A 57,671-nucleotide genomic window follows, 5' to 3' on the forward strand; every position below is an offset into this window, starting at 1 on the left:
TGCGGGACCTTCGGCGACATGGAAGCCCTGCTGGGCGATGTCGGCGTGACGCGGCTGGACGGCGTCGTGCTGGATCTTGGTGTTTCCTCACCCCAGATCGATACGCCTGAACGCGGCTTCTCCTTCCGTTTCGACGGCCCCCTGGACATGCGGATGAGCCAGAGCGGCCCCAGCGCCGCCGACGTCGTCAACGACTGGCCGGAAGCCGAACTGGCCCGGATCATCTGGGAATACGGCGAGGAGCGGTTCTCCCGCCGGATCGCGAAGACCATCGTTCAGGAACGCGCGTCGGAACGCATCGAAACGACCAGCCGCCTGGCCGATATCGTTCGGCGCTGCGTGCCGCGCGCGAAGGACAAGATCGACCCGGCAACCCGGACCTTCCAAGCGCTGCGCATTCAGGTGAATGACGAGTTGGGCGAGATCGATCGTGCTCTGGAAGCGGCGGAACGTCTGCTGATTCCGGGCGGACGCCTGGTCGTGGTCGCGTTCCACAGCCTGGAAGACAAGCGTGTGAAGGCCTTCATGAAGGCCCGTGCCGGTCGGACCGGGGGCGGATCCCGTCACCTGCCGCCGGGCCAGAGTGGGGAGCGCGCACCGTCTTTCCATATCGCATCGACCGGCGCCCGCAAGCCGGGCCGCGCCGAAGAATCCGTCAATCCCCGGGCCCGTTCCGCGCGGCTACGTGCCGCAACGCGGACTGAGGCCCCGGCCTGGCCGACCGAAGGAGGATCCCGATGAGAGCTTTGATAATCGCCGTCTGGGTCGTGATGGTTGGCGTCACCGGCTATGCCCTGTTCCACATCACCTTTCAGGTCGAAGCGCTGGAAGGGCAGCTCGCGGAATTGAACCGTCAGATCCGCGAGGAACAGGAACGCATCCACAATCTGAAGGCGGAATGGTCGTACAACAGCCGCCCGGACTGGATCGAAACCCTGGGCGAGGAATACATGCCGGACATGAACCGGATGCACCCGGCCCAGGTATTGCGCATTCAGGATATTCCGTTCCGCCGGCCGGAAAACGAGGGGCTTCCTGCCTCCGTGGAGACGCCGGCGACGACCCCCAAGGCACCGGCAGAAGCCGTGCCCGCAACCTTGATGAGGACATCGCAATGATCGGACCGTTCAGAAAGACACGGCGTCCGAAACCGCCGGAGTTTTCCCCGCGAGGACGCATGACGCATGATCGCAGATGCGCCGTCCTGCCCCATGTGCCGACGCGCACCGACGGCACCTTCCGTCGGGCGATCGAAACCGGACGCTCCCGCCTGCTGATCACCGGCGCGGTGATGGCCTTTGCCTTTGCCGCCGTCGGCGTGCGGCTGGTCGATCTGGGGGCCTTCGCCTCCCCCGCGACGCAGGCCGAAACGACCCATGCCGTTACCGAAACCGCGATGGCGACCGACCGCGCGACCATCGTCGACCGCAATGGCGTCATTGTCGCGACCAGTCTGACGACCACGGCATTGGCCGCTCGTCCGGATCGCCTGCTCGACCCCGTTCAGGCCGCCCGCCGCCTTGCGCGCGTCTTCCCGGAACTGGATGTCGCCGATCTGGAAGCCAAGCTGACGTCGGATTCGCCCTTCGTTTACATTCACCGGAAGCTGACGCCGAAAATGGAAATGGCGGTCATGCAGCTCGGCATTCCGGGGTTGGAATTCGAGCGTGCGGAATCCCGGGTCTATCCGCAGGGCCGCCTGATGGCGCATGTCCTGGGCTTCACGGATATCGACGGCCGGGGCCTCGCCGGGATCGAACAGGGGCTGGAAACCCGCCTTAAGGAAAGCGATGAGCCGCTGCGCCTCAGCCTGGATGTACGTTTCCAGCATGTCGCCCATCAGGAACTGGCGGCGGCGATCGAAACCTATGACGCCATCGGTGGCGCCGCCCTGGTCATGGATGCGCGCACCGGCGAGGTTTTGTCGCTGGTGTCGCTGCCCGATTTTGATCCGAACAAGCCGGCCGCCTCGCCGGATGTGAACCGCTTCAACCGGGCGACCTTCGGCACCTATGAGCTGGGTTCGACCTTCAAGATCTTTAACACGGCCATGGCGCTGGAAAGCGGCGCGGCGACGCTGTCCGACGGATATGACGCAACCAATCCGATCCAGGTCGGCCGCTTCCTGATCCGCGACTATCATGGCAAGGGCCGGTATCTGACCGTGCCGGAAATCTTCGTCTACAGCTCCAATATCGGGTCCGCCAAAATGGCGCTGGATGTCGGCCCGCCGGCCCAGAAAGCGTTCATGGGCGCCCTGGGCATGCTGCAACCGATCGCCCTGGAAATCCCGGAAACCGGCCGTCCGCAGTTCCCGGAAACCTGGCGTCCCGTCAATACGATGACGGTTTCATATGGACATGGTCTATCAGTGACCCCGCTGCATCTGGCGTCGGGCGTCGCGTCCATGGTCAATGGCGGCATCCTGTTCCCGCCGACCCTGTTGGCGCGGGACGAAATGCCGATCGGACGCCGGATCATCTCCGAGCCGGTCAGTTTCGATATGCGCCGCCTGTTGCGCTTGAACGCGGTGGCCGGTTCGGGTAAGCGCGCGCTGGTGCCGGGTTACATGGTCGGCGGCAAGACCGGAACGGCAGATAAGCCCAATGGCAGCGGCTATAACCGGCGCTCCCGGATCTCGTCCTTCGTGGCGTCCTTCCCGATGAACGACCCGCGTTATGTGGTCTATGTCGTGCTGGATGAACCGCAGGGCACCAAGGAAACCTTCGGCTTCGCCACCGGCGGCTGGGTCGCCGCACCGGCGGTCGCGGCCATCATCGAACGGATCGGCGCCATCGCGGGCATTCAGCCCGTCGAGGAGGACGCGCCCGAACTGCAACACGCCTTCGCCATCGAATTGCCGGAGGAAACAAAGAGGCTCGCCTCCCTGCAGCAATAGCAAGGAGGTATGAGGTGAAAGAGGAAACCGAAGCGGAGATGAACGCGGACAGAATTTTGCCCGACATCCCTCTCACCGGACTGACGGCCGATAGCCGTCAAGTCCGGCCGGGCTTTCTGTTTGCCGCGATCCCGGGCACCGTGGCCGACGGTGCCGCCTTCATTCCGGACGCCATCGCCAAGGGTGCTGTTGCCGTTCTGGCCCCGCCCGGCATCGGCGCGGGCACGGTCGGCGCCGGGGTCACCCTGGTCACCGATGCCAATCCCCGCCGCCGCCTAGCCCGGATGGCCGCCGCCTTCCACGCGCCGCAGCCGGACACGGTCGTTGGCGTCACCGGCACAAACGGCAAAAGTTCCGTCGCCGGATTTACCCGCCAGATCTGGGCCGCGACCGGATTGAAATCCGCCAGCATCGGCACTTTGGGCATCGAAGGCCCTGGCTATACGGGCGGCGAAGGTCTGACGACACCCGACCCGGTCGATCTGCACCGCGAGATGGCGGCCATGGCAGCATCCGGCATCGACCATGTCGCGATGGAGGCGTCCAGCCACGGCCTGGATCAACACCGGATGGACGGCGTGCGCTTCGCCGCAGCCGCCTTCACCAATCTGAGCCACGAACATCTGGATTATCATGCCACGATGGAGGCCTATCGGCAGGCGAAACTGCGCCTGTTCGAGGAACTGGTCCCGCGTGGCGGGGCCTGCGTGGTGAATACCGGCGCCGCCGAGCACGATTGCATCCATAACATTGCCGGCGAGCGCGGCCTGCGGGTCTTCTCCTATGGTCTGGTCAACGGCATGATCCGGGTCATCTCGGCCACGGAAAGCCGGGGCGGCTATGCCGCGACCCTGGATGTGATGGGAGAACGGGTCGACGTCGACTTCCCCCTGCCCGGCCGCTTCCAGTTGGAGAACGCCCTGGCAGCCCTGGGCCTGGTCATCGCCACCGGTACCGAAGCCCGCCGGGCAGCCCAATCGTTGAGCCGCCTGGAAGGCGTGCGCGGCCGCATGCAGCTTGCCGGTACACGACGCAACGGCGCGCGGGTCTTCGTCGACTATGCCCATAAGGCGGAGGCGTTGAAGACGGTTCTGAACACCCTGCGGCCCTTCGTGAAGGGTAAGCTTGTGGTCGTGTTCGGCTGCGGCGGCGACCGCGATACCGGCAAGCGCCCGATCATGGGCCGATACGCCGCCGAAGCCGCCGACCGCGTCATCGTCACCGACGACAATCCCCGCACCGAGGACGCCGCCGCGATCCGCAAAGCCGTCCTGGCGGGCTGTCCCGACGCTGTGGAGATCGGCGACCGCGCCGCCGCCATCGCCGAGGGCGTCGCGAATCTCAACGATGAAGACGTTCTGTTGATCGCGGGCAAGGGACACGAGACCGGCCAGAAAATCGGCAACACGATGCTGCCCTTCGACGATGTCGAGGAAGCGCGCAAGGCAATTGCCCTGGCGGATGGAGGCGCGGCATGACCAATCGCCCCGTTCTCTGGACCTCCGACAGTGCCGGCGCGGCGACCAAATCCCGCAATTCGGTCAAATGGGCAGCGACCGGCGTGACCATCGACAGCCGCGCCGTCGCGCCGGGCGACCTGTTCGTCGCCCTGAAAGGCCCGAACCATGACGGTCACAATTACGTGCCGCAGGCCCTGGGCGAAGGGGCGGCGGCCGCGCTGGTCAATGCCGACTGGGCCGACGACAAATCCCAGAACCTGCCACTGATGCCGGTCGCCGACACGATGAACGCCCTGGTCGACCTGGCCCGTGCCAAGCGTGCCGCGACCGGGGCGAAGGTCATCGGCGTGACCGGAAGCGTCGGGAAGACCGGCACCAAGGAAAGCCTGTCCGCCGCCTTGTCGAAACTGGGCGAGACCCACAAGACGATGGGCAATCTAAACAACCATATCGGCCTGCCCCTGACCCTGGCCCGCCTGCCGGATACGGCAAAATTCGCGGTTCTGGAGATGGGCATGAACCATACCGGCGAAATCGACGTTCTGTCCCGGCTGGGCCGACCCCATGTCGCGATCATCACCACGGTCGAGGCGGTGCATCTGGAATTCTTCAACAGCATCGAAGGCATCGCCGACGCGAAGGCGGAGATCTTCGACGGGATGGAGCCGAACGGCACCGCCATCCTGTTCCGGGACAGCCCCTTGTTCGGCCGGCTGTCCGCCAAGGCGGAGGCCGCCGATGTGCGCCGGATTTTGAGCTTCGGCACGGATGCCGACGCGGATGTCCGTTTGGTCGACAGCTCTCTGCACGCATCCTGCAGTGCGGCGACGGTCCGGATCGGCAATGACACCTTCGATTACTGCATCGGCGCGCCGGGCATTCATTGGGTCATGAACAGCCTCGCGGTTTTGGCCGCAATCAAGGCGCTGGGCGAAGATCCGGTCGCCGCGGCGGCGACATTTACAGACGTGCGTGCCCCGCGAGGGCGCGGCGCCTATCGCAATGTCGCCCTGCCCGATGGCGGCAGTTTCGGCCTGATCGACGAAAGCTACAATGCCAGCCCCGCCTCCGTCCGCGCGGCCATCGCGGTACTGGGCCGCACCCACCCGAAACAGGGCGGCCGCAAAATCGCGGTTCTGGGCGACATGTTGGAACTGGGAGAGGCCGGACCCGGCCTGCATGCCAGCCTGGCAAAGGACCTGATCACGGCGGAAATCGACGCTGTTTATTGCTGTGGCCCGCTGATGAAGTCCCTCTGGGACCAACTGCCGCAGACCATGCGCGGCGGCTATGCCGAAAACTCGGACGGCCTTGTCGCGCCGGTGCGGGATGTCGCGGCCAATGGCGACATCATCACGGTCAAGGGATCGCTGGGGTCGAAAATGGCCCCGATCGTAAAGGCGCTCGACGGGTTGGCGGCGGAAACCGCCAGCCGCGCGTCGGGCGCGTGAGAGGAAACGGAACCCAATGCTCTTCACCCTCCTCTCCCCGCTCGCGACAGACTTTCAGGGTTTCAACCTGTTCCGCTACCTGACCTTCCGGACGGGCGGCGCGATCATGACCGCGCTTGTGATCAGTTTCCTGATCGGACCGTCGGTCATCCGCTGGCTGCGCTCAAAGCAAGGCGGCGCCAGCAACATTCGCGAAGATGTGCCGGAAAACCATTTGTCGAAGGCAGGAACGCCGACCATGGGCGGCTTTCTGATCCTGGTCGCGCTGGTTCTTTCGACCCTGCTCTGGGCGGATATCCGGAACCCCTATGTCTGGATTGTGCTGCTGGTGACGGTCGGTTTCGGCGGTATCGGATTCGCCGACGACTTCCTGAAGCTGACGAAACGCAACTCCAAGGGCCTTCCCGGCAAGCTGAAACTGCTGGGGCAGATCTTGATCGGCTCGGCGGCGGCGATCTGGTTCGTCTCCGTGACCAACTCCCCTATCGCCGAAGGATTGGCCGTCCCCTTCCTGAAGGACACGCTGATTAACCTGGCCTGGTTCTTCATCCCCTTCGCGGTTTTCGTCATGGTCGGCGCGTCCAATGCGGTCAACCTGACCGACGGTCTGGATGGCCTGGCGATCGTTCCGGTGATGATCGCGGCGGGCTGTTTCGGCTTCATCGCCTATCTGGTCGGCAACACCGTCTATTCCGGCTATCTGGGTCTCCATTATGTCGAAGGAAGCGGCGAACTGGCCGTGTTCTGCGGCGCGGTCCTGGGCGCGGGTCTTGGTTTCCTGTGGTTCAACGCGCCGCCGGCCATGGTCTTCATGGGCGATACCGGATCCCTGTCATTGGGCGGTGCGCTCGGCGCGATTTCGGTGGTCACCAAGCACGAGATCGTGCTGGCCATCATCGGCGGACTTTTCGTGCTGGAAACCGTTTCCGTGATCGTTCAGGTCGCCAGCTTCAAGTTGACCGGCAAGCGCGTTTTCGCGATGGCCCCGCTGCACCACCACTTCGAAAAGAAGGGGTGGAAGGAGCCCACTATCGTCATCCGCTTCTGGATCATCGCCGCCATCCTGGCCCTCGTCGGCCTCGCCACGCTGAAACTGAGGTGACGGGATGACGATCCAGAACGACAGCACCACCATCACCCTCTATGCCGGCCGCCGCGTGATCGTGGTTGGCCTAGGCCGTTCCGGGATGGCCGCCGCCCACGCCCTTCGTGACTGCGGGGCGACCGTCCTGTGCTGGGACGACGGCGAGACCGCCCGGACCACCGCCGCATCCAACCGGTTCGAAATCGTCAATCCCACCGATTCCGGGGCGCTGGACGGCGTCGCCTGTATGATCCTGGCGCCCGGCATTCCCCTGACGCATCCCCGCCCGCATCCGGCCGTCAAGGCAGCCCGCGACGCAGGTGTGGAGATCATCGGCGACATCGAATTGCTGGTCCGCGCCCGCCCGGCGGCCCGCTATGTCGGCATTACCGGCACCAATGGCAAATCCACGACGACGGCGCTTATCGGCCATATCCTGACATCGGCCGGGATCAACGCGGCGATCGGAGGCAATATCGGCATTCCCGCGCTGAGCCTGCCGGATGCCGACGTCTATGTGCTGGAAATGTCGTCCTATCAGTTGGACCTGACACCCAGCCCGGCCTTCGACATCGCCGTGCTTCTGAACATCACCCCCGATCACCTGGATCGGCACGGCGGAATGCCGGGATATATCGACGCCAAGCGCCGGATCCTGCGTCCCCGGACCGCCGACAGCCTGGCCGTCATCGGTACCGACAGCGACATCACGGCGGAAATCGCCGCCGACCTGCGCGGGCGCAATCCCGCAGGGATCGCCGAGATCGGCCGGACATCGCAGCCGGTCGCGGATCTGATCGCCGCCGGCCGCTGCCCGGCAATCGCAGGCGATCACGGCATTCAGAACGCCGCCGCCGCCTTCGCCGTTGCAAAACGCCTGGGCCTGGCCGAGGCAGATATCGTGCGCGGCCTGGAAACCTTCCCAGGATTGGCGCATCGGCAAGAACGCGTTGCCACCCTGGACGGGATCACCTTCATCAACGATTCCAAGGCGACGAATGCCGAGGCCGCGGCGCGCGCCCTGTCGGCGTTCGACGGCATCTATTGGATCGCCGGCGGACGCGACAAGAATGACGGCTATGCCCCGCTGGATCCTTATCTGCCCCGCATCCGGCAGGCATTTCTAATCGGCGAAGCGGCAGACGCCATCGATCTGTGGATCGCCGGGCGCGTCCCGACCACCCGATCCGGCGACCTGTCGGCCGCGATCCACGCCGCGCGCGACGCAGCCCGGAATGACGACAACCCGGGTCCGGTGCTGCTGTCTCCGGCCTGCGCGTCTTTCGACCAGTTCCCGAATTTCGAAATTCGCGGCGAGACCTTCAAGAATATCGTTCTCGCCCTTCCGGCCAGGACCCGGATCGTACACGGCGCGAAGGAGGCGGCGTGATGGCTATCGCACGGAATGACACATCCGTTCTGGGACGCTGGTGGTGGACCGTCGACCGGTGGACCCTGGCCGCCCTGATGACGCTGGCCGTTCTGGGCCTGTTGATGACCCTGTCCGCCAGCCCCTCAGTGGCCGAGCGGATCGGCGCGGATTCGATGCATTTCGTGCGCAAGCAGGCGATCCTGCTGGCACCGGCTGTCCTGGCCATGATCGGCGTGTCGCTGATGGAGCCGCGGGCGGTACGCCGCCTTGCCCTTTTGATGCTGGGCGGGTCGATGCTGCTGTTGGTCGGAACATTGTTCCTTGGCGCGGAAATCAAAGGCGCGACGCGTTGGATTTCGATCGCCGGTTTCACCATTCAGCCGTCCGAATTCGTCAAACCGGCCTTCGCCGTCATCGCGGGCTGGATGTTTGCCGCGCGGCGTCTGGGGGAACCGATCCCCGGCTATACCATTGCCTGTACGCTCTATCTGACCGTTGTCGGATTGCTGTTGCTGCAGCCCGATGTCGGGCAAGCCGCCGTCGTGACCGCGATCTTCGGGGTCCAGTTCTTCCTGGCCGGATTGCCGATGATCCTGGTGATCTTCATGGTCATTGGCGGGATCGGGCTTCTGGTCGGCGCCTATTTCGTCTTCCCCCATGTCCAGAGCCGCATCGACCGGTTCCTGGACCCGGCGGCCGGCGATACCTATCAAATCGACCGCGCCCGCGACGCCTTCATGAATGGCGGACTGTTCGGGCGAGGCCCGGGCGAAGGCACGGTGAAAGCCTATCTGCCGGACAGCCATGCCGATTTCGTCTTCGCCGTCGCGGGTGAGGAATTCGGCACCATCGCCTGCCTGATCATCGTCGCGATCTTCGCCTTCGTCGTGCTGCGCGGTTTCGCGCGCGTGCTGCAGGATAACGATCTGTTCGTCGTCGTGGCGGCGACCGGCCTTCTGGTCCAGTTCGGCCTGCAGGCGCTGATCAACATGGCCTCGACCCTCAGCCTGATCCCGACCAAGGGCATGACCCTGCCCTTCCTGTCCTATGGCGGGTCGTCGTTGCTGGCGCTCGGCCTCGGCATGGGCATGCTGCTCGCCCTGACGCGCAAACGGCCGGGGGTGCTGTCATGACCGGCGATAAGCTGATTGTTCTGGCGACCGGCGGCACCGGCGGTCACGTCTTCCCGGCCCAGGCCCTGGCCGGGGAACTGAAGAAACGCGGATACCGCCTGGCGCTGATCACCGACCGGCGCGGCGACGCCTATTCCGGACCGTTGGGTGAGTTGGACGCCCATACGATCAGCGCGGCCGGCGTTTCCGGCAAGGGGATCAGCGCCCGTATCTCGGCGGTCCTGAAACTCATGGTCGGGTACTTCCAGGCCCGGTCGCTGCTGCGGGCGATGCGCCCGTCCGTCGTCGTCGGGTTCGGCGGGTATCCCAGCGTGCCGACGATGCTGGCGGCCAGCCACCTGAAAATCCGCACTGCGATCCACGAACAGAACGCCGTCCTGGGACGCGCGAACCGTCTGATGGCAGGCCGCGTCGACCGCATCGCGCTCAGCTTCAACGAAACCGACGGACTGGCGGCCAAGGATCGCGAACGCAGCGTCCTGACCGGCAATCCGGTCCGACCGGAAATCGCCGCCCTGTCCGGACGCGCCTTCCGCCTGCCTGCCGGGGATGGTCCTTTACATGTCCTGATCGTCGGCGGCAGCCAGGGCGCGCAAATCCTGGGCGAAGCGGTACCGGCCGCCGTGGCAAAACTGTCGGCGGGACTGAAGGCGCGCCTGAAAATCGAACAACAGGCCCGGCCGGAGCAAACGAAGGCGGTTATCGATGCCTACCGGAAGGCGGGTATCGACGCCGACGTCCGGACCTTCTTCGACGATATGCCGGCACGGCTGGAACGGGCGCATCTGATGATCGGCCGCGCAGGGGCTTCCACCTTGGCGGAACTGACTGCCGTGGGCCTGCCCGCCATCCTTATCCCCTATGCCTATGCCATCGACGACCATCAGGCCGCCAATGCAGCGCGCCTCAGCGACGCCGGCGGCGCCTGGGCCATCCCGCAACGCGATGTGACGGCCGACGACCTGGCCCGGCGGCTAGAGCAACTTTTGGGCAACCCGTCGGTTCTGCGTGCGGCCGCGCAAGCCGCCGCCCGAACCGGTATCCCCGACGCCACCAAACGCCTGGCGGACGCGGTGCAGGGCTTGTCCGACGGAAATGGCGGTAACTCGATGAAGGAGGCCGCGTGATGCGTATGCCATTGACCCTGGGCCGTCTTCACTTCGTCGGAATCGGCGGCATCGGCATGTCCGGCATCGCCGAGGTCATGCACAATCTGGGCTATACCGTCTCCGGCTCGGACATGGCCGACAACGCCAATGTGAAACGCCTGCGCGGCCTGGGCATCGATGTGAAGATCGGGCATGAGGCCGCCCATGTCGAAGGCGCGGCGGTCGTGGTCGTGTCCACAGCCGTAAAACGTGACAATCCCGAAGTGTCGGCCGCCCGCGCCGCCCTGGTTCCCGTCGTCCGGCGCGCCGAGATGCTGGCCGAACTGATGCGCCTGAAATGGTCTGTCGCCGTCGGCGGTACCCATGGCAAGACGACCACCACATCCCTGGTCGCCCAAATGCTGGACACGGCCAAGAAGGATCCGACCGTCATCAACGGCGGCATCATCAATGCCTATGGCACCAATGCGCGCCTGGGACAGGGCGACTGGCTGGTCGCGGAAGCGGATGAAAGCGACGGCACTTTCGTGAAACTGCCCGCGACCATCGCGGTCGTGACCAATATCGATCCGGAGCATATGGATCATTACGGCAGTTTCGATGCCCTGCGCGACGCGTTCCGGACCTTTGTGCAGAACATCCCCTTTTATGGCTTCGCAGCGCTGTGCCTGGATCACCCCGAAGTGCAGGCGCTCATCGGCCGGATCGAAGATCGCCGGATCGTCACCTACGGGTTCAGTCCCCAGGCGGAAATCCGCGCCGTGTCCTATAAGCCGGGGCCCGACGGTTACGACATGTCGGTCGAAATCGCCCGGCGCGGAGAACAGAAACGCCGGATCGACAATATCCGTCTGCCGATGCATGGCGACCACAATGTCCAGAACTCCCTGGCGGCCATCGCCGTGGCGGTCGAAATGGACATTTCCGACGACGTCATCCGCGCCGCCCTGGCCGGTTTCTCGGGCGTGAAGCGCCGTTTCACCAAGACCGGCACCTGGAACGACGTCACGGTCATCGACGATTACGGTCACCACCCGGTCGAAATCGCGGCCGTCCTGCGCGCCGCGCGTCAGGCGACCCGCAACCGCGTCATCGCTGTCGTCCAACCGCATCGCTATACCCGGCTGCACGATCTGTTCGAAGATTTCTGCACCTGTTTCAACGATGCCGACACCGTTCTGGTCGCGCCGGTCTACACGGCGGGTGAACAGCCCATCGAAGGCGCGGACCGCGATCATCTGGTCGAAGGTCTGCGCGCGCGCGGTCACCGGTCGGTGCGTGCCATCGACGGCGAAACCGACCTGCCGGACGCCGTTCGCGATGTGGCACAGCCAGGCGACATGGTGATCTGCCTGGGTGCCGGCTCGATCACCGCCTGGGCCAACGCCCTGCCCGAACGTCTGGCGGCGGGAGGTGCGGCATGATGGCGATGCGCGCGACCGGCGGAACCGACCTTCTGTCCCGGTTGCCGCAAGTGCGGGGCCGGATTTCGGAAGGCAGCCCGCTGTCCAAGGTCACCTGGTTCCGTGTCGGCGGCCCGGCGGAGGCAATGTTCAAGCCGGCCGACCTGGCAGACCTGCAGTCGTTCCTGGCGGCAACGCCCAAGGATATCCCCGTCACCGCGATTGGTGTCGGGTCGAACCTCTTGGTCCGCGACGGCGGGGTCGACGGAGTGGTCCTGCGCCTGGGCGGCGCCTTCGCCGATATCAAGACCGACGGGAATGAGATCGAGGCCGGGGCCGCGGCACTGGACGCCAATGTTGCGAAAACCGCCGCCAATCACGGCCTGGCCGGGTTGGAATTCTTCTCCGGTATCCCGGGCACGATCGGCGGCGCCCTGCGCATGAATGCGGGTGCCTACGGCACAGAAACCAAAGACGTCCTGATCTGGGCGGAAGCCTTGGACCGCGATGGCGTGTTGCATCGGATCGCCGCAGCGGACATGGATTTCGACTATCGGCATTGCGGCATTCCGATGGATTGGACCTTCGTTCGCGGCCGCTTCCGCGCCGAACCGGGCGTCGAGGACACGATCCGCGCGCGAATGGCGGAAATCCAGGAAAGCCGCAGCGCCAGCCAACCGATCCGCAGCCGGACCGGCGGGTCGACCTTCCGCAATCCGCCTGGCGGCAAGGCCTGGCAGACTATCGACGCGGCCGGATGCCGGGGCCTGAAGGTCGGCGGCGCGCAGGTGTCCGAACAGCATTGCAATTTCCTGATCAACACCGGGGACGCCACCGGGGCGGATCTGGAGGAACTGGGCGAGGAAGTCCGCCGCCGGGTGCGGGACAGCCAGGGCGTGGAACTGACCTGGGAAATCAAAAGAATTGGGAGGACCGCGGAATGACGAAATCTGTCGCGGTGCTGATGGGCGGCTGGTCCGCCGAGCGCGAGGTCTCCCTGGTTTCCGGCAAGGCCTGTGCCGACGCACTGGAAAATGCCGGCTATGCCGTGACGCGGATCGATCTGACCCGCGATGTGCGCGGCCTGTTGGATGCGCTGGAGCCACGGCCCGACGTCGTCTTCAACGCCCTGCATGGCCGTTGGGGCGAAGACGGCGCGATCCAGGGACTGCTGGATATGATGGCGATCCCCTACACTCATTCGGGACGCATGGCCTCAACCCTGGCCATGGACAAACCGCTGTCGATCCAATTGTTCCGTCAGGCCGGACTGCCGACGGCAAATCATGTCGTCACCGACATCGACGCCTTGAAATCAGGCCCAGAGCCCATGCCCCGCCCCTTCGTCGTCAAGCCGGCGCATGAGGGGTCGTCCGTCGGGGTCTATATTGTGCTGGACGGCACGAACGGCCCGGATTATTCGGCCTGGTCCTATGGCACGGCGATGGTGGAAGAGTATGTCGCCGGTCAGGAGCTGACCGTATCCGTCATGGGCGGCAAGGCCCTGGCGGTGACCGAACTGCGACCGAAGCAGGGCTTCTATGATTATGAGGCCAAGTATACCGACGGCAAAACAGTTCATCTGTGCCCTGCGCCGATATCCGACACGCTGGCCCGGACCTGCCGCGATCTGGCGGAGCGCGCCCATATCGCGCTGGGCTGTCGCGGGGTGACGCGATCCGACTTCCGCTATGACCCGGAATCGGGCCGACTGATCATTCTGGAAGTGAATACGCAGCCCGGCATGACGCCCCTCAGCCTCGTTCCGGAACAGGCGAAGCACCTTGGCATTTCCTTCGAGGAACTGGTGAGCTGGATGGTGGAGAACGCGTCATGCGATTCCTGATGCGCGCCAAGAAGCCGACCGGAAAGGCGGCGAAGGCCGACACGAAAGGGCGCAAGAGCCCGCGCAAGCCGGAAGCCGATCTGGAAGGTGGCCGCGCGCGCGCGCCGCTGGCGATCGGGGCACTCGTCGCGGGCACTTTGGCGGTCCTGGGTGCGGGCGTCTACGCCTGGCAGGTCGATGCGCCGAACCGTATCGCGTCCTGGGCCTATGACGGTTTCATGGGGGCGACGGCCGGGCTGGGCCTGTCCGTGCGCGAAGTCTACGCCGTCGGCCGCACCGAAACGGCACGGTCCGACATTCTGGCAGCACTGGGACTGAAAATCGGTGACCCGATCCTGGACTTTTCCCCGGAAGAGGCGCGCGAGCGGTTGGAGACCTTGGGTTGGGTGCGCGCGGCAGAAGTGCGCCGGACCTTCCCCGACAAGGTCGTGATCCGACTGGAGGAGCGCGAAGCCATCGCCATTTGGCAGCATGACCAGCGTTTTGTCCTGATCGATTCGAACGGTATCGAGATCGGCGAGAAGGACGTTCACCGGCACAGCCATCTGAAGATCGTCGTCGGACCCGACGCCCCGCAGCATACGGCCGAACTGCTGGCCCTTTTGGGCAGCGAACCGGAGCTGGAAGACCGGGTCGTCGCGGCGGTGCGGGTCGGCGCGCGGCGCTGGAACCTGCGGCTGGAAGGCGGCATAGACGTCAGCCTGCCGGAACAAGGCGCCTCTATGGCCTGGCGCAAGTTGGCGGATTATCAGCGCGAACATGAAATTCTGTCACGGGCGGTGGGCGAGATCGATTTGCGCCATCCCGACCGCATGACGGTGCAATTGACGGAACCCGGACTGCAGGAAGTGATGGGCCGCGGTAAGGGTGAGGAAACCTAAAGGGGCAACCAGGACGCGGGCGCGGTAAGGGCCGGCCCGGCTATTCGAGGAAGAACGACGGTGGCGACGACACGTAAACTTACGGCTTTGGATGTGGGATCGACGAAGATCTGCTGCTTTATCGCAGAGGTCTCGGATGCCGGGCGCATCCGTGTGACCGGCATGAGCCATCAGCAATCCGCCGGATTGAAGGGCGGGGTCGTCGTCGACATGGAAAGCGCCTATCGCGCAATCCTGTCCGCCGTGCATTCCGCTGAACAGATGGCCGGCACGACGATCGAAGACGTCATCGTCTCGATCAATGGGGCAAAACCGAAAAGCACCACGTTGATGCGCGAAATGACGATCGGCGGCGGCGCAATCCGCGACCCCGACATCGCCCGCCTTCTGCAGGAAGCGAAAGAGGCCGAGAGCCAGGACAACCGGATGCTGCTGCACGCCATCCCCATCGGCTATTCCGTCGATGGCGGGCCGCTTCTGAAGGAACCGCGCTCCATGCATGCCCAGACGCTGGGTGTGAAGATGCACCTGGTCACGGCGAATGAAGGCGCGGTTCAGAACCTGGTGAACTGTGTCGCGCGCTGCCACCTGAAAGTCTTCGACTTCGCCCTCTCCTCCTACGCCGCCGGCCTGTCGGCCCTGGTGGAGGACGAAAAGGATCTGGGCGCCACGGTCATCGACATGGGCGGCGGCACGACCAGCTTCAGCGTGTTCTATGAGGGCGCGGCGGTTTACGGCGACTGCATCCCGGTCGGCGGCCAGCATGTCACTTCGGATATCGCACGCGGCCTGTCGACAACCATCCACCAGGCCGAGCGCCTGAAGACACTCTACGGGTCCTGCCTGCCCGCCCCGTCGGATGACCGCGACATGATCGACGCCCCGCGAATCGGCGAGGAGGACGACGCCTCCCCCAACCGGGTGCCGAAGAGCTATCTGGTCTCAATCATCGCGCCGCGGCTGGAAGAGACTTTCGAACTGGTCAAGAAGCGCCTGGATGCCTCCGGCGCGGCCGGCATGGCCGGTCAGCGGGTCGTCCTGACCGGCGGCGCGAGCCAATTGCCGGGCGTTCGCGAGATGGCGGGGCGCATTCTTGGCAAACAAGTTCGGCACGGCCGGCCCCTCAAGGTGTCGGGCCTCGCCGAAGCAACGGGAGGCCCGGCATTCGCCACTGCAGCCGGCCTTCTGCACTTCGCTGTGGATGATTGTGGGGAGGCGCGGAGCACCGCGTCGCAGCCCGCGGCGAATCAGGGGGGAATCATGGCGCGTGTGGGAGGGTGGTTTCGTGGCTTTTAGGCAACACCCAAACAAAAAACGCACAAAAACCCGCAGTGGATTCGCTGAAAAACGGTCCAAATCCCGCGAATCACTAGAGACTCGATTCTGGAACACAGGTCTCGCGAATCAGGACCGGCTGAAGACATCGTCGCTCGAAGGAGGCGCATCATGAGTATTAATTTCACGGCACCCGAGGCCGAAGTCGACCTGAAGCCGCGTATCGTTGTCGTCGGGGTCGGCGGCGCGGGCGGCAACGCCGTCAACAATATGATTCGCTCCAACCTGGAAGGCGTCGAATTCGTCGTCGCCAATACAGACGCCCAGGCGCTGAAACATTCCCAGGCGGACCGCAAGATCCAGCTCGGCGCGGACGTGACCCGCGGTCTCGGTGCCGGCGCCCGGCCGGAAATCGGCCGCGACGCCGCGATGGAATCCCTGGACGACGCGCTGGAGCACCTGACCGGTGCAAACATGGTCTTCATCACCGCCGGCATGGGCGGCGGCACCGGCACCGGCGCCGCGCCGGTACTGGCCGAGGCCTGCCGCGATCACGGCATGCTGACGGTCGGTGTCGTGACCAAGCCGTTCCATTTCGAAGGCGCACACCGCATGCGGGCCGCCGAACAGGGCATTGAGGAACTGCAGCAGTTCGTCGACACCCTGATCATCATTCCGAACCAGAACCTGTTCCGGGTCGCGAATGAGAAGACGACCTTCGCCGATGCCTTCAAGATGGCGGACGATGTCCTGTATTCCGGCGTGCGCGGCGTGACCGACCTGATGGTCATGCCCGGCCTGATCAACCTGGACTTCGCCGACATCCGCACCGTGATGAGCGAAATGGGCAAGGCCATGATGGGCACCGGCGAGGCCGATGGCGACAATCGCGCCATCCTGGCCGCCGAAAGTGCGATTTCCAATCCGCTGCTGGAAGACGTGTCGATGAAGGGCGCGCGCGGCGTGCTGATCAACATCACCGGCGGCCCGGACATGACGCTGTTCGAAGTCGACGAAGCGGCCAACCGGATCCGCGAAGAAGTCGACGCCGACGCGAACATCATCTTCGGCTCGACCTTCGAGGAAAACCTGGAAGGCAAGATGCGTGTTTCGGTCGTCGCTACGGGTATCGAATCGGAAGCCGGCGTGTCGCCGCGTCCCCTGTCGCAACGTGCGTCGGTGACGCCGCTGCGTCCGCGCAAGGTGGAAGCGCCGGTCGAAGAGGTTGCCGAAGTTTCCGAAGTCGTCGCCGAGGCCGACCCCTATGACGCCGGCCACATGGCCGAAGCCGAGGAAGTCGCGGAAACCGCCGAAATGATGGCAGCCGAGCCGGAAGCGGCCCAGGAGCCGATGCCGGAAACCGAGGAGTACGATCCGGAACCGGCCCTGTTCGACGATCCGCCCGCACAAGCCGCCCAACCGGCCGCCGCTGAAATGGAGGCTGAAAAGCCTGCTCAGCCCGGCACGCCGGAAGCGGTCCGGCCGAAAGACGCCTTCATTCCGCCCCGTCCGGTTCGCCCGGAGGAACTGAAGCGCGGTCCGGCCCGGGAAGCCGAGCCGTTCCGCGAAGCGGATATGATGAATGGCGGCGACGGTCAGCGCCCGCGTGGCAAGACCAGCCTGTTCAGCCGGGTCACCGGCTTGGGTCTGGGCCAAGCCAAGACGGTCCCGTCGAAGCCGAATGAGCCGTCACTGATGCGCGGCGAAGCCAAGCCGGCGGAACAGCAGCGCCCGGCCGCCCCGCGTCCGATGCCGGCACAGCGGACCGTCGAAGCGGCCAAACCGGCGGAAGCCGATCTTGCGCCGTCCAAGGCGGACGAGGAAATGCTGGAAATCCCGGCCTTCCTGCGGCGTCAGGCGAATTGACGCCGCCTCGCATAGATACTGACCGGCCGCCGCCCATCCCGGGTTGGCGGCCGGTTTGCGTTTGGGCCAAATTGGGCGGGGATGATTCTATCCCTGATCCTGCGTTATCCAGCGAAATGAAACAGTTACCGACAGTGTGTTCGATTTCGCGCGCATTTGCGGCAAACACGCCGCAATGCAACATTGTGTAACACTAGTTGATTTGTTGCCTTGCGGGACGGGTGTTACATCCATCAGCGTGCCGAACAGCGCGGCGCGGGGGTGACGTAAAAGCGCTGACTCTGGTAAGCGATCGATAGGGTGTGGTGGTGACAATGTTGGATGGGATGAGCGAACTGACGGAAATGGCGGAACGGTCCGTTACGGCCGGTCTGCTGCAGCGTACGCTGAAAGCTCCGATCAACTGTCGCGGCATCGGCCTCCATTCGGGCGCGCCGGTCAACATGACACTGACCCCGGCCGATCCGAACACCGGCATCATCTTTCGCCGTGTCGACCTGAAGAACGGCGCCCGAGACATCCCGGCGCGCTTCGACCTGGTCACCGACACGCGGATGTGCACCAAGATTTCCAACGACCATAACGGTTCCGTCGCAACCATCGAACACCTGATGGCGGCACTGGCGGGCTGTGGCGTCGACAATGCGATCATCGAACTGGACGGGCCGGAAGTTCCGGTCATGGACGGTAGCTCCGAACCCTTCGTCTTCCTGGTCGAATGCGCCGGCGTCGTCGAACAATCCGTCGAACGCAACGTCATCAGCGTGAAACGCGCGGTGCGCGTCGGCAACGACGAAAGCTTCGCGTCGCTGGAGCCGGGCCGCCGTTTCACCATGGCGATGGGCATCGACTTCCAAAGCCGCGCCATCGGTCGTCAGGACATCTTCCTGGAAGTCAGCGACCTGACCTTCAAGCGGGAATTGTCCAAGGCCCGCACCTTCGGTTTCGCCCATGAGGTCGAGGCGATGCGCGCGGCCGGTCTGGCCCGTGGCGGCAGCCTGGAGAATGCCGTCGTCATCGATGGCGATACGGTCCTGAACAAGGACGGTCTGCGCTTCGAAGACGAATTCGTGCGTCACAAGGCACTGGACTGCGTCGGCGACCTCGCACTTGCGGGCGGACCGATCCTGGGTCACTTCCGCGGACGCCGCACCGGGCACGCGCTGAACAACCAGCTTCTGCGCGCCCTGTTCTCCGATTCGGAAAACTATGTGCGGATGCCGGCGTCCGACTATCTCGGCACGCTCTGATCCTTCCACCGAAAACCGCACCGTTCCGCGTCGAATTTGCCAGGAATTCGACGAACCCGATTGCCGTTTTGATCCTTCGGGGCGGATGGTATATTCACCCAGGATGTCTTGGTCGATTTCCTGGAAAATGAGCGGCCCACGATGCGTGTAAGCGAGTTCCTCAATCCCCGTCGTCTGCTTGCCCTCGGGCTGATCCTGTTCAGCCTGGGCCTCGCAGCCTGTTCCGAGGACGATCCGGAATATATCGAACGCCCGGTGGAGGAGCTCTATAACGAAGCGATGGACATGCTTGAAGTCCGGAACTTCGATGCCGCGATCCTGGCCTTCGAGGAAGTGGACCGCCAACACCCCTACTCCGTCTGGGCGACAAAGGCGCAGTTGATGTCCGCTTATGTCAACTATCGCGCGGATAAGTATGACGAGGCGATCATCGCCCTGGACCGGTTCATCGATCTGCACCCCGGCAACCGCGACATCGCCTATGCCTATTATCTGCGCGCGATCGCCTATTACGAACAGATCGTCGATGTCGGCCGCGACCAGAAGATCACGCGGCTGGCGCTGGACGGGCTGCGCGATGTGGTGCGCCGTTTCCCGAACAGCGAATATGCCCGCGACGCCAATCTGAAGATCGATCTGACCCAGGACCATCTGGCCGGCAAGGAAATGTCCATCGGACGCTTCTATCAGCGCCGGGAAGAGCATGTCGCCGCGATCAACCGGTTCAAGACGGTCATCCAACAATTCGACACCACGACCCACGTGCCGGAGGCGCTCCACCGCCTCGTCGAAAGCTATGTTGCGCTGGGTATCCGACCGGAAGCGGAACGAACCGCATCGGTGCTGGGCTATAACTTCCCCGGCAGCGACTGGTACGCCAATTCCTATGCGTTGCTGGAGGGCGGACGCAATCTGGACGCCCCGGACGAGGATTCCTGGCTGAGCTGGACCTGGTCCTGGATTTTCTGATCGGAGACCGGCGCTCATCATGCTGACGGGGCTCACGATCCGGGACATCGTACTGATCGACAGATTGCGCCTCTCCTTTTCCGGCGGGCTCGCCGTATTGACCGGCGAAACCGGCGCCGGAAAATCCATCCTTCTCGATTCCCTGGGGCTCGCGCTGGGTCGACGGTCAGAGGCCAAACTGGTCCGACCGGGCGCAGACAAGGCGTCGATCACTGCCGAATTCGAAGTGCCCGAAGACCATGCGGTCCACGCGATCCTGGATGAGAACGACCTGCCCCGCGAGGACCATCTGATCCTGCGTCGAACCGTGTCCGCGGACGGGCGCAGCAAGGCCTTCGTCAATGATCAACCCGTCGGCATCGCCCTCCTGAAGCAGATCGGCGAGCGACTGGTCGAGGTCCAAGGCCAGTTCGATCAACACGGCCTGCTGGACGCCGCCACCCATATCGATTTGCTGGATGCCTTTGGCGGCCTGGATGCCGAACGCGGTCAGGTCGAGCGCCTTTTCGGCGGCTGGCAGGCGGCGCGGCGCGAGTATGACAAGGCCGCGGCCAAAGCCGAAGCCGCCCGCAAGGAAGAGGATTACCTGCGCTTCGCGGCGGAGGAACTGGACAAACTCGCCCCGCAACCCGGCGAGGAGGAAGACCTGGCCGAACGCCGGACCTTGCTTCAGAACGCCGAACGTTTGACCGAATCCATAACGGCGGCGGTCGATTTTCTGTCCGGCAATGGCGGCGCGGATGACGGCCTGCGCCAGGCGCAACGGGCCCTGGACCGTGTCGCGGACAAAATGGGTGAACGCCTGAACGAAGTCGTTGCGGGCCTGGACCGCGCGGCGGTGGAAATCGAAGAGGCGATTGGTCAGCTGAACAGGATCGGTTCGGACCTGAACGCCGATTCCGGGGCGCTGGAGGACATCGAAGAACGGTTGTTCGCGCTGCGCGACATTGCCCGGAAACATGGCACCGGCGTCGACGATCTGCCGCGCCTGCGCGAGGACATTGCCGAACGCCTGACCTTCATCGACGCCGGTGAGGAGCGGCTGGCCGCCCTGACCGCGCAGGCCGAAACCGCCCGCAAGGAATACGAACGCGCGGCGGAAACGCTGAGCGTCAAACGCCGATCGGCCGCGGAACGCCTGGATGCGGCGGTCAATGCGGAACTGCCGCCGCTGAAATTGGAACGGGCCCGGTTCGCGACGGAGATTCACCCCTTGGAACCCTCGAAATGGGGACCGAATGGCCGGGACCGGGTCGGCTTCGCCGTCACGACCAACCCGGGGATGCCCGGCGGCCCGCTGGACAAGATTGCGTCCGGCGGGGAGTTAAGCCGCTTTCTGCTGGCCATCAAGGTCGCGCTGGCCGAAGTCGGGACTGTCCCGACCCTGGTCTTCGACGAGGTCGATGCCGGTGTCGGCGGGGCGACGGCGGCGGCGGTCGGCGAGAGATTAGGGCGGTTGGCAGAGCGGCTGCAGGTCCTGGTCGTCACCCATTCGCCGCAAGTGGCGGCCCGGGGCGTTTCCCATTGGCGGGTCGCGAAATCCACCGGCAATGACGGGCGCGCTGCGACATCGGTCAGCAGCCTCGACCCGCATAACCGGCGTGAGGAACTGGCCCGCATGCTGTCCGGCGCGGAGATTACCGACGAAGCGCGGGCGGCAGCGGACCGCCTGATCCAGGGAGTTTGAAGTCGTGAGCAGCAGCAAGGATGTCGGCGCGCTGAGCGAGGTCGAGGCCCGGAAGGAATTGGCGCGCCTGGCGATGGAGATCGCCTATCACGACGCCCGCTATCACAAGGAAGACGCGCCGGAGATTTCCGACGCGGATTACGATGCCCTGCGCCGCCGCAATGAGGCGATCGAAGCGCGCTTCCCCAATCTGGTGCGCAAGGACAGCCCGTCCTTGAAGGTCGGCGCGGGTCTGAAATCCGGGTTCGGCAAGATCCGGCACGTGAAGCCGATGCTGTCCCTGGGCAACGCATTCAATGACGAGGATGTCGCGGAGTTCCTGACCCGCGTCAGGCGCTTTCTGGGACTGTCCGACAGCGAGGAACTGGCGATCCTGGCCGAACCCAAGATCGACGGTCTGTCAGCCTCCCTGCGCTATGAGAATGGCGAACTGGTCTATGCCGCGACGCGCGGCGACGGGTCGGAAGGCGAGGACGTAACTGCCAATATGCGGACCTTGGAAGACGTGCCGGTCACGCTGACCGGCGCGCCGGCCGTGCTGGAGGTCAGGGGCGAGGTCTATATGCGCAAGGACGATTTCTTCGCGCTGAACGAAAGGCAGGCGGCGGCAGGCGCGAAGACCTTTGCCAATCCCCGCAATGCCGCGGCCGGATCCCTGCGGCAACTCGATCCCAGCATCACCAAACAGCGCCCGTTGCGGTTCTTCGGCTATGCCTGGGGCGATCTGTCGGAACCACTGGCACCGACCCAGGCGGAAGCGCGGGAACGGCTACGCTCTCTCGGTTTCTCGCTGAACCATCCGACCGCCCTGTGCCGTACGGTCGAGGAGGTTCTGGCCCATTACCGGATGATCGGGAGACAGCGCGCCGAACTGCCTTTCGACATTGATGGCGTCGTCTACAAGGTCGACCGGCTGGATTGGCAGGAACGGCTGGGTCAGGTCAGCCGCGCGCCGCGCTGGGCCATCGCGCATAAATTCGCCGCCGAGAAGGCGGAAACCGTGATCGAGGAAATCACCGTCCAGGTCGGCCGCACCGGCGCGCTGACCCCGGTCGCCAATTTGAAGCCGGTTACGGTCGGCGGTGTCGTCGTGTCCCGCGCGACCCTGCATAACCAGGACGAGATCGAACGCCTGGGCGTCAAGGAAGGCGACACGGTCCGAATTCAGCGCGCGGGCGATGTCATCCCGCAAGTGCTGGAGGTCGTCAAAGACGGCGGTGGACCGCCCTACCGCTTCCCGGCCGCCTGCCCTGTCTGCGGCAGCGACGTCGAACGGGACGAAGGCGAGGTGGTCTGGCGCTGCACCGGCGGCCTGATCTGCGAGGCGCAGGCGGTGGAACGCCTGAAACACTTCGTCAGCCGCGACGCCTTCGACATCGAAGGGTTGGGCACGAAAAGCATCGAGGAATTCTGGACGGAATCCCTGATCCGCCAGCCGGCCGACATTTTCCGCCTGTCTGACCATCGCGACGCCCTGATCGGGCGCGAAGGATGGAAGGAGAAGTCGGTCACGAACCTGCTGAACGCGATTGAGGCACGCCGGGAAATCCCCCTGGACCGGTTCATCTACGCGCTGGGCATCCGCCATATCGGCCAGACGACGGCCAAGCTGCTGGCCCGGTCCTATGGCGGGTTCGAGGCCTGGCGGACGGCCATGACCGCCGTCGCGGAGGAGCGAAAAGGCAATCCGGACGAACATAAGAAGCCGGAACTGATCGGCCCCGCCTACGCGGAACTGACCGGGATCGACACGGTGGGCATGACCGCAGCGGACAGTCTGGCGGCCTTCTTCGGCGAGGCGCATAATGTCGACGTCCTGTCATCACTGGCCGCTACGCTGACCATCACGGATGTCGAAGCGCCGGTTGCAGGCGACTCGGAGATTGCGGGGAAGACAGTCGTGTTCACGGGTACGTTGGAAAAAATGAGCCGGGGCGAGGCAAAAGCGCGCGCGGAATCGCTCGGCGCGAAGGTGTCCGGCTCCGTTTCCAAGAAAACCGACTTTGTCATCGTCGGCGCCGATGCGGGATCGAAGGCGAAGAAGGCGGCCGAACTGGGCGTCACCACTTTGAGCGAAGACGAATGGCTGGAACTGGCTAACGCGTCGTCCGGAGACGGCTCGGGGGCGTCAAACTGACATGAGGTTCCTGCCCCTGCTTCTTCTGCTGCTCTGCGCGCTTCGGCCCGCGGTAGGGGAGGCTCAGGGATGGACGGTATTGGAATATGATTCCAATGGCCGCGTCATAGGCACGCGCCATAACCAGGATGACGGCGGCAGCGGCAATGCCGTCTCGGGATCCCGCCAGCAGGCAATCGAGGCCGACGCGCTGCTGATCGTCGATCCGACCGCCCGGCAATTGGCCGACCTGCGACAGGCCGGCTTCCAAGTTCTGCAAAGCACTGTTCTGGAGGGGTTGGGTTTCACCCTGGTCGAGGTTGCGACGCCGGCCGGCATGTCGGTGCCGGACGCCATGGAGATGATATCCAATCGTTTCCCCAGCCTTCTGGTCGAAACGAACGATCTGATGGACCTTTCCGGAGGATCCTATCGTCGGTCCCAGATCGCGAGCCCGATGGATTTCACCCGCGACCTGTCCGGTTGGGGCGAAGTTCCGGATAGCTGCGGCAAGGGTATCGTCTTGGGACAAATCGACGGCTATGTCGACACCGACCACGCGGCGCTGCGCGGTAAGAGCCTGATCTATGAAAGCTTCCTGAAGCCCGACCGCGTGCCGGCCGCGGAGGATCACGGCACGGCGGTCGCGGTCATGCTGATCGGCCGGTCCGTCGGCGACCGCGCCAGCGGTCTACTGCCCGGCGCCAAACTCTTCGCTGCGAACATTTTCGAACGTCGGAACGGCCGGGATGTCGGGAATCTGGCCGCCCTGGTAAGGGCTATCGACTGGCTGGTCACCCATGGCGTCCGGGTGGCGAACCTGTCCATTGCAGGGGGCGACAACAAAATCATGCGCTTGGCGATCAACCGCGCCCTGGAGAAAGGTCTTCTGCTGGTTGCCGCGGCGGGGAACAACGGTCCCAACGCGCCTCCGGCCTGGCCCGCCGCGCATCCGGATTCCTTTGCCGTCACGGCAATCGACAAGACCATGCGGCTCTATCCCTATGCCAATCGCGGCAACTATATCGACTTCGCCGCACCGGGCGTCGACGTCCCGACCCAGACCCCGCGCGGCATCAAGAATCAGAGCGGAACCTCCTTCGCCGCGCCCTTCGTCACCGCCATGGTCGCGCTTCATCTGAATGCCGGCTTTGAACCGGATCCGGAACTGATCCGGCGCAGCCTGCAGCGTTACTCAATGGATCTGGGCTCTACCGGCAAGGACGATGTCTATGGCTGGGGCCTTGTCCGTCTGCGCCCAAGCTGCTGAGCCAACGGCCCCGGAATTGCCCGATTCGCTCCCTTAAGGTGCCGTAAGGCGCGGACATTCTCCGCGCCATGATGAATTCGACATTGTTGACTTGGCTTCTGGCACTTCTATCGCTTTGCGCGGTGGTCGCGGCCCCCGGCATCGCCTTTATGTGGACCCGCGCCGTCTTGCCGCCCCCCGACCGTCTGGCGGAGAAGCTGGCCCCGGACCCACAGGTCACCCGCCATACGGTCGCGAGCCGCCTGTCGCAGTTCGGTGAAGCCGCGCGGTCACGCCTGCAGCCCGCCTTCCAGGAAGCCAACCTGCCTTACCCGCCGCATGAGATCGTGATGGTCGGTCTGAAGCAGGAACGGCGCCTGGAACTCTATGGCCGCGCCCTGGATGGCGAGTTGCAATTCGTGAAGGCCTATCCATTCCAGGCCTGGACCGGGCGCATGGGACCAAAGCTGATGGAGGGCGACCGCCAAATCCCGGAAGGGGTCTATGGCGTTGAATATCTGAACCCGAACTCCATCGCCCATGTGTCGCTGAAGATCGGCTATCCAAACGCCTTCGAGAAAGAACGCGGCAAGGAGGACGGACGCACCGATCTGGGCGGCGACATCATGATCCATGGTTGGACCAATGGATCGCAGGGCTGCATCGTGGTGACCGACGCCGATGTCGAAGAAATTTTCACCTTGGCGTCAGATACTGGCCTGGGCCAGATGCGCATATTGCTGGCCCCGTCCGATCTGCGCCGAGAGCCGGCTTCGGTCCCTGAGGACGCGCCGTTATGGACGGAAATCGTCTACCGCGACCTGGTGGAAGAAATGGCGAGACTGCCGATCCCTGCCATCCGGGTCGCCGGTGACTGATCAGGCCATGCCCAGCGCGGCCAAATAGGTTTCCAGCAGCGCGTCTTCCTCGGCCCGGTCGTCCGGGTCCTTCTTCCGCAGAGAGATGATCTTGCGCATCGTCTTGACGTCGAAGCCCTGGCCTTTCGCCTCGGCATAAACTTCCTTGATGTCGTCCGCGATGGTCTTCTTTTCCTCTTCCAAACGCTCAACCCGTTCGATGAAGGAACGAAGACGCGCGCCGGTCGCGGTTTGGGTGCTGGTTTCCGGGTCGTCCTGCTGGATGTCGGTGTCGGCGGCGAGATCGGCCATGGTTAGGGACCTTGTCTGTTCGGGTGAGTTCGGGGCCGGACAATACCCTTGGCCTCCCGCCCCTTCAAGCCGACTTGCCGCACGGTCGCTTTGTCCGAACGTCCAATTGATCGGGATCAATGACGGCGGCGGGCGGACCGGCCATGGTCCGGGCATGAAACAGGACCTCATCGCCCGATACGGGGGCGCGGCCCCGCGCTACACCAGCTATCCGACTGCGCCGCATTTCCGCGACGACATCGGCGCGACCGATTACCGGCAAGCCCTGTCCCGGCTTCCGGCCGAAGACCCTGTTTCGCTGTACCTGCATGTCCCATATTGCGACACGCTGTGCTGGTTCTGCGGCTGCCATACGAAGATTACCCGCCGGTACCGTCCGGTCGGCGCGTATGTGGATACGTTGATCCGGGAGATGGTGCTGATCGCCGACGCAGCACCACAAGGGCTACGCATGTCCCAAATGCATTGGGGCGGCGGATCGCCGACGCTCCTGCGCGAGGAGGACATTCTGCGTCTGGCACGTGCCGCCATCGCCCTCTTCCGACCGGTGGCTGGATTTGAATTCGCTGTCGAGATCGACCCCAGGGATACCGGGTTCGACCGCATCGCCGCGCTGGCAAAGGCCGGTCTGACGCGGGCCAGTATCGGCGTGCAGGATTTCGACCCGCTGGTTCAACGGGCAATCAACCGGATGCAGAGCTTCGCCGAAACAGCCAGCGTGGTAGGCAATCTGCGCGAATGCGGCGTCCAGAACCTGAACCTCGATTTGATGTATGGCCTACCTTATCAAACCAAGGCCCGCACCTTGGCGACCGTCCAACGTGCCCTGGACCTCGCCCCGGACCGGATTGCGCTGTTCGGCTATGCCCATGTTCCCTGGATGAAGCCGCATCAGCGTCTGATTCCGGAGGACGCCTTGCCCGGACCGGGCGAAAGGCTGGAGACATTCAATGCTGCCTCGGAGCTGCTGGTGCGGGCCGGTTACCTGAAGATCGGTATCGACCATTTCGCCAAACCGACCGATTCCATGGCAAAGGCCCATGCGGCAGGAAAGCTGCGCCGAAACTTCCAAGGATACACGACCGACAGAGCCGACAGTCTGATCGGTGCCGGCGCCAGCGCCGTCAGCCGCCTGCCGGACCTGTACCTCCAGAACGCCGTCCCTGTTCACCGCTATTCCGACACTGTGCGGCAAGGCAAACTGCCCATCGCCAAGGGCGTTTCCCTGAGCAACGACGACCGACTGCGCTCGGCGATCATCGAACGCATCATGTGCGACTTTTCCGTTGATCTGTCCGCCCTTTGTAAGAGTCAGGGCGCGGCGCTCTCCGACATCGCCGACGCACTGAGCCGATTGGAAAGAATGGCTTCCGACGGAATACTTACAATAGAAGCATCAGTTATAAATATACAACCATCCGGAATACCATTTACTCGCCAAGTTGCGGCCTGTTTCGACACTTACTTCCGTAATTCTTCAGAAAAACACTCTCAAACCACTTAAGTTAAACTTATATAAACTTTCTCTTGTGATGCTTCCCAAAGCAAGGGTGGGACCTCGCTAACGTCTTTCCATTCGGATGGGCGCGACAACAGGGAATGCAAAAGATGATTACTGGCTTACCAATCGCGCGGAAGGCTGCGTTGCTGCTTGTCTTGTCCGCCATTGCCTTGGGAGGCAGCATTGCGACCGTCAGTTCTTGGCGCACACATGACCTCTCATTCGAGTTGATCGAGAACGAACTGCACGCCGTAGCAGAAGGACGGAAGGGTGCCCTGGGCGCATATCTGCTTTCCATCGAGCAGGATCTTCTGATCACGGCACGCAATGAACAAACAATCGACGCGGTGCAGGCCTTCACCGACGCCTTCAGGGAATTGGGAAACGGCGCGGAGAGCCTTCTCCAGAAGGCATACATCACCGACAATCCAAATCCGACCGGATCCAAAGAGAAACTGGACACCGCCGGTTCAGGCAGCGCCTATGACACGCTGCATGCCCGGCACCATCCGTTCTTCCGGTTCATGCTGGAACAGCGCGGCTACTACGACATCTTCCTGTTCGATACGGACGGGAACCTCGTCTACACCGTGTTCAAGGAACTGGATTACGCGACCAACCTGAATACCGGGGAATGGAAGGATACCGATCTCGGCAACGTCTTTCGGGGTGCCCTGGCGGCATCGACGGCAGACCCGGTGTCGTTTTTCGATTTCAAGCCCTATGCGCCCAGCCACGGCGCACCGGCCAGTTTCATCGCAACCAAAATCCAGGACCAGGCGGGCAAGACCGCCGGTGTCCTGGTCTTCCAAATGCCGATCGATCGGATAAATGCCGTCATGGACGAGGCAGGGGAGATCGGAGAGACCGGCGAAGCGCTGATTATCGGCGCGGATTATCTGATGCGCAATCAGTCGCGCCTGACCGACGAACCGACCATCTTGCAGGCCAGCCTGCAATCGGACGGGGTCGACAAGGCGCTGTCCGGTCAATCCACATCGGCCAACGAAACCCATGGCGGCACCGATTTCGTCGCGGCCTTCGCGCCCCTGAACTTTCATGGGGCGAGTTGGGCGGTTGTTGCGCGAATTCATACGGAAGAGGTCGAGGCGCCGATCCAGAACGTCATACTGATTCAGATCGCGCTCGCGGTCGGGCTCATTCTGGTCATTGCGGTGGTCGGCATCGTCTTTGTGCGCGGTCAGATCGTCCGACCGCTGACCGGTCTGGCAGAAACGATGTCAACTTTGGCCGGCGGCGAACGTCAGGTCGACGTCCCCGGCGCAGAGCGTGGCGACGAAATCGGCGGCATGGCGCGCGCTGTGGACATCTTCAAGAAGGCCCTGATCGAAAACGACGCAGCCCAGGCGCGACAGGAGGCGGAACATGAGACGCGTCGTCGCCGCCAGGAACGGATAGACGGCCTGATCAGCGACTTCTCCGCCAGTTCCGAAGCCGTCCTGGGAGAACTCAACATCGCCTCGCAGGACATGTCCCAGACGGCGGAGACCCTGACCCAGAGTTCCGAGGAGAATATCGGTCAGGCAACGACGGTCGCCTCCGCGGCGGAACGGACCTCCGGCAATGTCCAGACCGTCGCCAGTGCGGCCCAGGAACTGTCCTCAGCCATTGGCGAGATCGGCGTCCAGGTCGAACGGTCGAACGAAGTGACCAAGAACGCTGCCGAGGAAGCGCAGGCGACCACGACGAAAGTCGAGGCCCTGCGCGAGGCGGCGGAGAGCATCGGGGCCGTCATCACCCTGATCAACGACATTGCCGAGCAGACGAACCTTCTGGCCCTGAACGCCACGATCGAAGCCGCCCGGGCCGGAGAAGCGGGTAAAGGGTTCGCCGTCGTTGCCAGTGAGGTCAAATCCCTTGCCGCCCAGACCAGTAAGGCGACGGAGCAGATCTCATCGCAGATTTCACAGATGCAGGCGGCAACTTCGGACTCTGTCGAGAGCATCGCCCGGTTCACGGATACGATCCGGACCTTGAACGAAATTGCGAGCGGCATCGCCAGTTCCGTGACCGAGCAACAGAGCGCAACGGAGGAAATCGCCCGCAATGTCGAAGCGGTCGCGGCCAGCACGGATGAGGTATCGGGCAGTATCGGTCAGGTGCGGGAATCCGCGAATGACAACCGCCACACGGCCGACAAGGTTCGCGACGCCGCATCCAAATTGTCGAAAGAGGCGGAGGTTTTGAGCCGCGAGGTCAAAACCTTCCTGAAATCGATCGCGGAAACGGACTGATCGGCTAAATGCCAACCGGCGGCGGCGCGAAGGCTACCCCCAAAGCGCCGCCGTCGGAGGCAGCATGGTCGATCCCTGGAATTCAAATGCCGGGTCACGGTCACTTGCCAGCAGCAACGGTCCGTCCAGATCGACCACTTTCGCCCCCTGAGCAACCATGAAAGCAGGCGCCATCCCCAGGGACGTGGCCAGCATGCAGCCGACCATGATTTCCATGCCTGCCGCCTCGGCCATCGCCTTCAACGCAAGCGCTTCGGTCAACCCGCCGGTCTTGTCGAGCTTGATATTGATCATCTCGTACTTGCCGACCAGATCTTCGAACCCGTGACGCGCATGGGCGCTTTCGTCGGCGCAGAGCGGAATGGGATGCGCGACGTCGGCCAGCAGAGCATCCTCGGCCGCGGGCAAGGGCTGTTCGATCATTTCGACGCCCAACTCAGCCAGCTTTTCCGAGAACGGCTCCACCATCGCGGCAGACCACCCTTCGTTGGCGTCGACGATCAGGCGAGTTTCCGGCGCGGCCTCGCGCACGGCGGCGACCCGTTCCAGATCGCCCTCGCCGGTCAGCTTCAGCTTGAACAGCGGGCGGGTCGCGTTGCGCGCGGCACTGGCCGCCATGTTTTCCGGCGTATCGAGGCTGAGCGTATAGGCGGTGACCAGCGGAACCGGTTCGGCCGACAATCCGGCAGCGCGCCAGACCGGCACGCCGCTGCGCTTCGCCTCAAGGTCCCACATGGCACTGTCCAAAGCATTGCGGGCGGCCCCGGCGGGCATGGCGGCGTTCAGGCCTGCACGGTCCTGTCCCGCCTCCACCGCCGCGCCGAACTCGCGGATCTGTGCCATGACACTGTCGATGCTTTCGCCATAGCGGGCATAGGGCACACATTCGCCCCGCCCGACCACGCCGTCGGCCGTCAGTTCGGCCACCACGACCTCAACGCTGGTCTTGGACCCGCGCGAGATCGTGAAGGTACCGGCGATCGGAAAACTGTCGTGTCGGACCGTCAGCTGGACCATGATGTCAGAGCGCGTCGACCAGACGGCCCGCGCCCTGGCGGAAGGCGTCGACGGCCGGCAGACCCAGCTCTTTCTCGACCTCGGCCAGATAGTCGTCCTGGCGGTCTTTCGGCAGATTGGACGTATTGACCGACACGCCGATCACACGGGCGTCCGGATTGACGATCCGGGCCATGCGCTCGTTCAGTTCGATACAGGCCTTCAGACTCGGCAGCGGGAAGTCGGGCAGACCGCGCATATGCGTCCGGGTCGGTTCGTGGCACATGACCATCGCGTCCGGCTGCGCGCCGTGCAGCAGGCCCAGGCTGACGCCCGCGAAGGAGGCATGGAACAGCGACCCCTGCCCTTCGACCACATCCCAATGATCGGCATCGTTGGCCGGGCACAGTTTTTCCGTCGCGCCCGAAATGAAATCCGAGATGACCGCATCGACCGACACGCCCGACCCGGCGATGAAGATGCCGGTCTGACCGGTGGCGCGGAAATCCGCCTTCATGCCACGGGCCCGCATTTCCTTCTCGATGGCCAGCGACGTGAACATCTTGCCGGCCGAACAATCGGTTCCAACCGTCAGCAGACGCTTGCCCGGACGGCGCGAGCCTTTCGCGACCTCGAAGGTTTCCGTCGGATGACGGACGTCGAACAGCTTGCGGCCATGTTCGGCGGCCAGGCTGGACAGGGTTTCGATATCGGACAGCTTGTTGTGCAGGCCGGACGCGACGTCGAAGCCCATCACCAGGGCCTGTTCCAACGTCGACAGCCAGGATTGCGGGATGATTCCGCCACGGTTGGCAACGCCCACGATCACGGTCTTGCAGCCGGCAGCCTTCGCTTCTTCCAGCGACATGTCGGTCAGGCCGAGATCCGCCTTGCAGCCATCCAGGCGCAACTGGCCCTTGCACCAGTCCGGGCGCCATTTGGCGACGCCGTTCGCAACCTTGGCAGCCAGATCGTCGGCCGCGTCGCCCAGAAACATCAGATACGGATTGTCGATTTGCATGACCGAGAATTCCCCTAGAACGAAGTGATGCGCGCAAAGATGCCTTGCGGCGGCGCACTATAAGGTCGCGGACCACGCCCGTCACGCCTTGTGACAAGCCGGAATCGCGATACGCTTTCAAAGCATTCATGCCGCAAGGGAGCGACGCCGCCCGATGGCCCAACCCTATCCGACGGAATTCTCGCCCGAAATCGGTTTCGCGGCCATTGCCGCGTCGCGTTTCGGCTATGGCGCCCGTCCGGGTCAACTGTCGGCGATCTCCGCCGACCCTGCCGGCTGGGTCATGTCCCAGATTTCCGGCCCGCCCGAACCGTCGCCGGGGTTGGACGCCCTGCCGGGCAGCCCGGCAAAGGCAGCGGCGCTGATCGATAGTCTGGCATCGGGACCGGGTGCGGTCCGTGCCCATCGCCGGGCCGTTCAGGCAGCCTTCGAGCGCGAGGCCCAGACCCATTTGGCGCATACGCTTGCCAGCAAGACGCCTGTCCGGGAACGTCTGGTCAGGTTTTGGTGCAATTTCTTCGGCATCACCGCGACCGATCCCCGTTCCATGTCGCTGGCTTATGCTTTTGAACGCGAAGTCATACGCCCGCATATGACCGGCAGCTACACGAAGCTGCTGACCCAGGCCGTGCGGCACCCGGCCATGTTGCTGGCGTTCGAGAATTCCGGCTCCTTCGGCCAGTATTCCCCCGCCGGCCTGGGAAGTGGGTCCGGCCTGAACGCCGCCCTGGCGCATCACATCATCACCCGCCTGACCGTGGCGGACGAGACTGCCCATACCGACCGGGATATCGTTGAATTGACCAAGATGCTGACCGGTTGGTCGGTGGCCGGACCGGCGGAACCCAATGCCGGCACTTTCGTCTTTCGTGAGGAACTGCATCAACCGCAGGGCAAGTTCTTCCTGAACCGCGCCTATCCCTCCGCGGGAGCGCTGGAGGCCGAAGCGGCCCTGGACGCCCTGACCCGGCGCGAACCCACCGCGCGCAATCTGGCGACCCGGCTGGCACGCTACATCCTGTCCGACGCCCCGGCGGAGGATGTGGTCGACAGCATGATCGACGGGTATGCCGGCGGCGGGAACAGCCTGCGCGGGCTCGTCCAGGGTCTGGTGGATGCGCCCGGCGCCTGGACACCGGTGCAGGCCAAGGCGAAGTCTCCGGACGATCTGGTGCTGTCCGTCGCCCGCGCCCTGGATTACGGTCCGGACCGCGCGGGCGTGGCGCTGCGGTCGATGCGGGCCCTGGGGCAGGCGCCAAAACAGGCGCCGCTGGTCGCGGGCTGGCCGGATCTGGATGCCGCCTGGACCGCACCGCAACAGGTCGTCGAACGCGCGCAATGGGTCGCCGCGGCGGCCGCAGAGGGCATTCAAGCCTTGGGCACGACACCCGTCCCGGACTTTGCCCTGTCGATCCTGGGACCCTTGGTCACCGCCCAGACTTACCGGCGGCTTTCGGTGACGCGGGACCAGGCAGAGGCGCTGGGCCTGTTGTTCGCGTCGCCGGAATTCCAGCGCCGGTAGTCGATGATGGGAACAGAACGTTTATCCCTTACGAGACGCGGATTGCTGGCCCTGGGTGGGGCGGCCACGGTCGCTGCGCTGTCAGGAATCCGCGTGACCTATGCCGCCGGACCGTCCGACCGTCCCCTGATCCTGGTCCTGCTGCGCGGCGGACCGGATGGCCAGGCGCTGCTGCCGTTGCATGGCGACCCGGCCTATCGCAGCGTCCGGTCCAACCTCGCCCTGCCCGGGCCGGACGCACCGGGTGGCCTGTTCGATCTGGATGGCGTTATCGGACTGCACCCGAATGCCGGGGCGCTGATCCCCTATTGGGAGGCCGGGCAACTGGCGGTCCTGCCCAGTGTCGCCTCCCCCTATCGCGGCACCTCCCATGCGGAGGCGATTTCGGTTCTGGATTCCGGATCCGCCGGGATAGAAACCGTTCAGGACAACGGCTGGCTGAACCGGGCGGTCGCGGCCGTCGGCGCGGCGAGCGGCGGCGGAAGCATCGGCCATCCGATTGGAAACCTGCCGCTTGTCCTGCGCGGCGAAGCCCCTCCCCTCGCGATCGGCGGCACCGAACCGCCCTCGGCCGATCCCCGTTTCCTGGCGAAGGTCCAGGCGCTCTATGCCGGCGATGCCGCCCTGGCGGAGGCTCTGCAGGCCGGCCGGAAAGCCCATGACACGCTGGCCGGCGCCTTGGGCCAGGACCATGCCGACGCCAACGCCGCCGGACGTCACGCCCAAACTTTCCCGCTTCTGGCACGCACCATCGGGCGGGCGATGGCCGGCGGAACGGGGCCCGGCTGTGCGGTGATCGAAATTGGCGGCTGGGACACGCATATCCAGCAGGGCACGGATCGTGGTCCCTTGTCCCGCCGCATCGCCGGGCTGGCGGAAGGACTGGCGCAACTGGCGGACTCCCTCGGCGCGGCCTTCGCCCACAGCATGATCGTGACGATTGGGGAGTTCGGCCGCTCCGTCCCGCCCAACCGAGCCGGTGGCACGGAACACGGGTTGGGCGGCGCGGCCCTGGTACTGGGCGGCGGCGTGTCAGGCGGCAAGCGTTTGGGACCCCTGCCGAAGCTGGATGTGGAAGCGCTGGGGCGGGACGGCGCCCTATCGCCGACCGTCGACAGCCGCGCCCTGTTCAAGGCGGTGCTCGCCAAACACTGGATGGTCAGCGCCTCCGCGCTGAACAAGCGCGTCTTTCCCGATTCCGGCGCCATCGCCCCGCTACCGGGGCTCTGAACCTAAGGAGCGAGCGGGCTGTAGTAAGTTTCCGGGAAGCCCGCACGCGCACGGCTTTCCACGTTGAAGGGGGGACGGAGACCGCCTTTGAAATGTTCCTTCACCATGGATTGCCAGGTTTCGACCGGTTCCACGCCGCGTTCGGTACAGACATGTTCGAACCAGCGCCGGCCAACGGCGACATGACAGATTTCGTCATCATGAATGATCTGCAGCGCGGCGGCGCTTTCCGTGTCTCCGGCGGCCTCCAGCTTCTCGATCATTGCCGGCGTAACGTCCAAACCCCGCGCTTCCAGCACCATCGGCACGATGGCCAGCCGGGCCAGAAGATCATGGGCGGTTTCCATCGACGCCTGCCACAGGCCGTCATGGGCCGGCAGGTCGCCATAGGACGCGCCGAGGGTCCGCAGCCGGTCGTCCAGCATCAGGAAATGACGCGCCTCGTCATCGCCGACCGCGATCCAATCGTCGAAAAACTCTTCCGGCAGGCCATTGCCCGCAAACCGGGCGACGATGTCGAAAGCGAGATCGATTGCGTTGAGTTCGATATGCGCCAGCGCATGCAGCAATGCGATCCGGCCTTCCGGCGCGGGGCCGATCTTGCGGCGCGGCACGTCCTTTGGGCGTTTCAGCACAGGATGCGCAGGGCGGGCCGGGCGGGCAGGCACCGGGCGCGGACCGTGGCAGCATTCGACACCACGGGTAAGCCAGTCGCGGGCGACGCGGCGGGCGGCATGGGCCTTGCCCCGGGCATCCGGTGTTTCCAGAACCTCGATCGCCGCACAGGCGAGGGTCCGTTCGTTCTTCACGTAGGTCAAAGCAGTTTCACAGCTCAAAGCGATTTCACGGCGGCCAGCACGTCTTCGACGTGACCCGGCACTTTTACCTTGCGCCAGATCTTCGCCAGCTTGCCGTCTCCATCGATCAGGAAGGTTGCGCGGTCGATACCCATATACTTGCGGCCATACATGCTCTTTTCGACCCAGGTGCCATAGGCCTCGCAGACCGCCCCGTCCTCATCGGAGGCCAACGGGAAGGTCAGATCGTACTTGGCCTTGAACTTGTCATGCTTGGCGACCGTGTCCTTCGATACGCCGATCACCGTGGCGCCGGCACCGGAGAAATCCGGCAGAGAGTCGCGAAATCCGCAGGCTTCCTTCGTGCAACCCGGCGTGTCGTCCTTCGGATAGAAATAAAGGATTACCGGTTTGCCCTTCAGATCCGACAAGCGGACCGTGCCGCCGCCATCGGTCGGCATGGTGAAATCCGGCGCGGTATCGCCCTCGTTCACTGCCATCGCGTCACTCCCTAATCGCATGTTTGCTTATGACCATGCTGTCATGTAGCGCAGCGGGTCTCATCTACAAGGTCCTGAAAACGAAACCGCCCCGCCGGACGAACCGGCGGGGCGGGGATCGATTGGTTAACCCAGGACCCTGTTCCACCACCCTCGCTTCTTCGGCTGGGAGGCGGAGTCGTCGTCACCGGCTGCTTCGGCGCTTTCCTCGACCGAAGCGGGTTCGGCGGGCGGTGCGTCGCTGTTGGCCGCGACCGGCACTTCCGCCGGAGCATCGGCCGTGTCGTCCGCCGAAGCCGGCGTATCACCGGCAGCTTCGGCGGTGCTTTCAGCAGCGGGCTCCGCGGGTTCCGGTTTCGCCGCCGCGGCCTTCTTCCGAGTCCGGCGTGGGCGTTTCGGCTTTTCTTCCGGCGCTGCTTTGGCGTCTTCCTTGGCCTCGGTACCCGTCTCGACCGATTCCGCCGGTTCCGCGGCGGCCGGCTTGGCAGCGGCAGCCTTCTTCCGGGTACGACGCGGGCGTTTCGGCTTTTCCTCGGCTACGGGTTCCGGCGCAGGTTCTTCTGCAACGGCTTGCTCTTCGACCGGTGCAGCTTCAGCCGGCTCGGACGTTTCAGCGGCATCGCCTTCGGTGGCTTCGGCGACCGGCGCATCGGCTACCGCCTCTTCAGCGGCAGCATCAGCGGCGGCCTCATCGGTGCCCTGACTTTCCCGGCGGCGGCCACCCCGGCTGCGGCGCCGGCGCTTGGGCTTGGCTTCCTCACCCGTGCCCTCGGCCCCGGCATCGGTCGCCTCGGCATCCCCATTAGCGTCGGCATCGGCTTCGCCATCAGCGTCCAAGGCTGCCTGATCGTCTCCGCCTTCGCCGTTCTCCAGCGTTCCGTCCTCGTTGCGGTTCCGGCCGCGACGACGGCCCCCACGACGGCCCCGCTTGCGGCGGCGGCGGTTGCGGTCCTCGCCATCGGCCCGTTCGGCCTGCGGCTCGTCCTCACCGGCATCTTCCGAGTCGGCCTCGTCCTCGATATCCTCGACATCCTGGACGGCCTGATCCTCATCCTCACGGCCCCGGCCACGACGGCGTCCGCCGCGACGGCCCCGGCGACGGGACCCACGATCCTCCTCGCTGTCGGAACTACGGTCCCGGTTGCGTGGCTCTTCGGCCTGGACCGCCGGCAGATCGACAGCTTCGCCTTCGAGCGTTCCGGAACGTTGGATCTCGAAATTCGGCGGCAGCATGCCGTCGACCGCCTCGATCGTGACGGAGAAGCCGTAACGGTTCTCCATATCCGTCAGAACCGCACGCTTATGGTTCAGGATGTAGAGCGCGACCGATCCCGGCACCTTCACGGTGATTTCGCGGGCGCGGCGGCGCAGACCTTCCTCTTCCAGGGCGCGGGTGACCATCAGGGCCGCCGATTCCGTCGACACGATATAGCCGACGCCGCCACAGGTCGGGCAGGGCTGGCTCATCGCCTCGATCAGGCTTGGGCGCAGACGCTGGCGCGACATTTCCAACAGGCCGAAGGCCGAAATCCGGCCGACCTGAATGCGCGCGCGGTCCCGGCGCAGGGCTTCCTTCAAACGCCGTTCGACCGCGTGATCGTTGCGGTTTTCGTCCATATCGATGAAGTCGATGACGATCAGACCGGCCAGATCGCGCAGGCGCAACTGACGTGCCACCTCATCGGCGGCCTCCAGGTTGGTCTTAAGCGCGGTTTCTTCGATATGACGTTCCCGGGTCGACTTGCCGGAGTTCACGTCGATCGCCACCAGCGCCTCGGTCTGGTGGATGACGATGGACCCGCCGGACCGCAGATGGACTGTGGAATCGTGGATCAGGGCCAGTTGCTGTTCGACCTGATAGCGGTGGAACAGCGGGATACCCTGCTCGTCCTTGTACGGCTGGACCTTCTTGGCGTGGCTGGGGATCAGCGCACGCATGAAATCCTTGGCGACCCGGTAGCCCTCGTCACCCGCAACCAGGACCTCTTCGATATCCTTGGTATAGAGATCGCGGATCGCCCGTTTGACCAGGCTGCCTTCCTCATGGATCAGGCTGGGTGCGGTCGATTCCAGGGTGCGCTCCCGAATTTCGTCCCACAGCCGCATGATATAGTCGAAGTCACGCTTGACCTCGGCCTTGGACCGTTCGGCCCCGGCCGTGCGCAGGATCACCGCCATGCCTTCCGGCACGCTGAGTTCCGACAGGATCGACTTCAGGCGCTTGCGGTCCTGAACGTTGGCGATCTTGCGGCTGACCCCGCCGCCACGCGACGTGTTGGGCATCACCACGCAATACCGGCCGGCCAGCGACAGATAGGTCGTCAGCGCCGCACCCTTGGTGCCGCGCTCTTCCTTGACCACCTGCACCAGCATGACCTGGCGGCGTTTGATGACTTCCTGGATCTTGTACTGGCGGCGCAGGCGCGGGCGGCGGCGTGCCGCCTCCTCGACTGCCTCGTCGACACCCTCGCCGGCGCCCATATCCTCGACCCCGTCACCGGCTTCGCCGCTGACATCGTCTTCGTCGGCATCGACTTCCTCGACCAGTTCCTCACGGTCAGAGACCGGAATCCGGTAATAGTCGGGATGGATTTCAGAAAAGGCCAGGAAGCCGTGGCGATTGCCGCCGTATTCTACGAACGCCGCCTGCAGGGACGGTTCCACCCGCGTAACCTTCGCGAGGTAGATATTGCCCTTAATCTGCTGTTTGGTGGTTGTTTCGTAGTCGAATTCCTCAAGCCGGTTGCCATTGACGACCGTCACCCGGGTCTCTTCCGGATGGGTCGCATCTACTAACATGCGTCTTGTCATATACTCCTACCTCGGCGGTTCCGGTCCCGTTCGGGCGGCCCGCCGGCAGCCGTTGTGCGAGCGCGCCTTCGGACGAACCGCGCCTGTTCCGGCCGGGTCGGGAAGAGCGTGCGCCGACGGCCGCGCGCGCCAATGGCGCGCCCGGGGCCGGTGTGCAGATGCTCGCTGGTTTCATCATATCGCTTGCGCGTCTCGAATTATCTGTCCAATGCCCGGCGCTTCCGCTTCCATTGGCAAGGCCCCGGAATTTTGGGGCACGGCAAAGGACCGGCGGCGCCGAAAATCTTTTCCCGGCGTCCAGAAACCTTCTTTTCGAAAAGTTCATGCACGCCGTTCGGCGGAGCGTCGCGCCCTGTGGCCTCCCTCGCGCCGACCATGCCCGTAATTGAAGCAGGAGGGACGCAGAGCTTCGGATGCCACCCCCGCGCCCGTCCCGCAGTTTGGAAATTCAGACGAGCGGCGCGACCATCTTCCGGCGCTGCCGTTCGCCCCTGCGGCGGACACGAAACGGACTCTCTCGTCGCTCAGACTATCCGCCGCTTCGATCTTTAACAACGCAATTCGCGCACCAATTTCAGAAAGTCGGTCCAAACCGAATCGGCGCGCGGAAAAGCCGCTCTTGGCCTTTGAACTTTGCGGCGACTCGGGCCATACAAGGTGGATATGGGCGCACGGAATGGCAGCGCAGGCGAAGGCACGGTGCTTATGCCCCTTGGTATCCGGTTCGACCGCGTCGTTCGGATCGCAGCGATATTGACGCTGGCGGTCGGGCTGACGTTTGCGAACGGCGCGGTGGTCCGCGCCGAAGGACCGGCCTTGTCCGACGCCCGGATCGGCCTGCACGACGGTCAGACGCGCTTCGTCCTGGAGTTCACCCAAGGCGTTCCCTACAAGATTTTCACCCTGGCCAACCCCGACCGCATCGTAATCGACCTGCCCTCGGTAGACTGGCGGGGTCCAAAATCCGGACAGGCCGGAGGGCGCGGCCTGATCAGCGGGTATCGCCATGGCTTGTTCAAGCCGGGCATCACGCGCGTCGTCATCGATCTGGCGGCCCCGGCCTCTGTCGCGAAGCATTTCGTGCTGGGCGCCGGCGGCGGCGCCGGGCCGCGTGTGGTCGTGGACCTGGCGCCCGCGGCGCGAACGATCCAAAGCGCCGAGCCTGAGGAATCGGCTTCCTGGGCGGCCTATGCAGCCGAATTGTCGCGCACCAGCCCGACCGCAACGGTGGCCGCGCCGCCGACCGACTCGTCGAAGCGCATCATCGTGATCGATCCCGGCCATGGCGGCGTCGATCCCGGCGCCATCGGATCCAGCGGCATCTATGAAAAGAATGTTGTTCTGTCCTTCGCCAAAACCCTGAAACGGGTTCTGGAAAGCACCGGGCGCTACGACGTGGTGATGACCCGAGACCGGGATATCTTCATCCCGCTGCGCGACCGGTACCAGGTCGCCCATTCCGTCAATGCCGGCCTGTTCCTGTCAATCCACGCGGATTCCCATAACAGCAGCAATTTACGAGGCCTGTCGGTCTATACTTTGTCGGACAAGGCATCCGACCGAGAGGCCGAGGACTTGGCCAAGAAAGAGAACTTGTCCGACGTCCTGGCGGGAACGGATCTGACCGGTTATGAGGCAGATGTAACATCGATCCTGATCAGCTTGGCCCAGCAAAGCGTCAAACAGAGCAGCGCCTTGTTCGCCGAAGCCTTGGTCGATGAGATGAAGAAATCGGTTCAATTGCTGCGCAATCCCCACCGGTTTGCCGGGTTCGCGGTCCTGAAATCGCCCAATGTCCCGTCGGTCCTGATCGAACTGGGTTATCTGTCGAACCGGTCGGATGAGGCGAACCTGATTTCTGACGCGCACCGGGAGAAGATGGCCGCCGGCATGGTTAGGGCGATAGACCTCTATTTCGACCGCAAGGAAACGTTGGAACGGTCCTGATCCGGGGATCTTCGAGCTTCGTTCCGATGCCGCAATTGCGTCATGGAATCGCCCTACCGCTTCCTATAGTTTAAGGGATGCTCGACCAAGATCGGGCGTAATGTGTGTAACCGGTTGAGACAATTATGCGATTTGTAAGGCGTGCCTTTCTGTATCTGTTTTTCCTCGGGCTGCTGGCCGGTGTCGTCGGCGTCGGCACCGTGGGCTGGGCGTTCTGGGAGTACGGAAAGGACCTGCCGGACTACAAATACCTGGCTGATTACGAGCCGCCGACTTCGACCCGCGTCCATGCCGGGGACGGGCGCCTGCTGGCCGAGTTCGCGGTCGAGCCGCGAGTCTTCGTGCCGATCGACGCCATTCCCCGCCGGGTGAGCCAAGGTTTCATCGCGGCGGAAGACCAGCATTTTTACGATCATTTCGGTGTCGACCTGCAGGCGTTGATGCGCGCCGTCGTCACCAATGTCGTCCACTATCTGCAGGGCCGGCGCGTGATCGGTGCGTCCACGATCACCCAACAGGTTGCAAAGAACTTTCTTCTGACCAACGAGGTGTCGATTCGGCGCAAGATCCGCGAGGCGATCCTGGCCCTGCGCATCGAACGGGCGATGGACAAGGACCGGATTCTCGAACTCTATCTGAACGAAATCTATCTGGGCTACGGCTCCTATGGCGTCGCCGCCGCCGCGCTGAACTACTTCGACAAAAGCCTGGACGAGTTGACGGTGGCCGAGATCGCCTATCTTGCCGCCCTACCCAAGGCACCCAACAATTACCACCCGATCCGCCGTCGCGAAGCCGCCATCGGCCGGCGCGACTGGGTCGTCGGACGTATGCTGGAAGAAGGCTACATCACCGCCGAGGAAGCCAAGGTTGCCCGCGCGGAACCGCTGGACGTCAAAACCCATGCCGAAGTCGACCTTGTCGACGCCGGGTATTTTCTGGAGGAGGTCCGGCGCGAGTTGGACGACCGCTTCGGCGAGAGCGGTCTCTATAAAGGTGGCCTTTCGGTTCGCACCACCCTGGATCCGAACTTACAGGAGATCGCCCGTTCGGCCCTGCGCGACGGCCTGATCGCCTATGATCACCGGCACGGCTATCGCGGTCCGGTGGGACGGATCGGCAGCGACGAACCCTGGCATCCGGCACTGACGGCGTTTGAAAAGCCCAGCGGCACGCTGAACTGGGACACGGCGGCCGTTCTGAAGGTCCATGCGGATTCGGCTGATATCGGTCTGCCCGACGGTTCCACCGGGACATTGCCGCTGGCCGAGCTGCGCTGGGCGCGTAAGCCGAACGAAGACGAGCGCCGGACCGTCGGCCCGTCGATCAAACAGGTCGGCGATGTGCTGACCGCGGGCGACATTATTCTGGTCGAACCGGTCCGTGAAGGCCCACCGGCGAAAGAGGGCGATCCGCCGGTTCAGTATCCTGACGGCACCTATTCCCTGCGCCAGATTCCCGAAGTGAACGGCGCCATCGTCGCGATGGACCCGCATACCGGGCGTGTCTTGGCAATGAGCGGGGGCTGGAGCTTCGAGACCAGTCAGTTCAACCGCGCAACTCAGGCCCTCCGCCAGCCCGGCTCCTCCTTCAAACCCTTTGTCTATCTGACGGCGTTGGAAAACGGCTATACGCCGGCGACCATCATCCTGGACGCCCCGTTCGTGATCGATCAGGGCGAGGGATTGGGTAAGTGGAAGCCATCGAACTTCTCACGCGAGTTCTATGGCCCCTCCCCGATGCGGATCGGCATCGAAAAATCGCGGAACCTGATGACCGTGCGTCTGGCCCAGGCAATCGGCATGGACAAAGTTGCGGAAACCGCAGAGCGATTTGGGATCATGGCGAACATGCCGGCCCAATTGTCCATGTCACTGGGCGCCGCGGACGTTCGTCTGATCGATATGGTGTCCGCCTACGCCGCCCTGGTGAATGGCGGTAAGAAGATCACCCCGACGCTGATCGACCGAATTCAGAACCGCAACGGTCGAACCGTGTTCCGCCATGACGAACGGGACTGCGGGGGATGCGACGCTGCCTATTGGGACAATCAAGCGGTACCGCAATTGCCGGACGTCCGTCCGCAGATCACCGACCCGGCTTCCGCCTATCAGATCGTCACAATGCTGGAAGGGGTTGTTCTGCGTGGCACCGGCCGCCGGATTGCCGAGATCGGCAAACCCCTGGGCGGCAAGACCGGAACCACGAACGATTCCAAGGATTCTTGGTTCATTGGCTTCTCCCCGGACCTTGCTGTCGGGGTTTTCATCGGCTTCGACAATCCCATCCCACTGGGCTACCAACCCTGGGGCGGGCAGGAAACCGGATCGTCGGTCGCTGCGCCAGTGTTCAAATCTTTCATGGAAGTCGCACTGGCCGACAAACCGGCGATTCCCTTCCGAACGCCACCGGGCATCCGCATGGTTCGGATCGACGCCGAGACCGGCAAGCTTGCAACGCCATCCAGCGGCAAAGTCATAACCGAGGCCTTCAAGGCCGGAACAGAGCCGGGCGCGAAGTCGGATTCCGTCATCATCTCCGGTACCGGCGCGCCGATCCTGCCCGTCGTGTCGGAAGACGGCCCAGTGGTGAACGGTCAAGGCGCCGTCGATACGTCCCCAATTCCCAGCTCCCTGCCGGACTCCACGGGCGTGACCCAGCCGCAAACCGCGCCCAGCGGCCTCTATTGATCGGCGTATCGTGAACTATCGACACGCGTTCCATGCCGGCAATTTCGCCGATGTGCATAAGCACTGGATTCTGACGCTGCTGCTTGCCCGGCTGGCCGCGAAGGATAAACCCTTCTTCGTCCTGGACAGCCATGCCGGGGCCGGTTTCTACGATCTGGCACGCGAGGAGACCGGCCGCACCGGCGAGGCGGCGGACGGGATCGGGCGGCTGATCGACAGCACCGCCGTTCCGGACTCTTTTTCGCCGCTGCTGACAGCGATCCGCCAGTTGAATCCGGAAGGCGGGTTGCGATGGTATCCGGGCTCTCCGTGGCTAATCGCGCATCTTCTGCGGCCGGACGACCGGCTGGCGGCTGTCGAGGCCCATGAGGGTCAGGCGGCGCTGCTTCGGGAGACGTTGCGCGAGGCACGGAACGCGAAATCCTATCACCGAGACGGGTATGACGCGATCCCATCGCTGCTGCCGCCGAAGGAGCGGCGGGGACTGACATTGATCGACCCGCCCTATGAAGACCGCGACGACGTCTCCCGCATCGTCAAGGCCGTGACCGACGGCATGAAGCGCTTCGCCACCGGCAGCGTCGCGATCTGGTATCCGATCAAGACCCTGAGCCTGGGAGACACCTTGGCGCGCGAACTGCCGCCCGCTGAGCGGGGTCGGCTGCGCTGCGAGATCTGGACCCGTCCGCCGGAACGCGAAGACGCGGGCCTGACCGGCAGCGGCATGATCCTGTTGAACCCGATCTGGCCGATTGACGAGACGATCGCCGAGGACCAGCCTATCCTGGCCGACTTGCTGGCGCAGGAGGACGGTGCAGGGTCGCGCGTCCTTTCGTTTTGAAGGGCGCGGGCCACCGGCCATACGGACAAGCCTTTCCGGCAGATTCTAGGATGCGCGAAATATGAGCCACCACGACGCCCCCGAAGCCCTATGCCGAGGCGACGATTGCCGCCCGGTCGATCTGGTCATCGAGCCCAGATCCCGCCAGATCGGGGCGTTCGAGGTCCGCCGCGTCCTTCCGGTGGCCCAGCGCCGGTCCGTTGGCCCCTTTGTCTTTTTCGACCAAATGGGGCCCACGGTCTTTCAGAACGGGCAGTTTCTGGATGTCGGCCCGCACCCCCATATCGGCCTGTCGACCATAACCTGGCTCACCGAGGGAGAGATCGTCCATCGCGACAGTCTGGGATCGGTCCAGACCATCCGGCCCGGCGAAGTCAATTGGATGACCGCAGGGTCCGGCGTGGTTCATTCCGAACGCTCCCCCGACAGCGAGAGGCGGAACGGTGCCCGGGTGGCGGGCATTCAGGCCTGGATCGCGTTGCCGGAAACCGAGCAAGATTGCGAACCTTCCTTTCAGCATTACCCGTCGACGGAGATACCATGGTTGATTGGGGACGGCGTCCGGGCGGCACTGATCGTCGGCCGCGCCTGGGGCATGGAATCCCCGGTGGTGACACCGACGGACACGCTTTACGCCGACATCGCGCTGGAGCCGGGCGCGACGCTGGACCTGCCGGAGGAGACGCCGGAACGGGCCGTTTATGGCCTGGCCGGTGATTTCCGGCTGAACGGGGCCCAGTTCGGTCCGAGCCTGATGACCGTGCTGACCTCCGGCACGGCGGTCACGATCCATGCCGGTCCGGAAGGCGCCCGCCTGATGCTGTGCGGTGGCGAGCCACTGGACGGGCCGCGGCACATGTATTGGAATTTCGTATCCACATCGAAGGAGCGGATTGAGGCTGCGAAGAGCGATTGGACCGAAGGCCGGTTCGCAGCGATCCCCGGCGAAGGTCCGGTTATTCCGCTGCCGGGGCGCTGACCCTGTAATCCTGCGGATCGACCGCGTCGATCTGGTCCGGACGCAGAAACTTTAGCGCATAGTCCATATAGATGCCCGACGTCAGGAACAGGTCGAACAGGTCCGGATCGACATGCTGATCCTTGACCATGAAAGTCATGATCTTCAACGCTTCCGAAAGGGTCTTGCCCTTCTTGTAGGGCCGGTCGACGGCGGTCAGCGCCTCGAAAATGTCGGCGATGGCCATCATCCGCGCGACCGGCGACATGTCGTTCTTGCTCAGCCGTTTGGGATAGCCAGTCCCATCCATCTTCTCGTGATGGCCGCCGGCCAGTTCGGGGACATTGCGCAAATGTTTCGGGAAAGGCAGACGGTCCAGCATCTTGATCGTTTGCACGATGTGTTCGTTGATCTTGTAGCGATCCTCCTCGGTCAACGTCCCGCGCGATATCTTCAAATTGTGCACCTCGCCCCGGTTATACAGAAGCTCGGGAACATCCATCTTGAAGCCCCAATGATTGTCCGGCGACAGCTTGTCGGCTTCGGGCCGGGCGAACATGTGTTCCGGCCGGTCCGAAAGCAGCGGTTCCTCGGCCGGCAGCGATCTTTCCGGCACGGCGTCCATACGCGCCTTCTCGGCATGAGACACGCCTAGTCGGTCGCTCAACGTACGGGTCCATGTCTTGCGCGACAGGGCCTCGATCCGCTCCACGCGTTCCGGGGACATGAACTCGCCGCCCAGATTGCACTCCGCCAGGAAGGCGAAATCCGCGTCCAATTCGGACTGCTGTCGGCGCAAATCGGCATCGTCGGCGGGATCGCCGCCTTCCGCCAGGACACGGCGCAGAAATCCGATCTCCGCCTCGCGCTTCATGACCTCGATCCGCATTCGGATTTCGTGAATGCGGTCATAGATCGTCTCCAGCTTGGTCGCCTTGTCGACCACGAATTCCGGCGTCGTGACCTTACCGCAATCATGCAGCCAGGCCGCGACATGGATCGCCTGCCAGTCATCCTCGGACAGTTTGAACCGCGCGAAGGGACCATCGTCGGAACGGTCCGCCGCCGCGGCCAGCATCTTCGTCAACTCCGGCACCCGGGCACAATGGCCGCCGGTATAAGGGCTCTTGGCGTCGATCGCGCCGGCGATCATCTGGATGAAGCTTTCGAATAGTTCCCTTTGGGCGGCGATCAACTGCCGCGCCTCTACCGATACGGCCGCCGAGCCTGAAAGCGCCTCGGTAAAGCGCACCAGGGCGGGGTCCATCGCGTGGGATTCGATCAGCAACAGAACGCCGACCAGCTCCTTCTGGCGATTGTACAGCGGCGCCGCCAACAGGAATTGCGGTGGCTCCGTCATCTTTTCTGGCAGGCCGGCTAGGCCACAACGTTCCAGTTCCAGTGGCGACGCGGCGGCGCTTTCGGCGTTCTCGTCGGCGATAGAGCGAACAATGACGTTGTTGCGGCGGCTTAGAAGGACGTCAGGAATCGGGAAATCCAGATCGTGACCGTCATCGGTGCGGGACGCGTGCGGCACCAGTCGCGCGCCCTCGGCATCGGTCAGATAAAGAATCCCCGCCTCAGTGTCCGTCGTGGCGATGATTTCGTCCAGCAACCGGCGCAACAGCGCATCGAAATCCTCCTCTGCCGCAATCGCACGGTTGATCTCCAGGAAACGCTGAATCGTGTAGCGTAGATTGTCGATCGTGATCGACAGTTCGGCGACCTCCCGGATTCGGGTGTCGACCTGAATCGGCTCGTCGAATTCGAATGCCGCCAGCGCCCGGACATCCTGGGCCAGTTCCTTAAGCGGCTTGGAAATCCGCCGAACGAGCAGCCAACCGATGGGAATGCCCAGCACCAGAACCAGCACAACGAAGGCGCCCTGCACCTGAATGATCTGCCGTGAGGCAGCGAACATTTCATGGACCGGCACGGCCAGTAGGATACGTGCCGGTTCGGCAAGCCCGATATCCAGCGGCCCGTTGGAATAGGCCCAGTTCGCACCGTCCACCTCGATTGTGCCGCTGCGCGCAGGTCCAAGCAGGCGTTCGCTTTGGGCGATGCGCGCCAGAACGGGCACGCCCAGGTCGCTGACATGCAATCGCCCTATACGGCCATCGCCATGTATCGATATGACCTTGGACAGATCCTCATAGGCGATCATCCGTCCTTCGCTATCCAAGATCGCGACCTCGGACCCGCTGCTGGGTCGGATCGATGCGATTTCCGATGCCAGGCGCACGATGGTCGCATCCAGCCCCAGGATTGCGCCCCGATCCGCCGAGCGGCGCGAGACCGTTATGCCGATTTCCTGGGTGGTAAAGAAGACATAGGGCTCGCTGAGCTTCTGAACATTCGTAAATTGGCTGTCGCGGTACCAGGGCCGCGTCCGTGGGTCATAGGTGTAGTCGTCGCGCGGATCGTACCGGATAAGGCGCAGGGTTTGGTCGTAGAAGCGATAAGCGCCGCTTCGGTCCCCATTTTCCTGTTCCGTGATCGTTTGAACCAGAAAACGGCTGCCTTCCGGGGCATTGAAACGGCTGACATCCTCGTCCGTCTCAATCTTCCGAACCAGCATGAAGTCCCCATTGGGATAGCCCGCATAGACCGACACCACTGTGCCGTTCATGCGCAGCGTCTCTGCCAGCACCGGCAGGCGCGCCAAGCGCCCCTCCAAACTTGTCGCCGACGACAGCGGGTCGTGAATCAGAACACCCAATTGCGCCCCGATCGGATCCACCAATCGTCGCCCACGTTCCCGCATCAGAATGGTCAGGCTATCGAACTGATCCTCCAGGGCCGCGCGAAGCGCCTGGTTCATGGCGTTGTAGCCCAATGTGGCGATGCTGCCCCCAACAACCGCCAGCATGATTAGCCCGACGGCGATCAGAAAGACATGTACCGGTACCCGAAATATACCGTTTGAAGATTGCGTCACAATTCCGCTCGACTAACCCGCATCCGGACACAGCCTAGTCGGTTCCGTTACCGAAGGTAAGTGCGGAAACGCGCTAAAATTGATAATCGGGGTAATAAGTTACCGGCGATCCCTTCAAATGGGCCGGTAGGGCCCTACCGCTACTTCGCAGCGGGTTCGATTTCGAACAGCGTCACGCCTTGTCGATCATAGGCCCGCACCATGTCGCGGCCTTCATCGGTGCGGATATGAATGTAGAGAATTCCGGCATCTGCCGTCATGGACACAATCCCCGGAGCGGATGTTGGAACAGACGGGGTCGGGACCGACATCGGGGCCACCGGAGCCGGCGTGGCCGCGTCATTCTGCGCCGATTGCGGCGTATCCGACGAACCCAGCTTGCCCGCCTTCATCGCGATGCCGTATACCAGCCCTCCCAATCCCAGGACGATCAGAACGCCCAGGGTCGCCACGACGATGACGATGCCGCGATTGGCGCGGACCGGGTTCTCGTTTGGATCAAAATCGTTCTGGGCCATGAATGAAAGTCCTGTGTTTCCGGCGCTGCCAACCGGAGCGAAAGGTGACAATGATGACCGACGACATTCTCGAAGACGATGACGGCCCGGAACTGGACGGGCCGGCCGACGGCGCGAATGACACGGTCGTGCTGACCGTCCCGGACGAAGCGGAAGGCACGCGCCTCGACCGGTATCTGGCCGATGCGCTGCCCGATCTGTCCCGAAGCCGGGTCCAAGCCCTGCTGAAGGATGGCTACGTCCGTTCGGAAAGCGGCGCGACAGTATCCGACGCCTCGGCGAGGGTCAAACGCGGTGCGGGCTATACCGTGACCGTCCCGGCGCCGGAAGCCGCCCTGCCGGAACCGCAGGCGATCCCGCTGACCATCCTGCATGAGGATGCTCATCTGATCGTGGTCGACAAGCCGGCCGGTATGGTCGTGCATCCCGCCCCCGGCAATCGCGACGGAACCCTGGTCAATGCGTTGCTGCATCATTGCGGCGACAGTTTGATGGGGATCGGCGGGGTGCTGCGCCCCGGTATTGTCCATCGGATCGACAAGGATACGTCCGGCCTGTTGGTCGCGGCCAAGAGCGACAAGGCCCATGCCGGACTAGCGGCGCTGTTCGCCGAGCACGCCATCGAACGCCTGTATCGCGCCATCGTAATCGGCGTACCGGAACCGGTTCAGGGAACGATCGACCAGAATATCGGCCGCCACCCGACCGACCGGATCCGGTTCGCGACCGTCAGCGAATTCAGCGGAAAGACCGCCGTCACCCATTACCGGCTGCTGGCCCAGTCCGACATGGCGGTGGCCGAGATCGAATGCCGGCTGGAAACCGGCCGCACCCATCAGATCCGCGTCCATATGGCCAGTACGGGCCATCCGCTGATCGGCGATCCGCTGTACGGCCGGTCGACACGGACGCGCAGGGCGGCGCTGTCGAAGGAGAAGCGCATGGCGGCCGACGCGTTCCCGCGTCAGGCGCTGCATGCGGCCACCCTCGCCTTCCGGCATCCGGTCACGGGCAAGGATCTGTCTTTCGCGTCGGAACCGCCGGACGACTACTTGAAGCTTCGCATGGATTTGGGGCTCGCCTCGGGGTAGTTGCGAACGCCTATCAACGCAATTGACAATCATTATCAAGGACATTACCTACTTGAGGGTAAGGTTCAGGAGGTTGTCCGCGCGATGTATGTTTGTATCTGCAATGCGGTTTGTTCCGACCGGGTAGCCGAAGCGATTGATAACGGCCACAACGATCCGGAATCCGTTTACGCCGCATGCGGTGTGCGCCCGAATTGCGGAATGTGCGCCGAAACAATCGAAGAAATGATTTGGAGCCGTAAGGCCGCCGCCATGCCGGTGCCCGCCGAATAGCATGTTCACCTTCCGCACGATGACCCGTTGGATCCGGATGGCGGAGGCCACTGCGCGGGATCGCGGGCATGACGCGGATCAGAAGGTGCGAACCGACAGGTCCTTTACGGACGGCACGACACCAAAATCCAACGCCCCGAACGACGGGGACCGGCGCTGGATTCTCTGACCGGATCGGGCGGCGGGGCGCAGACGTAACGCGCCCCAGCCCTTAGACCAGCCCTTATTCCGGCCCTTGGATCGCTTACGAGGACGAAGAATCCTCGCCGAACATGTGTTCCTGGAGATAGTTCTGCAGGCCCGTGCTTTCGATCAGGGACTGCTGCGTTTCCAGCCAATCGATATGCTCTTCGGTATCGTCCAAGATCTTCTCGAAGATTTCCCGGCTGACGAAATCGCGGGTTTCTTCGCAGATCGGAATGGCTTCCTTCAACGCAGCCTGGTTGGCCATTTCCAGCGCCAGATCGCATTCAAACATTTCCGGAACGTTCTGGCCGATCTTAAGGCGTCCCAAATCCTGAAGATTGGGAAGACCGTTCAGCATCAAAATCCGCTCAATCAGATAATCGGCGTGTTTCATTTCGCCGATGGATTCTTCATAGACCTTATGGGCCAAGCGCTTGAATCCCCAGTCTTTCAACATGCGCGCATGCAGGAAATACTGATTGATCGCCGTCAGCTCGTTCTTAAGGATCGTGTTGAGTTGTTCGATGACGCGGGGGTTACCTTGCATCTTCGCCATCCCTTCGATTCTGTGATTGGTTGTGGACAATGTGACGGAACACCGCGCAAAAGTCCACTGATAACGACTTGCAAGCCATTGATTTTACACGAATTTTGCGCATACGACTAAGTCGCAATCACAGCACTGACCAGATAGTCGACGCGGCTTCCGTCTCGGCTAAGCGGTAGGCGCAGGGTCGACATGCGCTGATAATCCGGAATGTCCCAATCCACCGGCCCGGACTGACGTCCGATTGCCGGTTCGCGCACCAGACGCTGGATAAAGGCCAGATCGAACTCGTTATAGTTCGTCGCGTCGATCCGTTCGCCATATTGCTGCTGCATGGTCTTGCCGGTCATTTCAAGCCGCGTCAGTTCGGCGATATGCGAGCCCCAGAGGCGGTAACGCATTGTGCCCCCCTCCGGATCCAGCAGTTCGCCCATGGTGATCCAGCCCCACCAGCCGCGGAAGTCTTCGAAACCGAATTCCGATTTCAGCGGCAGTTTGCCGGGCGCAAGCTTCGCGGCCCATATTCGGACGAAATCCGCATGCGCGCCGAATTCGCCGGGATCGGTGGTCAGGTCGAAAACCTCATAGAGCCAATCCTGCTCTTCGCACCAAATCAAAGACCTGACTTCCTTTCGATCCCTTGTGTTGTGTTGCCCTTGCCTATGGTCATAGCATGGTCTTGCCGCAGCCATAGTTCCGCCGCAATCCCATTTGACACTAGCGGAACAAAATTAGGGTGAATACGACATATTCATTTCCCTTCACGACAAGGTGAATGGGAAATGTTGATCATCCGTGACGCCGCATCTTGAATAGCAGGGTCCGAAACCCTATCTCTCGGATCGGTACCTAAGCTGGCGGATCGCGCGCCGGCATTGTTGGGGAGAGACATCATGGCCAATACCGCAAATATTCCTGCGCTGACCCCGGAAGGTAATCTGCAGCGCTATCTCGACGAGATCCGCAAGTTCCCGATGTTGGAGCCGGATCAGGAATACATGCTGGCCAAGAGCTGGCGTGAGCACGAAGACCGTGATGCCGCCCATCAACTGGTCACCAGTCATTTGCGTCTCGTGGCGAAAATCGCCATGGGCTACCGCGGATATGGCCTGCCCGTGGCGGAGCTGATCTCCGAAGGCAATGTCGGCATGATGCAGGCGGTGAAGCGCTTCGACCCGGAACGCGGATTCCGCTTGGCGACCTATGCGATGTGGTGGATTCGCGCCGCGATCCAGGAATACATCCTGCATTCCTGGTCGCTGGTCAAAATGGGCACCACCGCGGCTCAGAAGAAACTGTTCTTCAACCTGCGCAAGATCAAGGGCCGCCTGCAGGCACTGGAAGAAGGCGACCTTGCACCGGAGACGGTGACGAAGATCGCCCAGGAACTCGACGTGCCGGAACAGGATGTCGTGACCATGAACCGCCGGTTGGCGGGCGGCGACAATTCCCTGAACGCGCCGCTGCGCGCCGATGGCGACGGCGAATGGCAGGATTGGCTGGAAGATGACAGCGACAGCCAGGAGACCGTACTGGCCGACAGCGAGGAACTGTCCATGCGCCGTCAGATGTTGGCGCAGGCCATGACCAATCTGAACGACCGCGAACGGCATATCCTGACCGAACGGCGCCTGAAGGACGATCCCAAGACGCTGGAAGATCTCAGCCAGGAATACGGCATCAGCCGGGAACGGGTGCGCCAGATCGAAGTGCGGGCGTTTGAGAAACTGCAGCGGTCCATGCGCAACAAGGCGATGGAACAGAAGCTGCAGACGGCCTGATCCGGCGTCCTTGCGGACTGCGACGAACTAAACGGGCGGTTGGTCCAGCGGACTAGCCGCCCGTTCCCGTTTTGCCGTCGATAGCGCCGTAATCGCCATTGTCCAGGCCATTGCCGTTCCCGTTGCCGTTCCCGTTGCCGTTCAATGCGTCGGGATTGTCATCATCGTCATCGGCGGTCGGCCCGGCTTCGACCACCGCCAGTTCGTCCAGGGGCGCTGCCTTGCGCACGTCCATGCCCCATTCCTTTTCCAGATCTTTCTGACCTTCCTTGATCGATTTGCGACGCATATCGAGCGACAGGTCCAGGTAACGGAGCACCATGCCTGGAACGACGAAATGGATGCCCCAGCCGACGCCGGCGGCGCCCAGCATGATGATCCAGTTCATCGGGTCACCCAGCAGCTCAAAGGTCGATGTCAGGGACACGTCCCCGCCCCACAATTCGAATGCGATGATCAGCGCGCCGGCCAAGTTGGTCCAGGCCACCGTCTTTGTCGCATAGCGCCGGGGATGCGTGTCGATCAGATGGGCCACGCCCGTCGGCAACATGCCGACGGCCAGCAGGATCACCGTCTCATAGAAGAACAGGCAGATCAGGCAGGAGAACGCCATGATGATGGTGTAATACCCGGCCGAGCGCTTCTTCTTGGCGCCCCCACCCTTGTTCTTCCCATTATCGCGGTTGACGGGGGCCGTCGCGGGTTGCGGCGCGCGGGCGGAGCCGATCTCGTCGACCAGTTGATTGTCCGGGGAACGCGCCATCTTACCTGACCATCTCCATCCGCTGATCCTACCCGACTAGAAGAAAGTCGCGAAACCGGCAAGCGCCACCGTCGCGACGCAGCCCAAGAGCGCCGCCGCGCCCGCCAGCTGGCCGCCGAGCTCTTCCGCAAGCCTGCCCTTGTTATTGATGTCATGCATCAAATTGATCAGATCGCGCGTCGATTTCGCATAGTCCATGCAGGCCTTGTCGAAGGCGGTCTGATCTTTCGAAACCTCCTGCGTGTCGTCGATAATATCCAACAGGTCCTTGAGCCGGCCCGATTTCGCGACCTTGCGCAGCCGGGACCTTACCGATTTCCGGCGCTCGCGGCTGTGGAACCGTTCGACCGCCGGCTCCAGCAGGGCGGCGCTGAAGGCGCAGAGATGCGGGAAGGTGACATTCCGGTGCAACGCGTCCTGCAAGTTGGACAGGATCCGAACCTGGGCGATCCGCCCTTCCTCTTCGTCGGCGGCGCGGTCGATATCGCGCAACTCGCCGCCGATCGCTCGCTTGAAGTTGGTGCCCAGGAAGGCAGCGATATGACGATCAATCAACCGCTGGGGCCGGTCGTCCGACGCGCAAAGCCTCTCCAATGCCGGCATCAGATGTTCGATGGTCGCGACAAAGTCCCGCTCGAACAGGGGCGACAGGCAGGGCAGTCCGCCGTTCATTTCATAAACCACCCGCTCCATGCCGAAACCCAGTCCGGTCTGGTTCAGGATCGGCTTCACCTTGTCGAGCCTGTTCATCTGTCGGATATGCGACGGTTCCATCCCGCGCTGCTGGTCCAGCCAGAAATTGACCAAGCCGAAGGAAACAACCTGACCAAAGAGCTGCCGCGCCTGTGCATCATCCGCGAATGCGCCGATCAGGCTCGAAATCCCTTCCAAGGTCGCCGAAAAATCGCGCAACCGGATCGGGCCATCCGGATCCAGCGCGATCAGGACACGCGCAACAAGCCGGTCCTGATTGTCGTTGCCGATGGACTTGGCCAGGTTCACCGCCTCAACCCTGTCGTCTTCCCCCAGAGACCGCCGCAACCAGGTATCCAACGCACCGGAATTCACCAGAACGATCGCCTGGTCCCAATTCCTGTGCATGACATGGGCTATTTCGCGCGATGTCGTTAAATCCATTCCCGCGATTGTCAGCGCCCGCGATCCCTTGGTCGGCATCGCTTGCTGTTTCGGCGACAGGCGCCTGCCGTTCAGCCATAGCGACAGTTCTTCCACCGTCCAGCGCTCGTCCGGATGGTCGTTCAGAAGTCCCCGCAACGGCTCCATCATGGTCAAAGACACACGGTGGTTCTGTACCATCGCGGCGTAGGATCCGACATTCAGTTTCAGGCGGATGATTTCGTCGTCGGACTTGCCGATCAGCGGGCTTTGCCCGGTCAGGAGCGCCAGGATTGTCACCCCGACGGCATAGAGATCGTTTTCCGGCCCGCCCTCACCGCGCCCCGCGGCGGAGGCGAGCGAGCATTCCAATGTTTCGTAGACGATGGGACTGGTCACCCCGGCCGGGGCCGAGAAGCACTCGCCAATCAGAATTTCACGCTGCTCGTCGTTCATCCAGAACAGATTGTCCGGCCGGATCATGCGGTGATGCGTGCCAAGAGCATGCATTTCCCGAAGGATCTGACAGATCGGCTCGATGAAATGGCGGGTGACGCGCTCCTCCTGCATCGGGGCCGTCATGGTCTCCAAACTCGCCATCACTCTTTTGCCAACGGGCCGTTCCAGTATGACGACTGGACAGCGGCGTCCCTCGGGTGGCCAGTCGACAACGTCCCAGTCCAATGCCCGGATCAGGTTGCGGTGATCGATGCGGCGCAGCACGCTGACCACGTCGAAGCGCGGCGGCAGTTTCGGATCGCATACCAGCGCATAGAGGCTGCGTTTGGAATCGCGCTTATGAGAACAAGAATAAGCGACCGCCGGCTGGGAATCGAATTCCGGTAACGGTTTTCCGGAATCGATCTCGTACCGGTCTCTGACGTCGACGATACGCGCGGTGGACATTGCCGGTTCCGCGCCGCCTCCGCCACCACTGACCTTCAGGGCCATTTTCCGGTCGTCTCCCCATTGTGTGGCAGCCTAAGCCAACAGCGTCGCACGTATCACGATTCGACGCCAATCAAAGGGCCTGGGAATGAACGGAAAAACGACGCGTGTTGCTTCAATCCTCGAACGGGTCGTGGACGCGGATCGTGTCGTCTCGTTCCGGGCTGGTCGACAGCAGGGCGACCGGCGTTTCGATCAGTTCCTCGATGCGGCGGATATACTTGATCGCCGTCGCGGGTAGATCGGCCCAGCTCCGGGCACCGAACGTGCTTTCTTGCCAGCCTTCCATCGTCTCATAGATCGGCGTCGCCCGGGCCTGAAGCGCGGTCGAGGACGGCAGATGGTCATAGTCGCGCCCATCGATCCGGTAGCCGGTACAAACATTGAGGCTTTCCAGCCCATCCAGGACGTCCAGCTTGGTCAGAGCGATCCCATTGACGCCGCCGACCTTCATCGCCTGACGGACCAAAACCGCGTCGAACCAGCCGCAACGCCGCTTCCGGCCGGTGACGACGCCGAATTCGCGGCCCCGTTCGCCCAACCGATCGCCGATCGCGTCTGTCAGTTCCGTCGGGAACGGGCCCGAACCGACACGCGTCGTATAGGCCTTGGTGATGCCGAGCACATATCCAACGCCACCCGGACCCATGCCCGATCCCGTCGCGGCCTGGCCGGACCCGGTGTTGGACGAGGTTACGAAAGGATAGGTCCCGTGATCGACGTCCAGCATCACGCCCTGCGCACCTTCGAAAAGGATGCGGCGGCCCTTGCGGCGCAGGTCTTCCAGCTTCTTCCACACGACCCCGGCATAGGGCAGCAGTTTCGGGGCGATCTCTTCCAGTTCCGCGATCAGGGCATCCGGGTCGACCGTCGGCGCCCCCATGCCTTTTAGCAGCGCGTTGTGGTGCAGCAGCAGCGCATTGACCCGGTCCGGCAGGGTGGACGGATCCGCCAGATCGCAGACGCGGATCGCGCGGCGCGCGACCTTGTCTTCATAGGCCGGACCGATGCCGCGTCCGGTCGTGCCGATCTTTGCCTCGCCGCGCGCAGCCTCGCGGGCATGGTCCAGGTCCCGGTGCACCGGAAGGATCAGCGACGCATTCTCGGCCACCATCAGGCTGGACGGGCTGATCTCAACGCCCTGGGCGCGGACCCGTTCGATTTCTTCCATCAGGGCCCATGGGTCGACCACGACACCATTGCCGATGACGGACAACTTACCGCGCCGCACGACACCGGACGGCAGCAGGCTCAGCTTGTAGACCTTGCCGTCGATGACGAGGGTATGCCCGGCATTGTGACCGCCCTGGAACCGCACGACCACATCGGCGCGTTCGGACAGCCAGTCCACGATCTTGCCCTTGCCCTCGTCGCCCCATTGGGAGCCGATCACCACCACATTCGTCATCGTTCAGGTCCTCAAAGTTCGTCCAGGGCCGTGGGGCCATCCCCGCGCGCCGGATCGAAAACATGACTGCAGCCCAGGCGGCGCGCCTCGGCCTGAATATCCGCCACCGGGGTCAGCGCCGCCAGTGTGCACCAGCCGTCCGCGCGAAGCGCCGCAGCCGACTTGGGAGGCAGGCCATAAGGCAGGAAGACCGTATCGCCCTCCCCAGACTCCGGCACGGCCCGCAGCACGGAATCGAGATAGAGCGAAAACCCGCTGGACGGTTCGCCGTCGCCCTGGCCGGCATGGTACCGCCCGCCACGGCCCAGCTCTCCCCGTACGCCCTTCGAAAACAGCGTGAAGCTGAGGCCGGTCTGGTATTCGAAGCCGCGATGTTCGACCGGGTCGACGGTCACGCTCAGATCCGGTGCTGCGGCATCCAGCAGTTCCAGAACCCGCGCCAGGCGCTCCCGTTCCGCGACCGCCGCCGGTGGCAGTTCAATGCCGTTCAAGGTATCGAGCGCACGGCGCGCCGGACCGCAGGCATCGAGCAGCGCACCCAGCCGCTCCGCGGCCTGGCCGCCCAGCGCCGCGACGTCGTGAGCGTCTTTGCGGTCGAGCGCGACACGCGCCGACCGGCGTTCTTCCCGCGACAGTCCCAGTGCGTCACAAACGGCCGGCACGACAGTCGGCAGGCTGATATCGACCGAGAGATCGGCGGCACCGACGGCGGACAGCGCATCGACGGCAACTTCGATCAATTCCGCATCGGCTTCCGGCGAATCGGCGCCGATCAATTCGCACCCGGCCTGAGTGATCTGGCGTTCCGGGC

46 protein-coding genes (2 of these 46 running past the window's edge) are annotated in these 57,671 nt (G+C 63.6%); 32 read left to right on the forward strand and 14 right to left on the reverse strand.

The features are described 5' to 3' along the window. The 21 genes from rsmH to ACO06O_RS00965 form a co-directional block, all read left to right on the forward strand. Positions 1–741 carry the 3' portion of a 16S rRNA (cytosine(1402)-N(4))-methyltransferase RsmH gene (gene rsmH, locus ACO06O_RS00865; protein ID WP_421875315.1) on the forward strand. 231 nt of this gene lie to the left of the window's left edge, so the window shows 741 of its 972 coding nt (coding positions 232–972); its start codon lies beyond the left edge, outside the window; the stop codon is at positions 739–741. Beyond that, a complete protein-coding gene (ftsL, locus tag ACO06O_RS00870; protein WP_420415994.1) occupies positions 738–1,118 on the forward strand; it encodes a cell division protein FtsL in 381 nt (126 codons plus the stop codon). The genes rsmH and ftsL overlap by 4 nt, the downstream gene beginning before the upstream one ends. Positions 1,119–1,177: 59 nt before the next feature. Beyond that, positions 1,178–2,899 (forward strand): peptidoglycan D,D-transpeptidase FtsI family protein, encoded by a 1,722-nt coding sequence (locus ACO06O_RS00875; RefSeq protein WP_421875317.1) that lies wholly within the window; start codon positions 1,178–1,180, stop codon positions 2,897–2,899. Between the two features lie 14 nt (positions 2,900–2,913). Further along, a complete protein-coding gene (locus ACO06O_RS00880; RefSeq protein WP_421875319.1) occupies positions 2,914–4,377 on the forward strand; it encodes a UDP-N-acetylmuramoyl-L-alanyl-D-glutamate--2,6-diaminopimelate ligase in 1,464 nt (487 codons plus the stop codon). Continuing rightward, positions 4,374–5,810 (forward strand): UDP-N-acetylmuramoylalanyl-D-glutamyl-2,6-diaminopimelate--D-alanyl-D-alanine ligase, encoded by a 1,437-nt coding sequence (locus ACO06O_RS00885; RefSeq protein WP_421875321.1) that lies wholly within the window; start codon positions 4,374–4,376, stop codon positions 5,808–5,810. Before ACO06O_RS00880 ends, ACO06O_RS00885 begins: the two co-directional genes overlap by 4 nt. Before the next feature lie 16 nt (positions 5,811–5,826). Then, on the forward strand, positions 5,827–6,912 hold the full coding sequence (gene mraY / locus ACO06O_RS00890) for a phospho-N-acetylmuramoyl-pentapeptide-transferase (RefSeq protein WP_421875323.1): 1,086 nt from the start codon (positions 5,827–5,829) through the stop codon (positions 6,910–6,912). A 4-nt stretch (positions 6,913–6,916) separates the two neighbouring features. Continuing rightward, entirely contained in the window at positions 6,917–8,284 is a 1,368-nt protein-coding gene (murD, locus tag ACO06O_RS00895; protein ID WP_421875325.1) for a UDP-N-acetylmuramoyl-L-alanine--D-glutamate ligase, read from the forward strand. Further along, positions 8,284–9,399, forward strand: coding sequence for an FtsW/RodA/SpoVE family cell cycle protein (locus tag ACO06O_RS00900; protein WP_421875327.1), 1,116 nt, complete (start codon positions 8,284–8,286; stop codon positions 9,397–9,399). Before murD ends, ACO06O_RS00900 begins: the two co-directional genes overlap by 1 nt. Continuing rightward, positions 9,396–10,526 carry an undecaprenyldiphospho-muramoylpentapeptide beta-N-acetylglucosaminyltransferase gene (gene murG, locus ACO06O_RS00905; RefSeq protein WP_421875329.1) on the forward strand — a complete coding sequence of 377 codons (1,131 nt, stop codon included), beginning with the start codon at positions 9,396–9,398 and terminating at the stop codon, positions 10,524–10,526. Before ACO06O_RS00900 ends, murG begins: the two co-directional genes overlap by 4 nt. Beyond that, positions 10,523–11,932 (forward strand): UDP-N-acetylmuramate--L-alanine ligase, encoded by a 1,410-nt coding sequence (murC, locus tag ACO06O_RS00910; RefSeq protein ID WP_421875333.1) that lies wholly within the window; start codon positions 10,523–10,525, stop codon positions 11,930–11,932. The genes murG and murC overlap by 4 nt, the downstream gene beginning before the upstream one ends. Beyond that, positions 11,929–12,855 carry a UDP-N-acetylmuramate dehydrogenase gene (gene murB / locus ACO06O_RS00915; RefSeq protein WP_421875335.1) on the forward strand — a complete coding sequence of 309 codons (927 nt, stop codon included), beginning with the start codon at positions 11,929–11,931 and terminating at the stop codon, positions 12,853–12,855. Before murC ends, murB begins: the two co-directional genes overlap by 4 nt. Continuing rightward, complete coding sequence (locus ACO06O_RS00920) at positions 12,852–13,757, forward strand: D-alanine--D-alanine ligase (RefSeq protein ID WP_421875338.1); 906 nt, start codon at positions 12,852–12,854, stop codon at positions 13,755–13,757. Before murB ends, ACO06O_RS00920 begins: the two co-directional genes overlap by 4 nt. Beyond that, on the forward strand, positions 13,745–14,638 hold the full coding sequence (locus ACO06O_RS00925) for a cell division protein FtsQ/DivIB (RefSeq protein ID WP_421875340.1): 894 nt from the start codon (positions 13,745–13,747) through the stop codon (positions 14,636–14,638). The genes ACO06O_RS00920 and ACO06O_RS00925 overlap by 13 nt, the downstream gene beginning before the upstream one ends. A 60-nt stretch (positions 14,639–14,698) precedes the next feature. Then, positions 14,699–15,934, forward strand: a complete 1,236-nt coding sequence (gene ftsA / locus ACO06O_RS00930; protein ID WP_421875342.1) for a cell division protein FtsA — start codon at positions 14,699–14,701, stop codon at positions 15,932–15,934. Positions 15,935–16,084: 150 nt separating this feature from the next. After that, the gene (gene ftsZ / locus ACO06O_RS00935) at positions 16,085–17,779 is read left to right on the forward strand and encodes a cell division protein FtsZ (protein WP_421875344.1); all 1,695 of its coding nucleotides are present in this window, start codon (positions 16,085–16,087) and stop codon (positions 17,777–17,779) included. A gap of 326 nt (positions 17,780–18,105) precedes the next feature. Continuing rightward, entirely contained in the window at positions 18,106–19,029 is a 924-nt protein-coding gene (lpxC, locus tag ACO06O_RS00940) for a UDP-3-O-acyl-N-acetylglucosamine deacetylase (RefSeq protein ID WP_421875346.1), read from the forward strand. A gap of 141 nt (positions 19,030–19,170) precedes the next feature. Further along, positions 19,171–19,998 (forward strand): outer membrane protein assembly factor BamD, encoded by an 828-nt coding sequence (locus ACO06O_RS00945; RefSeq protein ID WP_421875349.1) that lies wholly within the window; start codon positions 19,171–19,173, stop codon positions 19,996–19,998. 19 nt (positions 19,999–20,017) lie between these two features. Then, positions 20,018–21,685, forward strand: coding sequence for a DNA repair protein RecN (gene recN / locus ACO06O_RS00950; RefSeq protein WP_421875351.1), 1,668 nt, complete (start codon positions 20,018–20,020; stop codon positions 21,683–21,685). 4 nt (positions 21,686–21,689) lie between these two features. Further along, positions 21,690–23,822: an NAD-dependent DNA ligase LigA gene (gene ligA / locus ACO06O_RS00955; RefSeq protein ID WP_421875353.1), complete on the forward strand. Its 2,133-nt coding sequence runs from the start codon at positions 21,690–21,692 to the stop codon at positions 23,820–23,822. 1 nt (position 23,823) lies between these two features. Further along, positions 23,824–25,071, forward strand: coding sequence for a S8 family serine peptidase (locus ACO06O_RS00960; protein WP_421875355.1), 1,248 nt, complete (start codon positions 23,824–23,826; stop codon positions 25,069–25,071). 68 nt (positions 25,072–25,139) lie between these two features. Then, on the forward strand, positions 25,140–25,928 hold the full coding sequence (locus tag ACO06O_RS00965; RefSeq protein ID WP_421875357.1) for a L,D-transpeptidase family protein: 789 nt from the start codon (positions 25,140–25,142) through the stop codon (positions 25,926–25,928). Here the strand turns inward: ACO06O_RS00965 and ACO06O_RS00970 are convergent, their stop codons facing one another. Next, a complete protein-coding gene (locus ACO06O_RS00970; RefSeq protein WP_421875359.1) occupies positions 25,929–26,390 on the reverse strand; it encodes a DUF2312 domain-containing protein in 462 nt (153 codons plus the stop codon). It abuts the gene before it with no gap. Between ACO06O_RS00970 and hemN the strand changes: the two genes are divergently transcribed. Next, complete coding sequence (gene hemN / locus ACO06O_RS00975) at positions 26,374–27,723, forward strand: oxygen-independent coproporphyrinogen III oxidase (protein ID WP_421875361.1); 1,350 nt, start codon at positions 26,374–26,376, stop codon at positions 27,721–27,723. The genes ACO06O_RS00970 and hemN overlap by 17 nt on opposite strands. A gap of 104 nt (positions 27,724–27,827) precedes the next feature. Next, on the forward strand, positions 27,828–29,975 hold the full coding sequence (locus tag ACO06O_RS00980; RefSeq protein WP_421875363.1) for a methyl-accepting chemotaxis protein: 2,148 nt from the start codon (positions 27,828–27,830) through the stop codon (positions 29,973–29,975). A 33-nt stretch (positions 29,976–30,008) separates the two neighbouring features. On the opposite strand, the gene dgcA is transcribed toward ACO06O_RS00980, so the two are convergent. Both dgcA and dgcN read right to left on the reverse strand, forming a co-directional pair. Continuing rightward, the gene (gene dgcA / locus ACO06O_RS00985; RefSeq protein WP_421875365.1) at positions 30,009–30,992 is read right to left on the reverse strand and encodes an N-acetyl-D-Glu racemase DgcA; all 984 of its coding nucleotides are present in this window, start codon (positions 30,990–30,992) and stop codon (positions 30,009–30,011) included. Positions 30,993–30,996: 4 nt separating this feature from the next. Next, positions 30,997–31,992, reverse strand: coding sequence for an N-acetyltransferase DgcN (dgcN, locus tag ACO06O_RS00990; RefSeq protein ID WP_420416944.1), 996 nt, complete (start codon positions 31,990–31,992; stop codon positions 30,997–30,999). 154 nt (positions 31,993–32,146) lie between these two features. Here dgcN and ACO06O_RS00995 point away from each other — a divergent pair, with 154 nt between their 5' ends. Together ACO06O_RS00995 and ACO06O_RS01000 are read left to right on the forward strand one after the other, a co-directional pair. Next, positions 32,147–33,514 (forward strand): DUF1800 family protein, encoded by a 1,368-nt coding sequence (locus ACO06O_RS00995; protein WP_421875367.1) that lies wholly within the window; start codon positions 32,147–32,149, stop codon positions 33,512–33,514. Between the two features lie 42 nt (positions 33,515–33,556). After that, positions 33,557–34,744, forward strand: coding sequence for a DUF1501 domain-containing protein (locus tag ACO06O_RS01000; protein WP_421875369.1), 1,188 nt, complete (start codon positions 33,557–33,559; stop codon positions 34,742–34,744). 2 nt (positions 34,745–34,746) lie between these two features. Here the strand turns inward: ACO06O_RS01000 and ACO06O_RS01005 are convergent, their stop codons facing one another. The 3 genes from ACO06O_RS01005 to ACO06O_RS01015 form a co-directional block, all read right to left on the reverse strand. After that, entirely contained in the window at positions 34,747–35,562 is an 816-nt protein-coding gene (locus ACO06O_RS01005; RefSeq protein ID WP_421875371.1) for a ferritin-like domain-containing protein, read from the reverse strand. A 14-nt stretch (positions 35,563–35,576) separates the two neighbouring features. Beyond that, positions 35,577–36,041, reverse strand: a complete 465-nt coding sequence (gene bcp, locus ACO06O_RS01010) for a thioredoxin-dependent thiol peroxidase (protein ID WP_421875373.1) — start codon at positions 36,039–36,041, stop codon at positions 35,577–35,579. A 126-nt stretch (positions 36,042–36,167) separates the two neighbouring features. Continuing rightward, positions 36,168–38,852 (reverse strand): ribonuclease E/G, encoded by a 2,685-nt coding sequence (locus ACO06O_RS01015; RefSeq protein ID WP_421875375.1) that lies wholly within the window; start codon positions 38,850–38,852, stop codon positions 36,168–36,170. Positions 38,853–39,557: 705 nt separating this feature from the next. Here ACO06O_RS01015 and ACO06O_RS01020 point away from each other — a divergent pair. The 4 genes from ACO06O_RS01020 to ACO06O_RS01035 all read left to right on the forward strand — a co-directional run bounded on the left by ACO06O_RS01020 (position 39,558) and on the right by ACO06O_RS01035 (position 45,309). Then, entirely contained in the window at positions 39,558–40,799 is a 1,242-nt protein-coding gene (locus ACO06O_RS01020) for an N-acetylmuramoyl-L-alanine amidase (protein ID WP_421875377.1), read from the forward strand. Positions 40,800–40,924: 125 nt separating this feature from the next. Next, positions 40,925–43,489, forward strand: coding sequence for a penicillin-binding protein 1A (locus tag ACO06O_RS01025; RefSeq protein ID WP_421875379.1), 2,565 nt, complete (start codon positions 40,925–40,927; stop codon positions 43,487–43,489). Between the two features lie 10 nt (positions 43,490–43,499). After that, positions 43,500–44,330, forward strand: coding sequence for a 23S rRNA (adenine(2030)-N(6))-methyltransferase RlmJ (locus ACO06O_RS01030; RefSeq protein WP_421875381.1), 831 nt, complete (start codon positions 43,500–43,502; stop codon positions 44,328–44,330). 61 nt (positions 44,331–44,391) lie between these two features. Further along, positions 44,392–45,309 carry a pirin family protein gene (locus tag ACO06O_RS01035; protein ID WP_421875383.1) on the forward strand — a complete coding sequence of 306 codons (918 nt, stop codon included), beginning with the start codon at positions 44,392–44,394 and terminating at the stop codon, positions 45,307–45,309. Here ACO06O_RS01035 and ACO06O_RS01040 read toward each other — a convergent pair. Together ACO06O_RS01040 and ACO06O_RS01045 are read right to left on the reverse strand one after the other, a co-directional pair. After that, on the reverse strand, positions 45,287–48,160 hold the full coding sequence (locus ACO06O_RS01040; protein ID WP_421875385.1) for an HD domain-containing phosphohydrolase: 2,874 nt from the start codon (positions 48,158–48,160) through the stop codon (positions 45,287–45,289). The two genes, ACO06O_RS01035 and ACO06O_RS01040, sit on opposite strands and share 23 nt — an antisense overlap. Before the next feature lie 209 nt (positions 48,161–48,369). Continuing rightward, a complete protein-coding gene (locus ACO06O_RS01045) occupies positions 48,370–48,747 on the reverse strand; it encodes a hypothetical protein (protein WP_421875388.1) in 378 nt (125 codons plus the stop codon). Positions 48,748–48,797: 50 nt separating this feature from the next. On the opposite strand from ACO06O_RS01045, the gene ACO06O_RS01050 reads away from it, so the two are divergent. Both ACO06O_RS01050 and ACO06O_RS01055 read left to right on the forward strand, forming a co-directional pair. Next, on the forward strand, positions 48,798–49,838 hold the full coding sequence (locus ACO06O_RS01050) for an RluA family pseudouridine synthase (RefSeq protein WP_421876421.1): 1,041 nt from the start codon (positions 48,798–48,800) through the stop codon (positions 49,836–49,838). Between the two features lie 84 nt (positions 49,839–49,922). Further along, on the forward strand, positions 49,923–50,111 hold the full coding sequence (locus ACO06O_RS01055) for a (2Fe-2S)-binding protein (RefSeq protein WP_420417727.1): 189 nt from the start codon (positions 49,923–49,925) through the stop codon (positions 50,109–50,111). Positions 50,112–50,355: 244 nt separating this feature from the next. Here the strand turns inward: ACO06O_RS01055 and bfr are convergent, their stop codons facing one another. Together bfr and ACO06O_RS01065 are read right to left on the reverse strand one after the other, a co-directional pair. Further along, on the reverse strand, positions 50,356–50,844 hold the full coding sequence (gene bfr / locus ACO06O_RS01060; RefSeq protein ID WP_421875390.1) for a bacterioferritin: 489 nt from the start codon (positions 50,842–50,844) through the stop codon (positions 50,356–50,358). 116 nt (positions 50,845–50,960) lie between these two features. After that, positions 50,961–51,461, reverse strand: a complete 501-nt coding sequence (locus ACO06O_RS01065; RefSeq protein WP_421875392.1) for a hypothetical protein — start codon at positions 51,459–51,461, stop codon at positions 50,961–50,963. A 276-nt stretch (positions 51,462–51,737) separates the two neighbouring features. On the opposite strand from ACO06O_RS01065, the gene rpoH reads away from it, so the two are divergent. After that, entirely contained in the window at positions 51,738–52,625 is an 888-nt protein-coding gene (gene rpoH, locus ACO06O_RS01070) for an RNA polymerase sigma factor RpoH (protein WP_421875394.1), read from the forward strand. 52 nt (positions 52,626–52,677) lie between these two features. On the opposite strand, the gene ACO06O_RS01075 is transcribed toward rpoH, so the two are convergent. From ACO06O_RS01075 to ACO06O_RS01090, 4 genes are all read right to left on the reverse strand, one after another. Next, positions 52,678–53,388: a hypothetical protein gene (locus tag ACO06O_RS01075; RefSeq protein ID WP_421875396.1), complete on the reverse strand. Its 711-nt coding sequence runs from the start codon at positions 53,386–53,388 to the stop codon at positions 52,678–52,680. Positions 53,389–53,424: 36 nt separating this feature from the next. Beyond that, a complete protein-coding gene (locus ACO06O_RS01080) occupies positions 53,425–55,455 on the reverse strand; it encodes a protein kinase domain-containing protein (RefSeq protein ID WP_421875398.1) in 2,031 nt (676 codons plus the stop codon). A 112-nt stretch (positions 55,456–55,567) separates the two neighbouring features. Next, positions 55,568–56,860, reverse strand: coding sequence for an adenylosuccinate synthase (locus ACO06O_RS01085; protein ID WP_421875400.1), 1,293 nt, complete (start codon positions 56,858–56,860; stop codon positions 55,568–55,570). An 11-nt stretch (positions 56,861–56,871) separates the two neighbouring features. Next, positions 56,872–57,671, reverse strand: partial view of an ATP phosphoribosyltransferase regulatory subunit gene (locus tag ACO06O_RS01090; protein WP_421875402.1) — the 3' portion only. It continues 361 nt past the right edge of the window; the window shows 800 of its 1,161 coding nt (coding positions 362–1,161); its start codon lies beyond the right edge, outside the window — the gene reads right to left on this strand; it ends in the stop codon at positions 56,872–56,874.

This window comes from Pacificispira sp. (assembly GCF_965228185.1).
Classification (GTDB): Bacteria; Pseudomonadota; Alphaproteobacteria; order UBA8366; family Aestuariispiraceae; genus Pacificispira.

Excerpts from the sequence above, each read along its gene's own strand:
- ACO06O_RS00980 (WP_421875363.1), top strand. The coding sequence starts at position 27,828 with ATGATTACTGGCTTACCAATCGCGCGGAAGGCTGCGTTGCTGCTTGTC.
- ACO06O_RS01085 (WP_421875400.1), bottom strand. The coding sequence starts at position 56,860 with ATGACGAATGTGGTGGTGATCGGCTCCCAATGGGGCGACGAGGGCAAG.
- ACO06O_RS01080 (WP_421875398.1), bottom strand. The coding sequence starts at position 55,455 with ATGGCCCTGAAGGTCAGTGGTGGCGGAGGCGGCGCGGAACCGGCAATG.
- ACO06O_RS00875 (WP_421875317.1), top strand. The coding sequence starts at position 1,178 with ATGACGCATGATCGCAGATGCGCCGTCCTGCCCCATGTGCCGACGCGC.
- ACO06O_RS00995 (WP_421875367.1), top strand. The coding sequence starts at position 32,147 with ATGGCCCAACCCTATCCGACGGAATTCTCGCCCGAAATCGGTTTCGCG.
- ACO06O_RS01075 (WP_421875396.1), bottom strand. The coding sequence starts at position 53,388 with ATGGCGCGTTCCCCGGACAATCAACTGGTCGACGAGATCGGCTCCGCC.
- ACO06O_RS01055 (WP_420417727.1), top strand. The coding sequence starts at position 49,923 with ATGTATGTTTGTATCTGCAATGCGGTTTGTTCCGACCGGGTAGCCGAA.
- ACO06O_RS00900 (WP_421875327.1), top strand. The coding sequence starts at position 8,284 with ATGGCTATCGCACGGAATGACACATCCGTTCTGGGACGCTGGTGGTGG.
- ACO06O_RS00970 (WP_421875359.1), bottom strand. The coding sequence starts at position 26,390 with ATGAGGTCCTGTTTCATGCCCGGACCATGGCCGGTCCGCCCGCCGCCG.
- recN (WP_421875351.1), top strand. The coding sequence starts at position 20,018 with ATGCTGACGGGGCTCACGATCCGGGACATCGTACTGATCGACAGATTG.
- dgcN (WP_420416944.1), bottom strand. The coding sequence starts at position 31,992 with ATGCAAATCGACAATCCGTATCTGATGTTTCTGGGCGACGCGGCCGAC.
- murD (WP_421875325.1), top strand. The coding sequence starts at position 6,917 with ATGACGATCCAGAACGACAGCACCACCATCACCCTCTATGCCGGCCGC.
- lpxC (WP_421875346.1), top strand. The coding sequence starts at position 18,106 with ATGAGCGAACTGACGGAAATGGCGGAACGGTCCGTTACGGCCGGTCTG.
- ACO06O_RS01015 (WP_421875375.1), bottom strand. The coding sequence starts at position 38,852 with ATGACAAGACGCATGTTAGTAGATGCGACCCATCCGGAAGAGACCCGG.
- ACO06O_RS01020 (WP_421875377.1), top strand. The coding sequence starts at position 39,558 with ATGCCCCTTGGTATCCGGTTCGACCGCGTCGTTCGGATCGCAGCGATA.
- murG (WP_421875329.1), top strand. The coding sequence starts at position 9,396 with ATGACCGGCGATAAGCTGATTGTTCTGGCGACCGGCGGCACCGGCGGT.
- ACO06O_RS00885 (WP_421875321.1), top strand. The coding sequence starts at position 4,374 with ATGACCAATCGCCCCGTTCTCTGGACCTCCGACAGTGCCGGCGCGGCG.
- bfr (WP_421875390.1), bottom strand. The coding sequence starts at position 50,844 with ATGCAAGGTAACCCCCGCGTCATCGAACAACTCAACACGATCCTTAAG.
- ACO06O_RS00925 (WP_421875340.1), top strand. The coding sequence starts at position 13,745 with ATGCGATTCCTGATGCGCGCCAAGAAGCCGACCGGAAAGGCGGCGAAG.
- hemN (WP_421875361.1), top strand. The coding sequence starts at position 26,374 with ATGAAACAGGACCTCATCGCCCGATACGGGGGCGCGGCCCCGCGCTAC.
- ACO06O_RS00965 (WP_421875357.1), top strand. The coding sequence starts at position 25,140 with ATGATGAATTCGACATTGTTGACTTGGCTTCTGGCACTTCTATCGCTT.
- murB (WP_421875335.1), top strand. The coding sequence starts at position 11,929 with ATGATGGCGATGCGCGCGACCGGCGGAACCGACCTTCTGTCCCGGTTG.
- ACO06O_RS00960 (WP_421875355.1), top strand. The coding sequence starts at position 23,824 with ATGAGGTTCCTGCCCCTGCTTCTTCTGCTGCTCTGCGCGCTTCGGCCC.
- ACO06O_RS01035 (WP_421875383.1), top strand. The coding sequence starts at position 44,392 with ATGAGCCACCACGACGCCCCCGAAGCCCTATGCCGAGGCGACGATTGC.
- rpoH (WP_421875394.1), top strand. The coding sequence starts at position 51,738 with ATGGCCAATACCGCAAATATTCCTGCGCTGACCCCGGAAGGTAATCTG.
- ACO06O_RS00945 (WP_421875349.1), top strand. The coding sequence starts at position 19,171 with ATGCGTGTAAGCGAGTTCCTCAATCCCCGTCGTCTGCTTGCCCTCGGG.
- ACO06O_RS01025 (WP_421875379.1), top strand. The coding sequence starts at position 40,925 with ATGCGATTTGTAAGGCGTGCCTTTCTGTATCTGTTTTTCCTCGGGCTG.
- ftsZ (WP_421875344.1), top strand. The coding sequence starts at position 16,085 with ATGAGTATTAATTTCACGGCACCCGAGGCCGAAGTCGACCTGAAGCCG.
- ftsL (WP_420415994.1), top strand. The coding sequence starts at position 738 with ATGAGAGCTTTGATAATCGCCGTCTGGGTCGTGATGGTTGGCGTCACC.
- mraY (WP_421875323.1), top strand. The coding sequence starts at position 5,827 with ATGCTCTTCACCCTCCTCTCCCCGCTCGCGACAGACTTTCAGGGTTTC.
- dgcA (WP_421875365.1), bottom strand. The coding sequence starts at position 30,992 with ATGGTCCAGCTGACGGTCCGACACGACAGTTTTCCGATCGCCGGTACC.
- ACO06O_RS01045 (WP_421875388.1), bottom strand. The coding sequence starts at position 48,747 with ATGGCCCAGAACGATTTTGATCCAAACGAGAACCCGGTCCGCGCCAAT.
- ACO06O_RS01040 (WP_421875385.1), bottom strand. The coding sequence starts at position 48,160 with ATGCTGGCGGTTGTTGGGGGCAGCATCGCCACATTGGGCTACAACGCC.
- bcp (WP_421875373.1), bottom strand. The coding sequence starts at position 36,041 with ATGGCAGTGAACGAGGGCGATACCGCGCCGGATTTCACCATGCCGACC.
- ACO06O_RS00920 (WP_421875338.1), top strand. The coding sequence starts at position 12,852 with ATGACGAAATCTGTCGCGGTGCTGATGGGCGGCTGGTCCGCCGAGCGC.
- ACO06O_RS01050 (WP_421876421.1), top strand. The coding sequence starts at position 48,798 with ATGATGACCGACGACATTCTCGAAGACGATGACGGCCCGGAACTGGAC.